Origin of the sequence: Amycolatopsis sp. 3B14 (assembly GCF_050958625.1) — a bacterium.
GTDB lineage: Bacteria > Actinomycetota > Actinomycetes > Mycobacteriales > Pseudonocardiaceae > Amycolatopsis_E > Amycolatopsis_E thermoflava.
The window spans coordinates 1-56157 of the sequence record NZ_JBHZEN010000025.1 but is presented as its reverse complement, the minus strand read 5'-3'; the positions used below and the strand labels follow the sequence as shown (position 1 = coordinate 56157).

The 56157-nt window shown below is 72.5% G+C and carries 52 protein-coding genes, 2 pseudogenes and 1 riboswitch (1 of these 55 only partly in view); of the genes and pseudogenes, 19 read left to right on the top strand and 35 right to left on the bottom strand.

Translation table 11 applies throughout. The features are described from left to right. The 3 genes from ACCP09_RS15890 to ACCP09_RS15880 all read left to right on the top strand — a co-directional run. Positions 1-510 carry the 3' portion of a hypothetical protein gene (locus ACCP09_RS15890; protein ID WP_378362824.1) on the top strand. It extends 396 nt beyond the left edge of the window, so only the last 510 of its 906 coding nucleotides appear in the window; the start codon falls outside the window, past its left edge; the stop codon is at positions 508-510. Positions 511-605: 95 nt separating this feature from the next. Beyond that, positions 606-1067: a DUF6325 family protein gene (locus ACCP09_RS15885; protein WP_208722402.1), complete on the top strand. Its 462-nt coding sequence runs from the start codon at positions 606-608 to the stop codon at positions 1065-1067. Positions 1068-1097: 30 nt separating this feature from the next. Then, the gene (locus ACCP09_RS15880; protein WP_027934533.1) at positions 1098-1352 is read left to right on the top strand and encodes an SHOCT domain-containing protein; all 255 of its coding nucleotides are present in this window, start codon (positions 1098-1100) and stop codon (positions 1350-1352) included. Here ACCP09_RS15880 and ACCP09_RS15875 read toward each other — a convergent pair whose 3' ends face one another. The 3 genes from ACCP09_RS15875 to ACCP09_RS15865 form a co-directional block, all read right to left on the bottom strand. After that, positions 1353-1724: a hypothetical protein gene (locus ACCP09_RS15875; RefSeq protein ID WP_231960755.1), complete on the bottom strand. Its 372-nt coding sequence runs from the start codon at positions 1722-1724 to the stop codon at positions 1353-1355. It abuts the gene before it with no gap. 169 nt (positions 1725-1893) lie between these two features. After that, positions 1894-3048 carry an MFS transporter gene (locus tag ACCP09_RS15870; RefSeq protein WP_027934531.1) on the bottom strand — a complete coding sequence of 385 codons (1155 nt, stop codon included), beginning with the start codon at positions 3046-3048 and terminating at the stop codon, positions 1894-1896. Positions 3049-3054: 6 nt separating this feature from the next. Beyond that, on the bottom strand, positions 3055-4683 hold the full coding sequence (locus ACCP09_RS15865; protein ID WP_027934530.1) for an acyl-CoA synthetase: 1629 nt from the start codon (positions 4681-4683) through the stop codon (positions 3055-3057). Positions 4684-5339: 656 nt separating this feature from the next. On the opposite strand from ACCP09_RS15865, the gene ACCP09_RS15860 reads away from it, so the two are divergent. Next, positions 5340-6998 (top strand): bifunctional 3'-5' exonuclease/DNA polymerase, encoded by a 1659-nt coding sequence (locus ACCP09_RS15860; RefSeq protein ID WP_433747373.1) that lies wholly within the window; start codon positions 5340-5342, stop codon positions 6996-6998. Here the strand turns inward: ACCP09_RS15860 and hrpA are convergent, their stop codons facing one another. Continuing rightward, positions 6999-10871, bottom strand: a complete 3873-nt coding sequence (hrpA, locus tag ACCP09_RS15855; RefSeq protein WP_378336979.1) for an ATP-dependent RNA helicase HrpA — start codon at positions 10869-10871, stop codon at positions 6999-7001. 44 nt (positions 10872-10915) lie between these two features. Here hrpA and ACCP09_RS15850 point away from each other — a divergent pair, with 44 nt between their 5' ends. Then, entirely contained in the window at positions 10916-11791 is an 876-nt protein-coding gene (locus ACCP09_RS15850; protein WP_433747370.1) for a phosphotransferase family protein, read from the top strand. Here the strand turns inward: ACCP09_RS15850 and ACCP09_RS15845 are convergent. Next, on the bottom strand, positions 11724-12887 hold the full coding sequence (locus tag ACCP09_RS15845; protein ID WP_123685197.1) for a lactate 2-monooxygenase: 1164 nt from the start codon (positions 12885-12887) through the stop codon (positions 11724-11726). The genes ACCP09_RS15850 and ACCP09_RS15845 overlap by 68 nt on opposite strands. A 70-nt stretch (positions 12888-12957) precedes the next feature. On the opposite strand from ACCP09_RS15845, the gene ACCP09_RS15840 reads away from it, so the two are divergent. Both ACCP09_RS15840 and ACCP09_RS15835 read left to right on the top strand, forming a co-directional pair. Continuing rightward, a complete protein-coding gene (locus ACCP09_RS15840; protein ID WP_123685196.1) occupies positions 12958-13596 on the top strand; it encodes an HNH endonuclease family protein in 639 nt (212 codons plus the stop codon). A 34-nt stretch (positions 13597-13630) separates the two neighbouring features. Next, positions 13631-14605: a MerR family transcriptional regulator gene (locus ACCP09_RS15835; RefSeq protein ID WP_027934524.1), complete on the top strand. Its 975-nt coding sequence runs from the start codon at positions 13631-13633 to the stop codon at positions 14603-14605. Here ACCP09_RS15835 and ACCP09_RS15830 read toward each other — a convergent pair. Beyond that, positions 14526-15707: a cation:proton antiporter gene (locus tag ACCP09_RS15830; protein ID WP_027934523.1), complete on the bottom strand. Its 1182-nt coding sequence runs from the start codon at positions 15705-15707 to the stop codon at positions 14526-14528. The genes ACCP09_RS15835 and ACCP09_RS15830 overlap by 80 nt on opposite strands. 72 nt (positions 15708-15779) lie before the next feature. Next, entirely contained in the window at positions 15780-16100 is a 321-nt protein-coding gene (locus ACCP09_RS15825; protein ID WP_433747365.1) for a hypothetical protein, read from the bottom strand. Positions 16101-16258: 158 nt separating this feature from the next. Between ACCP09_RS15825 and ACCP09_RS15820 the strand changes: the two genes are divergently transcribed. Continuing rightward, entirely contained in the window at positions 16259-17479 is a 1221-nt protein-coding gene (locus ACCP09_RS15820) for a Bcr/CflA family multidrug efflux MFS transporter (protein WP_433747362.1), read from the top strand. Between the two features lie 238 nt (positions 17480-17717). Beyond that, positions 17718-17879 carry a hypothetical protein gene (locus tag ACCP09_RS15815; RefSeq protein ID WP_433747359.1) on the top strand — a complete coding sequence of 54 codons (162 nt, stop codon included), beginning with the start codon at positions 17718-17720 and terminating at the stop codon, positions 17877-17879. Here the strand turns inward: ACCP09_RS15815 and ACCP09_RS15810 are convergent. From ACCP09_RS15810 to ACCP09_RS15795, 4 genes are all read right to left on the bottom strand, one after another. After that, a complete protein-coding gene (locus ACCP09_RS15810) occupies positions 17860-18171 on the bottom strand; it encodes a hypothetical protein (RefSeq protein ID WP_433747356.1) in 312 nt (103 codons plus the stop codon). The two genes, ACCP09_RS15815 and ACCP09_RS15810, sit on opposite strands and share 20 nt — an antisense overlap. 11 nt (positions 18172-18182) lie before the next feature. After that, positions 18183-18569 carry a hypothetical protein gene (locus ACCP09_RS15805; protein ID WP_027934518.1) on the bottom strand — a complete coding sequence of 129 codons (387 nt, stop codon included), beginning with the start codon at positions 18567-18569 and terminating at the stop codon, positions 18183-18185. A 148-nt stretch (positions 18570-18717) separates the two neighbouring features. Continuing rightward, the gene (locus ACCP09_RS15800; RefSeq protein ID WP_433747353.1) at positions 18718-19545 is read right to left on the bottom strand and encodes an NBR1-Ig-like domain-containing protein; all 828 of its coding nucleotides are present in this window, start codon (positions 19543-19545) and stop codon (positions 18718-18720) included. Between the two features lie 54 nt (positions 19546-19599). Further along, complete coding sequence (locus ACCP09_RS15795) at positions 19600-20943, bottom strand: FAD-dependent oxidoreductase (RefSeq protein ID WP_433747350.1); 1344 nt, start codon at positions 20941-20943, stop codon at positions 19600-19602. Positions 20944-21062: 119 nt separating this feature from the next. Here ACCP09_RS15795 and ACCP09_RS15790 point away from each other — a divergent pair, with 119 nt between their 5' ends. Continuing rightward, the gene (locus ACCP09_RS15790; RefSeq protein WP_148085727.1) at positions 21063-21374 is read left to right on the top strand and encodes a hypothetical protein; all 312 of its coding nucleotides are present in this window, start codon (positions 21063-21065) and stop codon (positions 21372-21374) included. Between the two features lie 308 nt (positions 21375-21682). On the opposite strand, the gene ACCP09_RS15785 is transcribed toward ACCP09_RS15790, so the two are convergent. Next, the gene (locus ACCP09_RS15785; RefSeq protein WP_378362812.1) at positions 21683-22903 is read right to left on the bottom strand and encodes an NAD(P)/FAD-dependent oxidoreductase; all 1221 of its coding nucleotides are present in this window, start codon (positions 22901-22903) and stop codon (positions 21683-21685) included. 133 nt (positions 22904-23036) lie between these two features. Here ACCP09_RS15785 and ACCP09_RS15780 point away from each other — a divergent pair, with 133 nt between their 5' ends. Beyond that, positions 23037-23237 carry a hypothetical protein gene (locus ACCP09_RS15780; protein ID WP_017984299.1) on the top strand — a complete coding sequence of 67 codons (201 nt, stop codon included), beginning with the start codon at positions 23037-23039 and terminating at the stop codon, positions 23235-23237. Here ACCP09_RS15780 and ACCP09_RS15775 read toward each other — a convergent pair whose 3' ends face one another. Then, positions 23238-24242 (bottom strand): glycoside hydrolase family 172 protein, encoded by a 1005-nt coding sequence (locus ACCP09_RS15775; protein WP_123685188.1) that lies wholly within the window; start codon positions 24240-24242, stop codon positions 23238-23240. Between the two features lie 59 nt (positions 24243-24301). Between ACCP09_RS15775 and ACCP09_RS15770 the strand changes: the two genes are divergently transcribed. The 3 genes from ACCP09_RS15770 to ACCP09_RS15760 are packed head-to-tail and all read left to right on the top strand — an operon-like array spanning position 24302 to position 26177. Further along, a complete protein-coding gene (locus ACCP09_RS15770) occupies positions 24302-25123 on the top strand; it encodes an ABC transporter ATP-binding protein (protein WP_027934512.1) in 822 nt (273 codons plus the stop codon). A gap of 11 nt (positions 25124-25134) precedes the next feature. After that, complete coding sequence (locus ACCP09_RS15765; protein WP_400988681.1) at positions 25135-25791, top strand: O-methyltransferase; 657 nt, start codon at positions 25135-25137, stop codon at positions 25789-25791. Next, positions 25788-26177, top strand: a complete 390-nt coding sequence (locus tag ACCP09_RS15760) for an NUDIX hydrolase (RefSeq protein ID WP_027934510.1) — start codon at positions 25788-25790, stop codon at positions 26175-26177. Before ACCP09_RS15765 ends, ACCP09_RS15760 begins: the two co-directional genes overlap by 4 nt. On the opposite strand, the gene ACCP09_RS15755 is transcribed toward ACCP09_RS15760, so the two are convergent. The 7 genes from ACCP09_RS15755 to ACCP09_RS15725 all read right to left on the bottom strand — a co-directional run bounded on the left by ACCP09_RS15755 (position 26167) and on the right by ACCP09_RS15725 (position 36082). Next, a complete protein-coding gene (locus ACCP09_RS15755; RefSeq protein WP_433747342.1) occupies positions 26167-27762 on the bottom strand; it encodes a transglycosylase domain-containing protein in 1596 nt (531 codons plus the stop codon). The two genes, ACCP09_RS15760 and ACCP09_RS15755, sit on opposite strands and share 11 nt — an antisense overlap. 44 nt (positions 27763-27806) lie before the next feature. After that, on the bottom strand, positions 27807-28892 hold the full coding sequence (gcvT, locus tag ACCP09_RS15750) for a glycine cleavage system aminomethyltransferase GcvT (protein WP_378336963.1): 1086 nt from the start codon (positions 28890-28892) through the stop codon (positions 27807-27809). A gap of 2 nt (positions 28893-28894) precedes the next feature. Continuing rightward, a complete protein-coding gene (gene gcvP, locus ACCP09_RS15745; protein ID WP_123685184.1) occupies positions 28895-31717 on the bottom strand; it encodes an aminomethyl-transferring glycine dehydrogenase in 2823 nt (940 codons plus the stop codon). Positions 31718-31841: 124 nt separating this feature from the next. Beyond that, positions 31842-31936, bottom strand: a riboswitch (glycine riboswitch). 33 nt (positions 31937-31969) lie between these two features. After that, positions 31970-32734 (bottom strand): 3-oxoacyl-ACP reductase, encoded by a 765-nt coding sequence (locus ACCP09_RS15740; RefSeq protein WP_123685183.1) that lies wholly within the window; start codon positions 32732-32734, stop codon positions 31970-31972. After that, positions 32735-34081, bottom strand: coding sequence for an aldehyde dehydrogenase family protein (locus ACCP09_RS15735; protein WP_433747337.1), 1347 nt, complete (start codon positions 34079-34081; stop codon positions 32735-32737). It lies immediately after the preceding gene. Beyond that, positions 34072-34770: a gamma-glutamyl-gamma-aminobutyrate hydrolase family protein gene (locus ACCP09_RS15730; RefSeq protein ID WP_433747334.1), complete on the bottom strand. Its 699-nt coding sequence runs from the start codon at positions 34768-34770 to the stop codon at positions 34072-34074. Before ACCP09_RS15730 ends, ACCP09_RS15735 begins: the two co-directional genes overlap by 10 nt. Next, positions 34751-36082 carry a glutamine synthetase family protein gene (locus tag ACCP09_RS15725; RefSeq protein ID WP_433747606.1) on the bottom strand — a complete coding sequence of 444 codons (1332 nt, stop codon included), beginning with the start codon at positions 36080-36082 and terminating at the stop codon, positions 34751-34753. The genes ACCP09_RS15730 and ACCP09_RS15725 overlap by 20 nt, the downstream gene beginning before the upstream one ends. An 82-nt stretch (positions 36083-36164) precedes the next feature. Here ACCP09_RS15725 and ACCP09_RS15720 point away from each other — a divergent pair, with 82 nt between their 5' ends. Further along, positions 36165-36977 (top strand): amidohydrolase family protein, encoded by an 813-nt coding sequence (locus ACCP09_RS15720; RefSeq protein ID WP_123685180.1) that lies wholly within the window; start codon positions 36165-36167, stop codon positions 36975-36977. A 561-nt stretch (positions 36978-37538) separates the two neighbouring features. On the opposite strand, the gene ACCP09_RS15715 is transcribed toward ACCP09_RS15720, so the two are convergent. From ACCP09_RS15715 to ACCP09_RS15680, 8 genes are all read right to left on the bottom strand, one after another. After that, on the bottom strand, positions 37539-38603 hold the full coding sequence (locus ACCP09_RS15715; protein ID WP_433747330.1) for an FAD-dependent oxidoreductase: 1065 nt from the start codon (positions 38601-38603) through the stop codon (positions 37539-37541). A gap of 696 nt (positions 38604-39299) precedes the next feature. Next, positions 39300-39977 carry an SRPBCC family protein gene (locus ACCP09_RS15710; protein ID WP_027934502.1) on the bottom strand — a complete coding sequence of 226 codons (678 nt, stop codon included), beginning with the start codon at positions 39975-39977 and terminating at the stop codon, positions 39300-39302. Between the two features lie 266 nt (positions 39978-40243). Then, positions 40244-41101: an FAD binding domain-containing protein gene (locus ACCP09_RS15705; RefSeq protein ID WP_433747326.1), complete on the bottom strand. Its 858-nt coding sequence runs from the start codon at positions 41099-41101 to the stop codon at positions 40244-40246. Continuing rightward, a complete protein-coding gene (locus ACCP09_RS15700) occupies positions 41098-43536 on the bottom strand; it encodes a xanthine dehydrogenase family protein molybdopterin-binding subunit (protein WP_027934500.1) in 2439 nt (812 codons plus the stop codon). Before ACCP09_RS15700 ends, ACCP09_RS15705 begins: the two co-directional genes overlap by 4 nt. Position 43537: 1 nt before the next feature. Continuing rightward, a complete protein-coding gene (locus ACCP09_RS15695) occupies positions 43538-44077 on the bottom strand; it encodes a (2Fe-2S)-binding protein (RefSeq protein WP_027934499.1) in 540 nt (179 codons plus the stop codon). Positions 44078-44290: 213 nt separating this feature from the next. Beyond that, the gene (locus ACCP09_RS15690; RefSeq protein WP_017984315.1) at positions 44291-45403 is read right to left on the bottom strand and encodes an XdhC family protein; all 1113 of its coding nucleotides are present in this window, start codon (positions 45401-45403) and stop codon (positions 44291-44293) included. Then, positions 45396-46505 carry a vWA domain-containing protein gene (locus tag ACCP09_RS15685; protein ID WP_400988698.1) on the bottom strand — a complete coding sequence of 370 codons (1110 nt, stop codon included), beginning with the start codon at positions 46503-46505 and terminating at the stop codon, positions 45396-45398. Before ACCP09_RS15685 ends, ACCP09_RS15690 begins: the two co-directional genes overlap by 8 nt. 10 nt (positions 46506-46515) lie before the next feature. Next, positions 46516-48009, bottom strand: a complete 1494-nt coding sequence (locus ACCP09_RS15680; RefSeq protein ID WP_433747320.1) for an FAD-dependent monooxygenase — start codon at positions 48007-48009, stop codon at positions 46516-46518. Between the two features lie 61 nt (positions 48010-48070). Here ACCP09_RS15680 and ACCP09_RS15675 point away from each other — a divergent pair, with 61 nt between their 5' ends. The 3 genes and pseudogenes from ACCP09_RS15675 to ACCP09_RS15665 form a co-directional block, all read left to right on the top strand. Beyond that, on the top strand, positions 48071-48724 hold the full coding sequence (locus ACCP09_RS15675; RefSeq protein ID WP_123685176.1) for a TetR/AcrR family transcriptional regulator: 654 nt from the start codon (positions 48071-48073) through the stop codon (positions 48722-48724). Positions 48725-48839: 115 nt separating this feature from the next. Continuing rightward, positions 48840-49463, top strand: a complete 624-nt coding sequence (locus ACCP09_RS15670; RefSeq protein WP_027934495.1) for a class I SAM-dependent DNA methyltransferase — start codon at positions 48840-48842, stop codon at positions 49461-49463. A gap of 315 nt (positions 49464-49778) precedes the next feature. After that, positions 49779-50116, top strand: a pseudogene (locus tag ACCP09_RS15665) (2-isopropylmalate synthase); the annotation flags it as partial. Between the two features lie 58 nt (positions 50117-50174). Here the strand turns inward: ACCP09_RS15665 and ACCP09_RS15660 are convergent. Then, positions 50175-51044 carry an AAA family ATPase gene (locus tag ACCP09_RS15660; RefSeq protein WP_027934493.1) on the bottom strand — a complete coding sequence of 290 codons (870 nt, stop codon included), beginning with the start codon at positions 51042-51044 and terminating at the stop codon, positions 50175-50177. Positions 51045-51129: 85 nt separating this feature from the next. Between ACCP09_RS15660 and ACCP09_RS15655 the strand changes: the two genes are divergently transcribed. After that, positions 51130-51513, top strand: coding sequence for a tautomerase family protein (locus ACCP09_RS15655; protein ID WP_433747315.1), 384 nt, complete (start codon positions 51130-51132; stop codon positions 51511-51513). A gap of 539 nt (positions 51514-52052) precedes the next feature. Here the strand turns inward: ACCP09_RS15655 and ACCP09_RS15650 are convergent. From ACCP09_RS15650 to ACCP09_RS15625, 6 genes and pseudogenes are all read right to left on the bottom strand, one after another. Beyond that, a complete protein-coding gene (locus ACCP09_RS15650; RefSeq protein WP_433747313.1) occupies positions 52053-52616 on the bottom strand; it encodes a nucleotidyltransferase family protein in 564 nt (187 codons plus the stop codon). Beyond that, entirely contained in the window at positions 52609-53406 is a 798-nt protein-coding gene (locus ACCP09_RS15645; protein ID WP_123685173.1) for an IclR family transcriptional regulator, read from the bottom strand. The genes ACCP09_RS15650 and ACCP09_RS15645 overlap by 8 nt, the downstream gene beginning before the upstream one ends. A 10-nt stretch (positions 53407-53416) precedes the next feature. Then, positions 53417-53818 (bottom strand): 4-carboxymuconolactone decarboxylase, encoded by a 402-nt coding sequence (gene pcaC, locus ACCP09_RS15640; protein WP_433747308.1) that lies wholly within the window; start codon positions 53816-53818, stop codon positions 53417-53419. Then, positions 53815-54576 (bottom strand): 3-oxoadipate enol-lactonase, encoded by a 762-nt coding sequence (gene pcaD, locus ACCP09_RS15635; RefSeq protein WP_433747305.1) that lies wholly within the window; start codon positions 54574-54576, stop codon positions 53815-53817. Before pcaD ends, pcaC begins: the two co-directional genes overlap by 4 nt. Further along, positions 54573-55898, bottom strand: a complete 1326-nt coding sequence (gene pcaB, locus ACCP09_RS15630) for a 3-carboxy-cis,cis-muconate cycloisomerase (protein WP_433747302.1) — start codon at positions 55896-55898, stop codon at positions 54573-54575. Before pcaB ends, pcaD begins: the two co-directional genes overlap by 4 nt. After that, a pseudogene (locus ACCP09_RS15625) lies at positions 55891-56157 on the bottom strand (protocatechuate 3,4-dioxygenase subunit alpha); the annotation flags it as partial. The gene pcaB and the pseudogene ACCP09_RS15625, both read right to left, overlap by 8 nt.

Here is a 56157-nt window from a genome sequence, read left to right as displayed (position 1 = left end):
CACGACCGGTGCGAGATCGCGGCCGGGGGCCGCCAGCGGTCGCTGACCACGCGCTCGGTGTTCCAGGCCACCGCCGACCGGCAGGACCGCTGGATCCTGGTGTACGACCACGGCGGCGCGCCCGCGCCGACGCTGCACCAGCTGCGCAACTGCCGCAGCGGACGGGTCGAGATCGACCCGGAGCACGGCCTGACCGTCGCGGAACTGCTGTTCGACCGCCCGATCCACCGGGGCGAGACCTGCCTGATCGAGTACACGCTCACCAACAGCGGGCCGCCGTACCCGGACTGCGAGAACACCTACTACCGCGAGTTCCGCCGCCCCATCCGCGAGTACCTCCTGGAGATCCGCTTCGACGAGGCCGAGGCGCTGCGCAAGTGCTGGCAGTACGCGCGCCGGGGCTCGGCGGAGACCGAGGAGCGGCGGGAGCTGCACCTGGACACGGCCGGCGGGGTGCACGCCGTGGCGCTCGACTACGGGCCAGGGGTGTTCGGCATCTCCTGGGAGTGACCGGGCCGGCCCCGCCTGGATCTCACCCGCCACGGACGAAGAGCCGCACGGGGTGGACGCGCGACGGTGGGACCCCACGAGCCGGGAGGTCTGCCATGAGCGCGCCGGAAGCCACCACCACCGCGACCGGACTCGACGAGATGGGTCCCGTCGACTACCTGGTGATCGAGATGCCCGCGGACCGGATGACCGGGCGCGGACTCGACCTGCTCCTCGACCTGGTCGACCGCGGGATCATCCGCGTGATCGACCTGGAGATCGTCAGCACGGGGCCGGACGGGAGCATCGCCCGGCTCGCGCTCGACGACCTCGACGGCGAGCCGTCCGTGGAGCTGTCGGTGTTCGCCGGCGCGCGGTCCGGCCTGCTGGACGACGAGGACGTCGAGGCCGCAGGCGGGGTCCTCGAACCGGGCACGGTGGGGGTGGTCCTGCTGTACGAAAACCTGTGGGCCGCGCCGCTCGCACGGGAGCTGCGGCGCAACGGCGCGCAGCTGGTCGCAGGCGGGCGCGTTCCGGTGCAGGCGCTACTCGCCGCCCTCGACGCCGCCGAAGCCTGATCCACCACCGAGGACTACAGGAGGTTCACCATGCCCGGTCTGCTGCGGGGGATCGCCCGCACCGCCATCGTCGCCGGCACTGCCAAGGGTGTCGCGAACCGCGTCACGCGCAGGCAGGAAGGCCGGTGGGCTCGGCAGGACGCGGAGCGCGCCGCGGAGACCGCACCACCCGCGCCCAGCCAAACCGACGTGCTGTCCCAGCTGCGTGAGCTGGGACAGCTGCGTGACCAGGGGGTGCTCACCGAGGCGGAGTTCCAGTCGCAGAAGGCTCGCCTGCTCGGCTGATCAGACGCTGCCGAGGCGCCTGCTGTGCCAGTGGTCGGCGATCTTGACCACGACCAGCGCCAGCATCGACAGCACCGTCAGCGGGATCGCCTTCAGCAACGCGAACACGATCATCGCCAGCGACGACGCCGCGGTGAGGCCGACCAGCGCGACCCGCCACACGCGCGCCCCGCCCCGCGCGGTCCGGCGGAGGAACCGCCTGCCCCCGGGGCGGGCGGGTGGCGGGCGGTCCTGGGGTTCGACCGCGGCCAGGAACGACCCGTCGAGCACGACCTTCCGCCGTTCCGGCGACGGCACCTGCCGCGGATCTTCGCGGCGCGGTTGTACGGTGGGCACGTTGATGCCTTCCTCTCCGGGAGGGACGGTCGACACCGCGCGGCTCCCTGTGGCAGCAGGGGGCCGCGCTCCATGTCGCGGCAGGGCGCGACCTCACTCATCGTGCAGAAACGAGTCGCCACCGTCACGAGATCGTCGGGTTTGAGCGCCCACCGGCCGGTCAGCGTCGCCGAACGGCCCGTCTCGGTAGCCCGACGGCACTCGTTCAGGTGAAGGCCGCGAGGACAGCGGCGCCCGCCGCGAGCACGGCGAGCAGGATCAGGGCCGTGCTGTACCCGCCGACCCGCTCGGCGAGCACGATCGCCCCGCCCGGCGCGATGGCCGTCGCCGCGGTGATCGGGGCGGTGAACATCCCGTTGAGCGCCCCGAAGCGGGCCGTCGTCCACCGGTCGGCGACGGCCGTGGCCTGCACGAGCGTGTAGGCGCCGCGGGCCATCCCGAGCACCACCGCGACCGCCAGCAACGCGCCCGCGGGCCCGGGCAGCAGAGCCAGCAGGACCAGCGCGGCGCAGCTCGCGGCGAGGACGCCGACCGTGCGGGACGCGGGCGCGCTGGTGCGCGGCACGGCGGCGAAGACGAGCCGCCCGAGGACCTGCCCGGCGCCGACGAGCCCCAGCGCGACCGACGCGACCGCGTGGCTCAGACCACGCTCGACGAACAGCGGCACGACCACGATGGCGGAGGCGTACAACCCGAGAGCGGCCAGGGTCATCGCGGTCTGCAGCAACCGGAACCGGGCGGAGCGGGTCACCTGCCGCACCGGGGTGGCGGCCGGTCGCGTGCGGTGGTCCGGCCAGGCCGGCGTGAGCAGCAGCCAGTGCACGGGCAGGTTGACGAGCAGGAAGACCGCGGCGTAGACGAGGTAGCTCGCGCGCCAGCCGACCTGGTCGACCAGCAGCGCGGTGAGCGGCGCGAACACGGTGCTCGCCAGGCCGCCGACGAGCGTCACGACGGTCAGCGGACGCGCGCGGCGCTCGCCGTACCAGCAGGTGATCGCCGCGAACACCGGCGGGTACAGCTGCATCGCCTGTGCGACGCCGACGACCACCCAGGCGAGGAAGAACAGCGGCCTGCTCGGTGCCGTGGCGACCAGCACGAGCGCCACCGCCGCGAGCGCCGACCCCGCGGTCATCACCGGCCGCGGGCCGTACCGGTCGAGCAGGCGGCCGACCGGGATACCCGCGACCGCCGCGACCAGCAGGCCGGCCGAGAAGGCGAGCGTGATCGTGCCCGGTGTCCACCCGGTGGTGCCCGCGATCTGCGCGGTGGCCACCGGGAGCGCGTAGTACAGCGCGCCCCAGCTGACCACCTGGGTCCCGCACATCCCGATCAGGGCGCGGCGGAGGCGGATCTCCTCCACGGCGCGTCAGCTCAGTTTGTTGCGGAGGACCTTCCCGGTGGCGTTGCGTGGCAGCTCCGGCACGAACTCGACGTCGCGCGGCACCTTGTAGCGGGCGAGGTTGCCCTTGACGTAGTCGCGGACGGCGTCGGCGTCGAGCTTGGAGTCCTTCTTCGTCACCACGATCGCCTTGAGGCGCTGGCCGAAGTCGGCGTCCGGCACGCCGATCACAGCGGCTTCGAGCACGTCCGGGTGCTCGACGAGCAGGTTCTCCACCTCGACCGGGAACACGTTCTCGCCGCCGGAGACGATCATCTCGTCGTCGCGGCCGTCGATGAACAGCAGGCCGTCCTCGTCGAAGTGGCCGACGTCGCCGGTGGAGAGCAGGCCGTCGATGATCTCCTTGTGGCGGCCGTCGGTGTAGCCCTCGAAGGACAGGCCGCTGCCGACGAAGACACGCCCGGTTACGTGCGGCTCGGTGATGCGGTTGCCCTGCTCGTCGTACAGCTGGACCTTGCAGGTCACCGGCGGGCGGCCGACGGTGCCGGGGGCCTTGCGCCAGTCCTCGGGGGTGGCGACGGTGGCGACCGCGACCTCGGTGGACCCGTACAGGTTGTAGATCACGTCGCCGAACGCCTCGGTGGCGCGGTTGCCGAGGTCGGGGGACAACGCGGAGCCCGCGACGAAGATGATCCGCAGCGACGACGTGTCGTACTTGCCGAGGACGTCCGGCCCGAGGTCGACGATGCGCTGCAGCATGGTCGGGACGAGGACCAGCGCGGTGCACCCGTGGTCGGCGACGCCCTTCAGGGTGGCTTCGGGGTCGAACCGGCGGCGCAGCACGACCTTGCAGCCGAGCGCGAACGACAGGATGAACTGCGAGATGCCGGTGCCGTGGAAGATGGGCGCACCGAGGAACGTGGCCTCGCCGGCGCGCAGCGGGATGCGGTCGAGGAACTGGACGGTGGCCAGCACGGAGGTCCGTTCGCGCGGCGCGCCCTTCGGGGTGCCGGTGGTGCCGCTGGTGAGCAGCACGAACCCGCCACGCTGGGGCGGCGCAGGCAGGGGGCGGTCGTCGGTGCTGGCGATCAGCTCGTCGAGGACGGGGATGCGGTCCGCCGGGTCGGGTTCGTCCACCCAGGCCAGGTAGCGGTCGACGGTGTCCGGGATGCCGGACAGGAGGTCGGTGAACTCCTGGTCGTAGACGAGCACCTGCACCTTCTCCCGCGCCGCGACGTCGGTGAGCTGCGGTTTCGCGAAGCCGGTGTTCATCAACAGCAGGCGCGCGCCGACCTTGCCCGCCGCGATCATGACCGTGACCAGGCCGCGGTGGTCCCGGCACAGCGCCGCGATGACGGTGCCCGGGCGGACGCCACGTTCTTCCCAGGCGCGGGCCAGCGCGTTGGAGCGCAGGTCGAGCTCGCGGAAGGTGAGCGGCCCCAGCTCGTCGACCAGCCCGATGGCGTTCGGATCGCGCCGGGCGGACGTCTGCGCCGCGGCGGCGAACGGACCCACCTTGCGGGTCGCGATCACGCTGCGCAGGCCCTCGTCCAGCCGGGGAAACGGGACGAGCCCGGCGCGCCACATGACCTCCAGGCCGCGGGCGGTCTCCGCCACCTTGCCGGGGAGCACGGACAAGCGGGGCGGAATACGCATGGACAGCACCTCCATTGGGCCGACCGTACTGGGAGTATGTGTGGTTACTGGACAGTAGCCGAAAGGCGAGGGGGCGCGCCAGCGGTTGGGGTGAGTGGGGTGAAGGGGACAAATCGGGCGAGGGTGGGGTGGGGGTGGTGGAGCGGCGCGCGGAGCTGAGCGGAGCGGGCGCGGCAGCGCGGGTGCCGCGGAGCTCGGTAGCGCGGAGCGAGTGAGCGCGGGGAGCGGCGCGAGTGAGCGCGGCGCGCGGGGCGGAGCGCGGGCGGCGACGCGCGGGCAGCGCGCGAGAGCACAGCGGGCGCGCTGGCGCGGGCGTCGGGCACGGGTAGCGGGCAGCGCGTAGAAGCCACCGAAAGGTGCGGCAACGCGAGGGTGCGGCAGGGCGAGGGTGCCGCAGCGCGCGGTAAACGTACGGGGTGCATCAGCGCCGGGCGGCGCGGCAGCCGAAGCGCGGGCTCCGGCGAGCGCGCGCGGCGAGCGCGCGGAGCGCGCAGCGCATGCCCTGAACCCCAGCCACCCACCCAAAGCGAGACGACAACGATCCCCGTCATCCCGGAGCCTGCCCGTCCGGCGAGGACATCCCATGATCTCTGAACCGCCGCCCGGACACGGCGACGCGCGCCGAAACTGTCGTACCCCCAGCGCACAATGAACAGGTGCAGGTCATCGTCACGCGGGAGGAGGACGGCGGCTTCCTCGTATCCACCCCGCACCAGCAACAGCGCCTGCCCGGGCACCACCTGGCGGAACACCTCGAAACACTGGAGCGCACCGAAGCCCCGCGCTGGGTCTTCCCCTCGGTCCCGCAGCTCTACCCCCTCCTGCTGCGCTCGAACCTCCGCCTGCGGCGCTGCCACGACCTCGCCCTCACCGAAGGTCTCCTGCTCGCGGCAGAAGGCAAAGCCGGCCAACCCAAGGCGCTGCCGGCCGCGTGGGCCCGGCTCCACGGTCAGGAACCACCAGCGGACGCGCCCAGCCACGCCGACTCCCAGCCCGCTCTCTTCGAGACCCGCGGCTCCGGCCTCCCGCCCGGAACCAGCGTCGCCGAGGCGGCTGCCGCCGTGCTCGAGAACCAGGAGCGCCGCATGAGGCACGTCGAGCACCCGGAGCGCTTCCGGTTGCTCGTCGCCGCCGAATCGGCCAGCGCGCTCGTCGCCGAAGAGATGCGAGCCGACGGGTTGCCGTGGCGCGCCGACGTGCACGACGCGCTCCTGACCGAGCTGCTCGGGCCCCGCGTGCCTGCCGGTCAGCGGCCCAAGAAACTGGTCGAGCTGGCGGCGCGCATCAGCGAAGCCTTCGGCGGCAAACCGGTGAACCCGGACAGCCCGCAGACCATCGTGCGCGCGTTCGGCCGCGAGGGCATCTCCATCCCGTCCGCCAGGGCGCACGTCCTGCGCGACGTCGACCACCCGGCCGTCCCCCTGCTCATCGAATACCGCGAACTCTCCCGCCTGCACTCCGCGAACGGCTGGGTGTGGCTGGACGAATGGGTCGCCGACGGGCGGTTCCGGCCCGAGTGGGTCGTCGGGGGCGTGGTGTCCGGCCGGTGGGCCAGCAGCGGCGGCGGCGCGCTCCAGATCCCCAAGACCCTGCGCGTGTGCGTGCAAGCCGACCCCGGGTGGAAACTCGTGGTGGCCGACGCCGCCCAGCTCGAACCGCGCGTGCTGGCCGCCCTGTCCGGCGACCGCCGCCTTGCCGAAGCCTCCGCCTCCACCGACCTGTATGCCCGCCTGTCCGAAGCGATGTTCGCCGGCACGATGACCCCCGAAGCTGGACGGCCCCGCGCGAAGATCGCCATGCTGTCCGCGATGTACGGCGGCACGGCCGGCGAAGCCGCGTCGCTGCTCGCCCTGCTGCGGCAACGCTTCCCGGACGCCGTGTCCTATGTGGAACGTGCCGCGCAGGCCGGGGAACGCGGTGAGCGCGTCCGCTCCCGGCTCGGGCGCGTCTCCCCCGCGCCGAGCGAAGCGTGGCGCGCCCTCACCGGCGGCGCGAACGAGGACGAGACCCGCGCCCGCCAGGCGGCCCGCAACTGGGGCCGCTTCACCCGCAACTTCGTCGTGCAGGCCAGCGCGGCCGACTTCACCGCGGTGCTGCTCGCCACCCTGCGCCGCAAGCTGCCCGAGCCCGCCCACCTGGTGTTCTTCCAGCACGACGAGGTCATCGTGCACGCGCCCGAGGAACTCGCACCCGCCGTCGAAGCCGCGATCGGCGAGTCCGTGCCCGAGGCCGCCGCGCTCACGTTCGGCGCCGCCTGCCCCGTGCACTTCCCCATGCAACCGGTCACCGTCGACACCTACGCCGACGCCAAATAGCTAAGCGGCGGCCTTGTCCAGCGCCCGGATCACCCGCTTCAACGACACCGGATGCGCCGTGCCGAGGGTCTGCGCGAAGAAACTCACCCGCAGCTCCTCGATCATCCACCGCACCTCGAGCAGCTCCGGCCCCGGCGACACACCCGGCGGGAGCGCGGCGACCGCCGCCTCGTACTCGCCCGTCACCCACTCGACGTCACGCAGCAGTTCGACGTCCTTCGCGCCAGTCGACGGCAGCTTCTCCACCCGCCGCCCGATCCCGCGCAGGTACCGGACCAGGTGCGGCAGCCGGTCGAACCCGGTCGCGGTGACAAACCCGGGGTACACCAGCCGCGACAGCTGCTGCCGCATGTCCGCCAGCGACTCCGCAGGCCCGCGCGCGCCCTCCAGGGCGACCTCGGCCTCGTTGGCGGCCTTCAGGATCTTCTCGACCTCGGTGAGCACGTCCAGCACCGTCGGATTCAGCGCACCGCGCACCTTCTCCAGCAGCACCGCGAACCCGGCCTCGTCCCACACCGGGCCGCCGTTGTCGGCCATCAGCTTGTCCACCGCGCAGTCGACGCAGTCCTCCAGCAGCGCCGCGACACTGCCGTGCGGGTTGCGGCTCAGCGTCAGCTTCGCCTGGTTGGTCAACGCCCTGTTGATGAACTTCATCGGCGAGGGCATGTTGAGCCGCAACAACTTCCGCGTGCCCTGCCACATCCGCTGCCGCTGCTGCACCGGCGTGTCCAGCATGCGCACGGCCACCGTGTCGCCCTCGTCGACCAGCGCCGGGTACGCCTTCACCTGGTGCCCGCGCCGCTTCCCGGCGAACACCCGCGGCAGCTCACCGAACGCGGGCGTGGTCAGGCCGGACCGCTCGATGCTGTCCGCCGCCGCCGAGATCGTCGCCCGCACCTCGCCGCTCAGCTCCTCCTTGAGGACGGCCAGGTCCTTGCCCTCGGCGAGCTTGCGGCGCTTGTCGTTGACCACCCGGAACGTCATCCGCAGGTGGTGCGGCACCGCGTCGAGCTGCCACGCGTCCGGCGGCACCGCGACCCCGCGCAGGGCCTCCAGTTCGCGGGCCAGCACGTCGAGCAGCGGGCCGTCCTCGGGACCGACCCGGGCGAGGACCGCGGCAGCGGTGTCCGGGGCGGGCACGAAGTTGCGCCGCAACTGCTTCGGCAGCGACTTGATCAGCGCCGTGACCAGCTCCTCGCGCAACCCGGGCACCTGCCAGTCGAACCCGTCGGGCGTGACCTGGTTGAGCACCGCGACCGGGATGTGCACGGTGACGCCGTCGGCGTCCGCGCCCGGCTCGAACTGGTAGGTCAGCGGGAACCGCAGCGAGCCCTGCGTCCAGGTGTCCGGGTAGTCCGATTCGGACACCTGCTGCGCGGCCTCGTTGAGCAGCATGGCCTTTTCGAAGTTCAGCAGGTCCGGCTGGGCGCCGCGGACCTTCTTCCACCAGCTGTCGAAGTGCCGCGCGGACACGACCTCCGCGGGGACCCGCCGGTCGTAGAACTCGAACAGGGTTTCGTCGTCCACCAGCAGGTCGCGGCGCCGGGCCCGGTTCTCCAGGTCCTCGACCTCGTCAAGCAGCGCCCGGTTCTCCTTGAAGAACTTGTGGCCGGTGTCCCAGTCGCCCTCCACGAGCGCGTGGCGGATGAACAGCTCACGCGAGGTTTCCGGGTCGATGCGCCCGTAGTCCACCTTTCGGCCGACGACCAGCGGCACCCCGTACAGTGTCACCCGCTCCGATGCCACCACCGCGCCGCGCTTGCGTTCCCAGTGCGGCTCCGAGTAGGTGCGCTTGACGACGTGCTGCGCCAGCGGCTCGATCCACTCCGGCTCGATGCGCGCGTTGACCCGGCCCCACAGCTTCGACGTCTCGACCAGCTCCGCCGACATCACCCAGCGCGGCTGCTTCTTGAACAGCGCCGAGCCGGGGAAGATCGCGAACCGGGTGCCGCGCGCGCCGAGGTAGTCGCCCTTCTCCGGGTCCTTGAGGCCGATGTGCGACAGCAGCCCGGCGATCAGCGCGGTGTGCACGCGCTGCGCGTCCGCGGGCTCGGAGTTCAGCGTGACGCCCAGCGGCTTGGCGAGCTGCCGCAGCTGGCTGTAGATGTCCTGCCACTCCCGCACGCGCAGGTAGTTCAGGTATTCCGCCTTGCAGCGCTTGCGGAACTGGCTGTTGGACAGCGTCTTCTGCAGCTCCCGCAGGTACTCCCACAGGTTCAGGTAGGCCACGAAGTCCGAGGACTTGTCGGCGAACCGGGCGTGCTGCTGGGCCGCGGCCTCCTGCTTGTCCGCGGGCCGCTCGCGTGGGTCCTGGATGGACAGCGCGGCGGCGATGATCATGACCTCGCGGACGCAGCCGGTGCGCGCGCCCTCCAGCACCATCCGGCCCAGCCGCGGGTCGACGGGCAGCTGCGCGAGCTGACGGCCGATCTCGGTGAGCCGGCGCTCCTTCGTGGACTCCTCCAGCGCGCCGAGTTCCTGCAGCAGCTGGACACCGGCGGTGATCTGGCGGCGGTCCGGCGGGTCGACGAACGGGAACGCGGCCAGGTCGCCGAGGCCGAGCGAGGTCATCTGCAGGATGACCGACGCGAGGTTGGTGCGCAGGATCTCCGGGTCGGTGAACTCCGGCCGGGACAGGAAATCCTCTTCGCTGTAGAGCCGGATGCAGATACCGTCGGAGGTGCGGCCGCAGCGGCCCTTGCGCTGGTTGGCCGAGGCCTGCGAGACCGGCTCGATCGGCAGCCGCTGCACCTTGGTGCGGTGGCTGTAGCGGGAGATGCGCGCGGTGCCCGGGTCGATGACGTACTTGATGCCGGGCACGGTCAGCGACGTCTCGGCGACGTTGGTGGCGAGCACGATCCGGCGGCCGGTGTGGCGGCTGAACACGCGGTGCTGGTCCGCCGCGGACAGGCGCGCATACAGCGGCAGCACCTCGGTGTTGCGCAGGTCCATCTTGTTCAGCGCGTCGGCGGTGTCGCGGATCTCCCGCTCGCCGGAGAGGAACACGAGGATGTCGCCGGGGCCTTCGGCGCACAGCTCCTCGACCGCGTCGGCGATGGCGGTGACCTGGTCGCGGTCCTCGGACGCCGGGTCGTCCGGGTCGACGATCGGGCGGTAGCGGACCTCGACCGGGTAGGTGCGGCCGGAGACCTCCACGATCGGCGCGTCGCCGAAGTGCTTGGAGAACCGCTCCGGGTCGATGGTCGCCGAGGTGATGATCACCTTGAGGTCGGGGCGCTTCGGCAGGAGCTGCTTGAGGTAGCCGAGGATGAAGTCGATGTTGAGGCTGCGTTCGTGGGCCTCGTCGATGATGAGCGTGTCGTAGCGGCGCAGCATCCGGTCGCTCTGGATCTCGGCGAGCAGGATGCCGTCGGTCATCAGCTTGACCATGGTGTCGTCGCCGCTGGAGTCGGTGAAGCGCACCTTGTAGCCGACCGTGCTGCCCAGCTCGGTCTTCAGCTCCTCGGCGATGCGCTCGGCGACCGTGCGCGCGGCCAGGCGGCGGGGCTGGGTGTGCCCGATCTGGCCGCGCACGCCAAGGCCGAGTTCGAGGCAGATCTTCGGCAGCTGCGTGGTCTTGCCCGACCCGGTCTCGCCCGCGACGATCACCACCTGGTGGTCGCGGATCGCGGCGGCGATGTCGTCCTTGCGCTGGGAGACCGGCAGCTCGTCCGGGTAGCGGATCTCCGGCGCGCGGCGGCGCTGCACGCGGGCCTCGGCGGCGTCGATGTCGGCGGCGATCTCCCGCGCGACGCGGTCCTTGTCGCGTGCCCGGCGGGCGCCGTCGAGCCGGCGGCGCAACCGGTGCTCGTCGCGCAGCATCAAGCCGGGCAGCCGGGCCCGGAGGTCTTCGAGGGGGGATCGCGTAGACATACGGCTTCCAGGATAGCTCCGCGCGATCCGGCTAGCCTGCGAATATGTCCGCACCGCACGTGGAGTGGCTGGACGAGCTGGGCCTGGGCGGGTTGCCGCGGCGGCAGCTGTCCGGCGGGTACCGGGGAGCCGTGTGGTCGCTGGACGACCGGTACGTGCTCAAAGTGGGCGGACGGCCCGCGGTCGAGGCCGCGGTGGCCCGGCTGGTGCCCGGGATCGCGCCCGAGGTGATCGCCGTCACGGAGGACGCGTCGGTGAGCGCGTTCGTGCCGGGCACCGGCGTCGAGGTCCTGCTGGCGGAGCTTCCCGGCACCGAAGCCCGCGAGGTGGGGCTCGCGGCCGGGCGGGCCCTCGCCCGGATCGGCGAGGTGCGGTTGGTGCGGCCGGGCTGGTTCCTCGACGGCTCGTTGCGGCTGGGCGAGATGCCGGGAGACCTGGCCGGGTTCGTGACCGCCTGCCTGGCACGGCGGCACCCTGGCTGGCCGCTCACCGAGGCGGACCTGCGCGGGCTCCTGGCGCGGGCGCGGGAATGGGCACCGCTGGTGCCGCACGGCGAAGCGCGCCTGGTGCACTCCGACTTCAACCCGAAGAACCTGATCGCCGCCCGCGACGGCAACGGCTGGCGGGTGACCGTGCTGGACTGGGAGTTCGCGCACAGCGGCAGCCCGCTCACCGATCTGGGCAATGTCCTGCGCTTCGGCGACACCCCGTTCACGGACGGCGTTCTGGAGGGCTTCGGGCCGTGCCCCGCGGGCTGGCGGGAGGCCGCCCGAGCGCTGGACCTGTTCGCGCTCGCGGACTTCCTCACCCGCCCGCCCCGGGAACCGCTGGCGTCGCGGCTGCTCGGTGTGCTCAGGACCGCTGCAGCGACTCCGGGCCCAGCTCCCCGACCGAACGGTGCCCGGTCAGCCCCAGGGTGAGGTCGAGGTCCGCGAGCAGGCTGCGCAGCACGTGCCGCACGCCGTCCTCGCCCGCGTGGCCCAGCCCGTACACCCAGGGCCGCCCGACGAGAACCGCCTTCGCGCCCAGCGCCAGCGCCTTCAGGATGTCCGCGCCGGTCCGCACACCGGAGTCGAACAGCACCTCGATGCGGTCCCCGACGGCGCTCGCGATCGGCGGCAGCGCCTCCAGCGAGCCGATCGCGCCGTCGACCTGCCGTCCGCCGTGGTTGGACACCACGATGCCGTCCATCCCGGCGTCGACCGCGCGCCGCGCGTCGTCGGGGTGCTGGATGCCCTTGAGCACGATCGGGCCGTCCCAGTGCTCGCGCAGGAACGGCAGCTGGTTCCAGCTGTGGTCGGTGCCGGTGAACAGCGACACCCACCGCAGGATCGCCGACGGCATGTCGTCCTCCGGCGCCTTCTCCAGCAGCGCGCGGAAGGCCGGGTCGGACAGCGGCGTGGCCAGGCCCTCGCCCTTGAGGAAGGGCAGGTAGGCGGAGTCGAGGTCCCGCGGGCGCCAGGCCAGGGTCCAGGTGTCGAGCGTGACGACGAGCGTGGTGTAGCCGGCCTTCTTCGCGCGGGTCAGGATGCTCGCGGTGACATCCGAGTCGGACGGCCAGTACAGCTGGAACCAGCGCGGGCCGTCGCCGGAGGCTTCGGCGACCTCCTCGATCGTGTGCGACGCCGCGGTGGACAGGATCATCGGCAGGCCCAGCGCCGCCGCGGCCCGCGCCGTCGCCGGCTCGGCGTCCGGGTGCACGATCGACTGCACCCCGACCGGTGCGAGCAGCACCGGCGCCGGCAGCTCGGACCCGAGCACCGTGGCCGACGTGGTGCGCGCGGTGGCGTCGGTCAGCATGCGCGGCACCAGCTTCCAGCGGTCGAACGCCGCGCGGTTGGCGTCCATCGTCGCGCCCGAGCCCGCGCCGCCCGCCACGTAGCCGTAGGCCTCCGGGGTCATCACCTCGCGGGCCGACTCGGCCAGCCGCACCGGATCCGTGGTGAACGGCGGCTTCGTCCCGCCGAGTCCGTGCAGGTAGATCTCGTTCTGGTAGCCACCGAACCGCTCGGCCACGCGAACCTCCTCGTCGACACGCCGGAGACCGCAGCGTACCGCCGGTACTTGATCACTTAACCTCACCGACGTGAAGGCGCGGGTGTGGGTGCCGCTGGTGGTGGCGGTCGTGGTGGCGGTTCTGGTGGTGGTGTGGCGGCCGGGTCCGGTGCCGCCGTCGAAGGCGAATCCGGCGACGGATCCAGGCGTGGCGCGGCAGCAGCTCGCCGAGCTGCAGGTCAAGCCGCGGGGCACGCTGAACGGCTATTCGCGGGAGAAGTACCCGCACTGGGACACCGTCGAGGGCGCCTGCAACACCCGCGAGGAGGTGCTCAAGCGCTCGGGCACGAACGTCGTCGTCGGCAAGGACTGCTCGCCCACCTCGGGCACCTGGGTCAGCCCCTACGACGGCGCGACCTGGACCAAGGCGTCCGATGTGGACATCGATCACATGGTGCCGCTCGCGCAGAGCTGGGTCAGCGGCGCGTCGGCGTGGACGCAGGACCGGCGCGAGGCCTTCGCGAACGACCTGGTGCGCCCGCAGTTGTGGGCGGTCACCGACAACGTCAACCAGTCGAAGAGCGACAAGGCGCCGGACGAGTGGCGGCCGCCGCTGGAGTCGTTCTGGTGCACCTACGCCACCGACTGGATCGAGGTCAAGCACTACTACCAGCTAAGCGTCACCACCGCGGAGCAGGCGGCGCTGACCGACATGCTGAACCGCTGTTGACCTTCGAGCCACTGGAAGCCACAGAATCGACGGCATGCTGACCATCAGCGCCTTCGCGCGGCTGGCCGGGCTCACCCCGAGCGCGTTGCGCTTCTACGACGACTGCGGCGTGCTCACGCCCGCGCGCGTGGACGAGGCCACCGGCTACCGCTACTACCGCGAGGACCAGGTCGAGCGGGCCGTGCGGCTGCGTGAACTGCGGGCGGCGGGCCTGCCGCTGGCGCAGGTCACGACCGTGCTCGACGGACCGTCGACCGAGGCGCGGGCGGTGCTGGAGGCGCACCGGCGGCGGCTGCGGGAGGACTTCCGGGCCGCGTCGGCGGCGGTCGGGCGTCTGCTGCCGGGCCCGGTACGGGTCGCCGGTCTGGACCTGGCGAGCGCGATCCGGCAGGTCGCCCCCGCCGCGGGCGCGCCGCTGGACTTCGTGCTGATCGAGGCCGACGGCGACGAGGTCCGCGTCGTCGCCACCGACCGCTACCGGCTCGCGCTGCGCGTACTGCAGCCCGTGCACGGCGGCACCGGCCGGTTCGTCGTGTCCGCCGGCGAGCTGGCCGCGCTCGGCCCGCGGCTGGCACGGCAGGACGAGGTCACCCTCGACGGCACGACGCTGCCGCTGCTGGACCAGGACTTCCCGGACTACCGCGCGGTGCTCGACGCGCTGCCCGTGCCGGCGCAGCGGGTCGTCGTGGACCGCGTCGCGCTCCGGGACGCGCTGCCCGCCGACGGCCCGGCCGAGCTGGTGCTCGGACCGGACCGGCTGGCCGTCGGCGGCACGGTGCTGCCCGCCGTCTGCGGTGACGAGCTGCGCATCGGCTTCGACCCCGCCGTGCTGGGCGCGGCGCTGGAGTCGGGCGTCGGGCCCGACGTGCTGCTGGAGTTCGCCGGGCCACTGCAGGTCGCCCGCGTCCGCTCGGCCGACCAGGGCTCGTTCACGACACTGGTGATGCCCGTCGCGCTCCGAACAGCCGCGCCAGGTTCGCCGACCGCAGCACCGCCAGCGGGCCGATGATCGCGAGCAGCAGCACGTAACCCGCCACGAACGGCGCGACGCGGGAGTCCAGCCCGGCCGCCGCCGCGAGCGTGGCCAGCACCAGCGAGAACTCGCCGCGGGTGAGCACGGTGAGCCCGATGTTCAGCCCGGCCTGGCCGTCGAACGAGTGCAGCTTCGCCGCGATCGCGCCCGCCGCGAGGTTCAACGCGAGCGTCAGCGCCACGGCGATCAGCACCGGCACCACGACCGTGCCGACCGCGCCCGGGTCGATGCTGAGCCCGAAGATGAAGAAGAACAACGCGCCGAACGCGTCCCGCAGCGGCAGGACCAGCTTGTGGATGCGGGGCGCGACCTTCGAGCCGCCGAGCATCATGCCGACCATGAACGCGCCGATCGCGTCGGAGACGCCCAGCTCCTCGGCGACCGCGGCGCCCAGCACGGCGACACCGACGAAGCACACGGTCAGCAGTTCGTCGTCGGCCGAGCCGAACAGCTTCGACACCAGCCGCCCGCCCCAGCGGGCCAGCGCGGCGAGCGCCAGCAGGAAGCCGAGCGCCTTGCCGAAGTCGGCGAGCGCGGGCCAGAACGAGTCGGCGCCGGAGAGCACCGGCTGCAGCAGCGCCAGGTACAGCGCGAGGAACAGGTCCTCGATCACGATGATGCCCATGATCAGGCGCGATTCCGGGTGCCGCGTGCGGCCGGTCTCGACGAGCAGTTTGGTCACGATCGCCGAGGACGAGATCCCGATCGCGCCCGCGATCACCAGCGCCTCGCTGGAGCCCCAGCCGAGCAGGAACCCGAACGCGAGCCCGCCGCCGATGTTGAGCGCGAGGTAGACCAGACCGGACACGGCCAGCTTGCGGCCGCCCTTGGCGAGGTCGTCGAGGGAGAACTCCAGGCCGAGGTAGAAGAGCAGGAACACCAGGCCGAGCCCGGCGAGCACGCTCAGCTCGCCCGGATCGTGCACCAGCGACAGTCCGGGGGTGTTGGGGCCGAAGATGAACCCGGCCAGCATGAACAGGGGGATCGTGGGCAGCCCGATGCGGGCGCCGGCTCTGGCCAGCACGCCTGCGGCGAGGAAGGCGCCGCCGACGGCGAGCAGGGCGTGTCCGGTTTGCATGTGGTGAAGTCCCTCCAGGGCATGGCGAAGCGCACCGCGGGTCGGCGCGGTGTGCGGATGGGGTCCGGGGCGTTACCTGGAGGGCGGCGCGCGGGCGCCGAGGGCGGTGCCCTGATCGCGGGCGGGTGCCGGAGCGTCGGGCGAGGGCCGGTCTTCCGCGTGGCCGACCGGTGGTTCGACGCCGACGACCGGCGGTAGGTCCGCGACCGGCAGCGGGGTGGCCGTGACGTGCGGCAACGGCTCCGCCGCGAGGGCGGCGATACCGTCCGGCGCGGGCGGGTGCGGGTGGCTCTCCGGCGTCGTCGGCGTGACGAGGCTGAGCAGCAGCAGGGCCAGGACGAGCAGGCCGCGGACGGACCGGTGCCGGGATTCCGTTCCCAGCTTCCGCCCCACGGCACTCCCCTCGACATCGGTCCGGTTTGTCCAGTATACCAGACAGTTGAGTCCACTGTGGACTGATCGGGTTCGGGTGTGCCGCACCACAGCGGGGAATGCGAACGCGATCTCCGGTGTTCGGTGTTGCCGGGTGGATCTGGTCGAGTGGAGGCGGAGTGAGCACGACAGCGGTCCCGGCACCGGCGACGACCAGACGGACACCCGGCACCCTGCGGTACGCGCTGATCCTCGGCGGGCTGTCGGCGTTCGCGCCGCTCTCGATCGACATGTACCTGCCCGCGCTCCCCCGGATGGCCGACGACCTGCACAGCTCGGCGCCGACGCTGCAGCTGACGCTGACCGCGTTCATCATCGGGCTGGCGCTGGGGCAGCTGATCGCCGGGCCGCTGTCGGACTCGCTGGGCCGCCGCCGTCCGCTGCTGGCCGGGCTCGTGCTGTACGCCGTCGCGTCGGTCCTGTGCGCGGTGAGCCCGACGGCGGAACTGCTGATCGCGGGCCGGTCGGTGCAGGCGCTCGGCGCGGCGGCCGGGATGGTGATCGCGCGGGCGTGCGTGCGCGACCTGTTCGCCGGCACCGCGATGACGAAGTTCTTCTCGATGTTGATGCTGGTCAGCGGGCTGGCCCCGATTCTGGCGCCGGTGATCGGCGGGCAGGTGCTGCGGCTGACGTCGTGGCGCGGGGTGTTCGTGGTGCTGGCCGTGTTCGGCGCGGTGCTGCTGGTGGCCGCGGCGCTGGCGATGCCCGAGACGTTGCCTGCCGACCGCCGCCGCCCGGCCCGGATCGGCTCGACGCTGCGCGGGTACGGCGTGCTGCTGCGGGACCGCTCGTTCGTCGGGTACGCGCTGTCGGCCGGGCTGATGTTCGCCGGGCTGTTCGCCTACATCTCGGCGTCGTCGTTCGTGCTGCAGGACGTTTACGGGCTGAGCCCGCAGGAGTACAGCCTGGTGTTCGGCGCGAACGGGCTGGGGATCGTGATCGCCGGGCAGGTCAACGGGCGGATCGTGGGCCGGGTGCGGGAGCGGACGTTGCTGACGGTCGGCCTGTCCGCCTCGGCGGTAGGCGGTGCCGGCGTGCTGGCGGCGGCGCTGGCCGGGCTGCCGCTGGGCGTGCTGCTGGCGCCGCTGCTGGTGATGGTGTCGAGCATCGGGCTGGTCATGCCGAACGCGTCGTCGCTGGCGCTGGCCGAGCACCCGCACAACGCCGGTGCGGCGTCGGCGCTGCTCGGGGTGATGCAGTTCGTGGTCGGCGGGCTGGCGACGCCGCTGGTGAGCATCGGCGGTGAGGCCAGCGCGGTGCCGATGGGCGTCGTGATGGCTGCGTTCGCCGTGATGGCTCTCCTGGTTTTCGCGACGCTGACCCGGCAGCGGACCCGCTAGGGTCCGGCGATGCCCCACGTCTCACCCCGCACCCCGGCCTGGGCGGCGCGCCCCGCGCTGTTCCTCGTCGGCGTGCTGTTCGTCCCCCTCGGCGGGAGCCTCGTGCTCGACGGGCACGGCTTCGGGTTCGTGTTCGCGGCGATGGGCCTGCTGTTCCTGGTGACGTGGTGGTTCCTGCAGCCGGAGCAGCCCACCGCGCGCGCGGCGCCGGCAGCGGTGGGCGTGCTCGCTGAGCCTGGTGACCGCGGCGCTGGTGGTCACCGCGGCCGTGCTGTTCCTCGGCACCGGCGCGCACCGGCCCACCTTCGCCGAACTGGCGCCCTCGATCGGCGTCGGCGTCCTCGCCGTCGCCGCGCTGGTCGCGCGCGTGGTGGTCGGCGTCAGCGGGCGACGGTCTTGACGATCCCGCCGTTGTCCGGGAAGTCGACCCCGCCACCGCACTCGAGCTTCGTGCCGTTCTTGAAATAGACGGTGATGGCGCCCTTGCACTCGAACGCCTTGAACGCGACCCAGGTGCGGGTGCCGGGCCGCAGGCACAGCGCGTCCTTGCCGAAGCGGCGGATGTAGCCGGAGTAGCCCTGGCCGCAGGTGGTGATGATGTCCGAGCCCGTCATGGGGGCCGGCGTGGCCGAGGCCGGCACGGGCAGGGCGGCCGCGGTCGCGGCGACGGCCGCGATCAGGAGGGTGCGCATGTCGTGGCCTTTCAGTAGCAGCGGGCGGAGGAGATCGCGTAGGTGTAGTTGTTCGACAGGTTCGACGTGACGTCGAAGGCGATCTCGTAGCCGATCGGCGGCTCGCCGAACACGTCGGTCCTGACGGTGTGCTCCTTGCCTGGCGCGATGACGCCCTTCCAGAGCTGCTTCTTACGCGTGACGTCGCGGATCACCAGCGCGAGGCCGCGGTAGTCGTGGTTGTGGACCTTGATGTGGATGACCTGGTCGGCGGCCACCCCGGCGGTGGTGGTGCGGCCGCCCATCAGCGAACCGCCCGCGCACACCTTCTCCGCCGCCGACGCCTGCGGCGCCACGAGCAGCGGGAGTGCCGCGGCGAGGGGCAGCGCGGCGGCGAGTGTCCTGATCGATTTCCGCATCCGGGATCTCCTTCGTCGGTGGACTGGCGCCGACGCTAGAGAGGTCTGGACCACCGGTGGAAGGCTCGTGACGGCCACACCGCGTCCGGTGGCCAAATCCGGACGTCCACGCAGGTCACGGCTTTGACCACCGGCGCGGGTAGCCGAATCAGCCCGCCACCCGGACGAAGAAGTACGCCGCGCGGGTGCCCGGCAGGAGCAGCCGGCCCGCGCTGTCGGTCATCTTGAAGTACACCTGGCAGTAGCCGGGCTTGTCCGGCGCGCGCACCTCGACCGAGACGCGCGCGGACCGGCCGGGCGGCGTGTCCGGAACGGGCACCACCGCGGGGGTCTGGCAGCCGTCGCCGGGGCCGAATCCGCCCTCGCGGCGCAGTGAGCGGTCCACCCACGGCACGGTCCCGGTGTTGCGGAACTCCCACGTCTTGACGAACCGCGCCCCGGTCGGCACCACGGTCCCGTCCGGGACGGTCACGTCGCCGGCGAACTCGGACTCGTCGCCGGGGACCAGCGGCGACAGGGCGGCCGGAGCGGGCGCCGCGGGCTCCGGGTCGCGCAGCAGTGCGGCCCCGGCGACCACGCCGATCGCCAGCACGGCGGTCGCCACGGCCGCGACGACCACCGGACGCCTCCAGCGGCGCGGGGCGGGCGCCGGGTTCGCGACGCCGTCGCGGACCCGTTCCCAGTCGGCGCGCCAGCGGGCCCGGACCTCCTCCTCGTGCTCGCCGAGCACCCCGACGGCCAGCACGCGCACGAACTCCCAGGTGGTGTCCCATGACGGCAACCGCTGCCCCCGCGCGGCCGCCGAGAGGGCGGACTTCGACGCGAGCGCGCCGAGTTCGGTGCGCATGCGGTCGTAGGAGGGATCGCCCGCCGACCGCTTGAGGGCCCACAACCGGTGCGCGAACGCGGCCACCGGACCGCCCGCGGGATCCGGACAGCTGGCGACGCGGCCCCGCCTGGCTGCTTCGTCGATCACGAGGACCGAGGGTATGTGGCGGGCACGCGCCCCGGCTGCACGCGAGGCGCAGGTTCAGCCGAGCAGGTGGCTTCCGCTCAGGTGCGCCAGCAGCTCGTCGCGGGGCGGGCCGGGCGGCTTCGGCGGTCCGAGCGCGGCCAGGATCGCCGCGATGCGGTCGTGCAGGGCGGCGTCCTCGTCGAACACCGCGACGCGGTCCAGCAACCCGATCCGCCGGACCGTCCGGCGCAGCACCCCATCGTCGTGCGGCGCGGCGGTCAGCGCGCCGGCGAACGAGAACAGCGGGTAGTGGCTGTCGGGACGGGCGGGGTCCACCGGTTCGCCCCGCCACCGCGCGGACCGGCCCGCGTCGATGCCGCACGCGAGCGCGTGCCGCTCACGGGACTCCGGGCCCGCCTTCGCGCGGAAGCACTCCGCGACGTCGCCGGGCGCCTCCGCGGCCGCGTCGGCCAGGGCGCGTGCGTGTGCGAGGGCGAACGACAACCCGTACGCGAAAGCGGGATCGGTGTGGCAGAAGGCGTCCCCGACCGCGAGGAGCGCTGCCGACCGGGTGTGGTCGACGTTGCGCAGGCCGCCCATCGGCATGACGCCGGTGATCGGCTCGGCGAAGTCCGGCGAGGTCATCACGTCGAGCGGCGTGATCCGGGTGCAGACCGCCTGCCAGACCTGCTCGAAGCGGAGCACGCGCAGGTCGCGGTCCTCGCTCGGGACCAGGATGATCACGGCGAACGTGCGGTTGTCGCCGCGGAAGGTGTTGAACCCCAGGTAGCCCAGGTCGCCGCGCGGGTTCAGCAGCGGCGCGTCCACGTATCCGGCGCCGGGCCGCAGCCGGAAGTACCGGCAGTAGTAGACGGCGCCGCAGTCGGTCGGCTCCCCCGCGGCCTCCGGCCAGCCCGGCGGCCGCCGGTAGCGGCCGAGCGCGTCCACGACCACGTCGCCGGGCACCGGCTGCCCGTCGGCCACCACCGAGCCGTCCTCGGACAGCCCGTCGACGTGCACGCCACCCCGCAGGTCGACGGCCGGTTCCGCGGCCACCGCGCGACGCAGCGCCCACTCGATGAGGGGGCGGCGCGCCCACAGGTAGACCAGGGCCTCGTCGCCCGGTTCACGGGGCCCGTGCAGCTTCTCCGTGAGGTCCTGTTCGCTCGCGCCGGCCTCCGCGAGCGAGGTGAGGACGTCCGGGGCGTGCTCGTCGAGCAGCTTCCGGCCGCGGGGCAGGAAGGCGTGGGGCTGGAAGTAGTGCGGGATGCCGCGGCGCTCCAGCGCGAAGGCGCTTTCCGGCGGCGCGGCGGGATCCGGCGCGTCGCGCTCCAGGACGACCGCGTCGTGCCCCGCCCTGGCCACCGCCAGCGCTGACGCGAGTCCGGCCACGCCGCCGCCCGCCACGACGAACCGCATCGTCCGACGTTAGTTCTCCGCGGTGCCGCGGACAACGCGTTCCTCACCCGGGCGGCAGGCGGAACCAAGATCGCGTCCACCACGTCCGACCCGCGCACAACCGACCTGGGAGGCAACGAATGCTGAAGAGAAGCGTGGCCGCACTGGCGGGCCTGGCGATCGCCGCGGGCTCGGTGCTGGTCACCGCACCCGCCGCGAACGCCACCCCGTCCTGCCGGGTGGGCGTGGTCAAGGAGACGGTGAAGATCCGCTCCGGCGCCGGCACGAACTACACCGCGCTGGGGCAGGTGAGCAAGGGGGCGGAGATCTGCACCTGGGGCACCACCTCGGGCGGGAGCTACAGCGCGTGCGGCAGCTCCTCGTCCACGTGGGTGATCGTCCACTACAGCGGGCGGAACGCCTACATCGCGCGCACCTGCGTCAGCCTCTGACCCGCGGAGGCCGCCCGCACCGGGCGGCCTCACCCGGGCGCGGCCAGATCCCCTGGGGCAGGTGGTCCACCAGCCGACAAGCCATCGCCCTCACGCAGCTGCTCCACCAGCCAACAAGACCTGCCGCACAAGCCGACCAACCGACCGCCACACGAGCCTCCACCCGAGCGCAGCCAGATCCGCCTCACGCAGCCGCTCCGCCGCCGCACGGACCTTCACCCGAACGCGACGAGATCCCCTCACGCAGCGGCTCCGCCAGCCCACGAGCTTCGCCGGACAAGCCGACCAACCGGCCGCCACACGAGCCTTCACCCGAGCGCAGCTAGGTCCCCTTCACGCAGCTGCTCCGCCGTCACCGTCGCGTCGCCGTCCACCAGTGCTTTCAGCGCGTCGCCGTCGTCCCACATGTTCACGTTCATCGCGGCCGTCACCCGGCCGTCGCGCAGCCAGAAGGCGGTGAACTCGCGTTTGCCCAGGTCGCCGCGGACCACCAGTTCGTCCCGCTCCGGGTCGGCGATGCCGCGGTACTCGCAGCCGAGGTCGTACTGGTCCGTGAAGAAGTACGGGGTGCGCGTGTACTGCTCCTGCCCACCGGCCAGGTTCGCCGCCACGTGGGTGCCCTGGTTCTTCGCGTTCGCCCAGTGCTCGACGCGGATCCGGCGCCCGTACCGCGGGTGCCACTGCGCCGCGATGTCCCCCGCCGCGTACACGTCCGGCGCCGCCGTGCGCAGGGACGCGTCGACGGCCACCCCGCCCTCGTCGGCCAGGTCCAGCCCGGCCGCGTGCGCCAGGTCCACCCGCGGCTTCGCGCCCACCGCGACCAGCACCACGTCCGCGGGCAGCTCGCTCCCGTCGGCCAGCCGCACCCCGGCCACGCCGCCCGGCCCGCCGGTCACCTCCGTGATGCCGCTGCCCAGCCGCCACCGCACGCCGTGCTCGGTGTGCAGGTCGGCGAACACCTTGCTGATCTCCGGCCCCAGCACCCACAGCGGCCCCGGCAGCACGTCGACCATCGTCACGTCCGCGCCGTGGTGCCGCGCCGCCGCCGCGGCCTCCGTCCCGATCCAGCCCGTGCCGATCACCACCACCCGCGGCGACCCGGTGAACGCCGACCGCAGGGCGAGCGCGTCGTCGAGGGTGCGCAGCGTGTACACGCCCGGCAGGTCCACCCCGCGCACCGGCAGCGTCCGCGGCTGCGACCCGGTCGCCAGCAGCAGCCGATCGTAGGGGTGCCGTCCGCCGCGGGCGTCCAGCACCACCCGCGCGCCCAGTTCCACCCGCGTCGCGCTGGTGCCGGAGCGCAGGTCGATGCCGTGCTGCGCGTAGAAGTCCGCGTCCCGCACCCAGTCGGGCTCGTCGCCCTGGCCGAGCAGGACCTTCTTCGACAGCGGCGGCAGCTCGTAGGGCGGGTGCGCCTCCGCGCCGAGGACCACCACCTCGCCGTCGTAGCCGTTCTCCCGCAGGGCCGCCGCGGCCGACGCGCCCGCGAGGCCGGCGCCGACGATCACGATCCGCCTGGGCTCGGACATGGGCCACTCCTCATCCGTGTGATCCGTGCCACCTGACGCTACTGCGGACATTTTTTCCGCGCCACCGCGTCACGCCCGCCCCGCTCGGCCGTCCCACTGTCACCTGCAAGACCACCGAAGGAAGGCGACGGACGTGGCGGCTCGAGACGAATGGTCGATCAGCTGCCGGGACCTGGCCGGCAGGCGACGCGACCTGACTGTGTTCGTGAGCAGCGGGCGTGTGGTCCTGGTGGCGCCGCCGGGCGAAGCCGCGGTGCTCGAACCGCTCGACGTCGGCAGGCTGCGCGCCGCGCTGCGCGACGCCGTCGTCGTGGTCGGCGAGCGGTCCCAGTAGTCACTCCAGATCCGCGACGGCCGCGGCGACGTCGACCGGCGGCACCGGCTGCGCGCGCTCGCACACCGTGAAGGCGGCGGCGCAGTAGTCGTCGACGCGTTCGACCAGACCACCCCGGTCGGCTCCGATCTGCTGCAGCGTCACCTGCAGGTCGGTGCTGAACATGATCGGGTCGAGCACGTGCCAGCGGTAGAACCCGACGTACTTCGGGATCGGCCCGCGGCCGGGCACCTCCAGCGGCGCGCCCGCGTACAGCCCGGCGTGCGGGCCCATCCCCCACGCCGAGCCGACGTAGTCCTCCAGCCCGGTCCCGCAGATCGTGGGGAACTCGCGGTCGCCGTCGCGGTAGACCTTCACCTCTCCCTCGCCGTACCACTGGCCGCCGTCGATCGGCCGCACCCCGCCGACCCAGCCGAGGAACCGGCCCGGTCCGCGCAGCCCCTCGGTCACCACGAAGTCCCGCTTCGACACCGTCGGGTTCTCCCGGCGGAAACCCACGTGCAGCCGCCCGGACGCGGATTCGCCGAGCGTGTAGTCGATCTGGAAGTACAGGACGATCGGGTCGGGGTTGCCGTTGACCAGGTCGACGTGGATGCGCTCGCCGAAGGCCATCGGCACGTAGCTGTTGAAACCGCGGGCCTCCGGCATGCTGGTCAGCGCGCTGGAGTAGGCGACGGGGCGGCCGTGCGGGGAGCCGAAGAAGTCCAGGCACGGCACCGACACGCTGGGGTAGGACAGGCCGCCGTAGCGGACTTCGAGGGTGACGGCGCGCATGCGGGCCGGCCGGTCGGGCGGGAACGTCATCCAGATGTGCCGGATGGTCCCCGGCCCGGCGAGGTCGGCGAGGGTGACGCGCTCGCCGCCTTCGATCACCCGGCTGGGAGCGCCCTTGCGGCCGCCTCCGGCGCGGCCGCCGGCGCCGCGCTCCCCGGTGGGGTTCTCGAACGTGACCGCCCGCGAGTCGAGCACGGGCGTGACGCGAGTCAGATCCGTGACGTCGAACACCCTGTCAACGTAGGCATGATCCGTACCGTTCGCCAGACTTGTAGGTTAGCCTAACCTCTATGGCCCAGACCGTGGATCTTGTCGCCGAGCCGACCACCAGCACCCGGCTGCACGGTGACGGCCTGACGTTGGGGTACGACGGCCGGGTCGTCGCCGAGGGCCTTTCGGTCACCATCCCGGACCAGTCGTTCACCGTCATCGTCGGGCCGAACGCGTGCGGCAAGTCCACGCTGCTGCGGGCGCTGAGCAGGCTGCTGAAGCCGCGGCAGGGCATGGTCTACCTGGACGGCGAGGTCATCACGTCGCTGCCGGCCAAGCAGGTCGCGCGCAAGCTGGGTCTGCTCCCGCAGAGCTCGATCGCGCCGGACGGCATCACGGTCGCCGACCTGGTGTCCCGCGGCCGGTACCCGCACCAGCGGCTGCTGCGCCAGTGGTCGCGCGAGGACGCCGAGGTGGTCGAGCGGTCGATGGCCGCGACCGGCGTGTCGGAACTGGCCGACCGCATGGTCGACGAGCTGTCCGGCGGGCAGCGGCAGCGCGTGTGGCTGGCGATGGCGCTCGCGCAGGAGACCGAGCTGCTCCTGCTGGACGAGCCGACCACGTTCCTGGACATCGCGCACCAGATGGACATCCTCGACCTGTGCGCGAAGCTGCACGCCGAGCAGGGCCGCACGCTGGTCGCGGTGCTGCACGACCTCAACCACGCGGCCCGCTACGCCACGCACCTGATCGCCATGCGCGGCGGCGAGGTACTCGCGACCGGCACGCCGGAGGAGGTCGTCACCGCCGAGCGCGTCGAGGAGATCTTCGACCTGCCGTGCTCGGTCATCCCCGACCCGGAGACCGGAACCCCGTTGGTCATCCCGAAGGCGCGCCGGTAGTTTCGGCTCTTGTGAGCCAGGACGTGTGGAGCGCGGTCGACGACTACGTCGACCGGACGCTCATCCCAGCCGACCCGGTGCTCGACGACGCGCGTGCGGCTGCGGCCGACGCCGGGCTGCCCCCGATCGCGGTGTCCCCGGCGCAGGGCAAGCTGCTGCACCTGCTGGCGCGGATGCACGGCGCCCGCTCGATCCTGGAGATCGGCACCCTCGGCGCGTACAGCACGATCTGGCTCGCGCGGGCGCTGCCGCCGGACGGCAGGCTGGTCACGCTGGAGGCGGACCGCAAGCACGCGCAGGTGGCGGAGAACAACCTGGACGCGGCCGGGTTCGGCGAGCTCGTCGAGGTCAAGGTCGGCAAGGCGCTGGACACGCTGCCCTCCGTCGAGGGCCCGTTCGACCTGATCTTCATCGACGCGGACAAGCCGAACAACCCGGAGTACTTCCGCTGGGCGCTGCGGTTGTCCCGGCCGGGCTCGGTGATCATCGTCGACAACGTGGTGCGGAACGGCGCGCTCGCCGACGCGGACAGCACGGACCCCGCGATCGTCGCGACCCGCGAGATGCACGAGCTGATCGCCGCCGAGCCGCGGGTCGAGGCCACCGTGGTGCAGACCGTCGGACAGAAGGGCTACGACGGGTTCACGCTCGCGCTGGTGACGGAGTGATCGACAAGGTCGCCTGGCTCCGGGTGGAGTCCGGCCGCGTGCTCGCGGCGCGCTCGCACGGCAAGTCGGCGTGGTACCTGCCCGGCGGCAAGCGCGAGCCCGGTGAGAGCGACGTGGCGACGCTGGTGCGCGAGGTCGCCGAGGAGCTGTCGGTGTCGATCGACCCGGCGACCGCGGTGCACACCGCGACGATCGAGGCGCCCGCCGACGGGCAGGCACAGCTGCTGCGGATGACCTGCTACACCGCGGACTACCAGGGCACGATCACGCCGTCCGCCGAGATCGCGGAGGTGGCCTGGCTCGGTTACGCCGACCGCCACCGCGGCTCCCGGGCGTTCCAGCAGGTGTTCGAGGAGCTGCGCCGCCGCGGGGACCTCACCGCGTAGACAGCTCCGGCGACATCACCTCGCGCCAGATGTCCGACGGCAGGGTGGCGCCGGTCAGGGGCACGCCCTTCCAGTCCGCGCGCGGGCGTTCCTCGTCGCCGCCGACCCACACCAGGGTGGCCATCGACGTGCTCGCGCCTGCCATCCACGCGTCGGACGTGCCGTACTCGCCCGGCACGCCGCCGGCCGGCAGGGCGGCCTCTCGCGGCAGCGCGGGCACCGGCGTGGTGTCCTGGCGCCACACCACCTCGTCGCCGCGCCGCAGCTCGGCCACGAAGTGCGGCGCCACCCGCATCCCGCCGCTCGCGAAGGTCGCGAACACGCCGGCCAGGTCCAGCGGTCGCAACCGGTACGTGCCCTCGGCGATGCTCGACGCGATCCGCACCCCGTCGGGCGCGGTCAGGGTCCGGGCGCCGTCGAGGAATTCCGGAACGCCGGCGTCGTAGGCAGCCTGCCGGATCTTCGGACCGGTCACCACGGGCGGGTCGTCGGCGCGGGCGCGGAACTCGGCCAGCTGCACGACCGGCCGGAACGCCGAACCCGGGCGCCGCGGGGTGACGGCGTAGTCCGTCACGCCCCAGTTCCCGCCCGCGTACGCGGCGACCCCGCCGTCGCGCGGGCGCACGGACACCACGGCCGCCCGCAGCTCCGCGGGTTCGCCCGCGAGCCGGTCCCGCACCGGGCGCTCGGCGCGGCCCTGCGCGTCGCGGTCGAGCGTGGTGCGCACCGTCAGTCCCTCGCGGCGCAGCCGTTCCAGCGGCCACCCCCGCGTCTCCAACTCGGTGAGCACCTGCTGGCGGATGTGGTAGTCGCTGTAGGAGGTCCGCCCGGCCCTCGTCTCGTCCGGGTCGAGGACCTGCGGGTACGCCATGCCGGACCGGTCGGCCGGCGAGACGTACCCGCGCTCGGCCAGCTTGTCCGCGGCGTACGTCCAGCGCCGCGCGGCCTGCTCGGGCCCGACCGTCGCCGGGTCGTGCCCGTAGGGCGCCTGCAGCATCCCGGCCAGGAACGCGGCCTCGCTCCACGAGATGTCCGCCAGCTGCTTGCCGAAGTACGCCTGCGCCGCGGCGGCCGGGCCGTGCGTGTTGCGGCCGAAGGAGATGATGTTGACGTAGCTTTCGAAGATCTGTTCCTTGCTCTGCCGGTCGGTGATCTTCGTGGCGAGCACCAGCTCCTTGAACTTGCGGAACAGCGTCGCGTCGTCCTCGCCGGTGGAGTTCTTGATGTACTGCTGCGTGATGCCCGAGCCGCCGCCGACGCCGGTCACCATCGCGCGCGCGATCCCCGTCGGCTCGAACCCGCCGTTGGTCCAGAACGTCGGGTCCTCGACGGCGACGATCGCGTCGACCAGCTTGCGCGGGATCCGGTCGTACGGGGTGAAGGTGCGGTCGCCGTCCGGCGGCACGACCCGCATCAGCTCGGTGCCGTCGGCGTACTCGACCACCACGGTCTTGTCGAGCTCGGCCAGCACCTCCTGCGGGCTGCGCACGTCCCACGCCAGGTAGCCGATCGCGAACGCGATCGCCGGCACCCCGATGACGAGCCCGGCCAGCACGTACGCGACCCGCCGGACCCGTCGCCACACCCGCCTGCGTTTGTTCTTCACACACCACAAACGCGGTCAGGAAGTTACTTCGTTGCGTCCCGCTGGTAGAACGGCAACGCGACGACCTCGACCGGCTCGATCCGGCCGCGGATGTCGACCGACAGCTGCGTGCCCGGCTCGCTCAGCGCGACCGGCACGTAGGCCATCGCCACCGGGTGGCCCAGCGTCGGCGACAAGGCGCCGCTGGTCACCTCGCCCACCGGCTCCTCGCCGGAGAGCACGCGGTACCCGTGCCGCGGCGCGCGCCGCCCGGTGCCACGCAGCCCGACCAGCACCTCGGACGGCTCCTGCCGCCCTGCCAGCGCCGCCTTGCCGACGAAGTCGGGCTTGTCCAGCTTGACCACACGGCCCAGGTTCGCCTCGAACGGCGACCGCTGCCGGGACAACTCGTTGCCGTACAACGGCATGCCCGCCTCCAGGCGCAGCGTGTCGCGGCAGGCGAGCCCGGCGGGCACCAGCCCGTGCGGCTGACCGGCCTCGGTGAGGATGTGCCACACCGACGCCGCTTCGTCCGCGGGGACGTACAGCTCGAAGCCGTCCTCGCCGGTGTAGCCGGTGCGCGCCAGCAGCACCTCGTGGCCCTTCACCGTGGCGGGCATGCTCGCGTAGTACTTCAGGCCGGCCAGGTCGGCGTCGGTGACCGCACCGACCACGTCCACCGCCTTCGGGCCCTGGACCGCGATCAACGCGAACTCCGCCGACCGGTCGGTGACCCGCGCGTCGAAGCGGGACGCGCGCTCGGTCAGCTCGGCGGCCACCGCCGGCGCGTTGCCCGCGTTGGCGACCACGAGGTACTTCTCGTCCTCGAGCCGGTACACCACGAGGTCGTCGATCACCCCGCCGTCGGCGTCGCAGATCATCGTGTAGCGGGCGCGGCCCGGCTTGACCGCGGACAGCTTGCCGACGAACGCGTGGTCGAGCGCGTCGGCGGCCTGCGGGCCGGTCACCTCGATCTCGCCCATGTGGGAGAGGTCGAACAGCCCGGCCGCCTCGCGCACCGCGCGGTGCTCGGCCAGCTCGCTGCCGTACCGCACCGGCATTTCCCAGCCCGCGAAGTCGGTGAACAGCGCGCCCAGTCCCTTGTGGACGGAATACAGTGCGGTGCGCATGGTCAGCTCCCGTAGGCTTCGATGGACGGGCACGAGCAGACGAGGTTGCGGTCGCCGTGGGCGCCGTCGATGCGCCGGACCGGGGACCAGTACTTGTTCTTCGGCGACATCCCGCCCGGGTAGACCGCGGTCTTGCGGTCGTACGGCAGGTCCCAGTCACCGGTGAGCATCTCCGCGGTGTGCGGCGCGTTGCGCAGCGGGCTCTGCTCGATGGCCCACCGGCCCTCGGCGACCTCCTCGATCTCCCGCCGGATGGCGATCATCGCGTCGCAGAACCGGTCCAGCTCGGCGACGTCCTCGCTCTCGGTCGGCTCCACCATCAGCGTCCCGGCGACCGGGAACGACATCGTCGGCGCGTGGAAGCCGTAGTCCACCAGGCGCTTGGCGACGTCGTCGACCGTCACGCCGGTGCGCTTGGTCAGCGCGCGCAGGTCGAGGATGCACTCGTGCGCCACCCGCCCGTTGCGCCCGGTGTAGAGCACCGGGTAGTGCGGGGACAGCCGCGCGGCGACGTAGTTCGCGGCGAGCACGGCGACCTTGGTGGCGCTGGTCAGCCCGGCCCCGCCCATCATCCGGATGTAGGCCCACGAGATGGGCAGGATCGACGCCGAACCGAACGGCGCCGCCGAGATCGGGCCGACGCCGGTGTCCGGGCCCGCGCCGTCGGACAGCGGGTGGTTGGGCAGGTACGGCGCGAGGTGCGCGCGCACCGCGACCGGGCCGACGCCGGGGCCGCCACCGCCGTGCGGGATGCAGAACGTCTTGTGCAGGTTCAGGTGCGACACGTCGCCACCGAACTCGCCCGGCTTGGCCAGGCCCAGCAGCGCGTTGAGGTTCGCGCCGTCGACGTAGACCTGCCCGCCGGCTTCGTGCACGATGCGGGCGATCTCGCCGATGCCCTCCTCGTACACGCCGTGCGTGGACGGGTAGGTGACCATGATCGCGGACAGCGCGTCGCGGTGCTGCTCCGCCTTGGCACGCAGGTCGTCCAGGTCGACGTCGCCGTTGTCGTTGCAGGCCACCACGACCACGCGCATCCCGGCGAGCACGGCGGAGGCCGCGTTGGTGCCGTGCGCCGACGACGGGATCAGGCACACGTCGCGCTCCGGCTGCCCGTTGGCGCGGTGGTAGGCGCGGATGGCGAGCAGCCCGGCCAGCTCACCCTGGCTGCCGGCGTTGGGCTGCAGGGACACCTCGTCGTAGCCGGTGACCTCGGCGAGCCAGCCGCAGAGCTGGTCTATCAGCTCGCGGTAGCCCGCCGCGTCCTCGGCGGGCGCGAACGGGTGCAGGCCCGCGAACTCCGGCCAGCTGATCGGCTCCATCTCGGCGGTCGCGTTGAGCTTCATCGTGCACGAGCCGAGCGGGATCATGCCGCGGTCCAGCGCGTAGTCCTGATCGGACAGACGGCGCAGGTACCGCAGCATCGCGGTCTCCGAACGGTGGGTGTGGAACACCTCGTGCGTCAGGAACTCGCTGGTGCGGGCCAGCCCGGCGGGCAGCGCGGTGGCGCCGTCGGCGATGCCCGGCTCCGCGCCGAACGCCCGCAGCACGCGGTCCACGATGTCCACAGTGGTCACTTCGTCACAGGCGACCCGCACGTGGTCGTCGTCCACGCGGCCGAGGTTCACGCCCGACTCGCGCGCCGCGGCGACCACGGCGGCGGCCCGGCCCGGCACCCGCGCGAGCACGGTGTCGAAGAAGCTCTCGTGCACGACCTCCACGCCCGCCGACCGCAACGCCCCGGCCAGCCCGGCGGCCAGGCCGTGAACGCGCTGCGCGATCTCCTTGAGGCCCTCCGGACCGTGGTAGACGGCGTACATCGCGGCCAGCACGGCGGGCAGCACCTGCGCGGTGCAGATGTTCGAGGTCGCCTTCTCGCGGCGGATGTGCTGCTCGCGGGTCTGCAGCGCGAGCCGGTACGCGGTGTTGCCGTCCGCGTCGACCGACACGCCGACCAGGCGGCCGGGCAGCGACCGCTCCAGGCCCTTGCGCACGGCGAGGTACCCGGCGTGCGGGCCCCCGTAGCCGAGCGGCACGCCGAAGCGCTGGGTGGTGCCCGCCGCGATGTCGGCGCCGAACTCGCCCGGCGCGGTGACCAGCGTCAGCGCCAGCAGGTCCGCGGCCACGGTGTAGAGCGCGCCGGCGTCCTTGGCGACCTTGCCGATCGCCTCGTAGAAGCCCTTGCCGCGCAGCACGCCGGACGCGCCCGGGTACTGCACGACGACGCCGAAGAAGTCCTCCGGCAGCCCGGTGCCCAGGTCCCGCACGTCGACCTCGATGCCGACCGCCTCGGCCCGCGTCCGCACCACCGCGATGGTCTGCGGCAGGCACTCGGCGTCCAGCACGACGCGCGACGACTTCGCCTTCGACGCGCGGCGCATGAGCAGGACGGCCTCGGCGACCGCGGTGGACTCGTCGAGGAGGGAGGCATTGGCGATGTCCAGGCCGGCCAGGTTCGACACCATCGTCTGGAAGTTGAGCAGCGCCTCCAGCCGCCCCTGCGAGATCTCCGGCTGGTACGGCGTGTACGCGGTGTACCAGGCCGGGTTCTCCAGCACGTTGCGGCGGATGACCGGCGGGGTGACGGTGTCGCTGAAGCCGAGGCCGATCATCTGGGTCATCGGGCGGTTCTTCGCCGCCAGCGCCCGCAGCTCGGCGGTCGCCTCCTGCTCGGAGGCCGGGGGCAGGTCGAGCGCGCCCGCGGTGCGGATCGACGCCGGGACGGCGGCCTCGACCAGCGCGTCCAGGCTCCCGAACCCGCACTCGGCGAGCATCTTGGCCTGTTCGTGCTCGGAAGGTCCGATGTGGCGATCGGCGAAGGACATCGGGAGCTCCTCATCTACGGGTGCGGGAACTCCCCCTCTGTCATCGGCACCTGAGAGTTTCACCGCGCTCGCGGCTTTCACCTTGGGTGAGGCGCGATGCGCGCGCCTGCTTTCCAGAGTGGCCTGGCGCGGAGCGGTAACTGGTACCTGAGAGATTGGCGGGGAAGTTGCTCCTTCGGCGCCCCAGGGCTGACCTGGGGACTCTCCCGCTCCGGCTCGTGACGGCCTGCTGTTCAGTTGTCCGGCTTCAGTCTACAGCGGGGTAACGTACGCGCCCGAGATACCGCCGTCCACCAGGAACTGCGACGCCGTGATGAACGACGCATCGTCGCTGGCCAGGAAGGCCACGGCGGCGGCGATCTCCTCCGGCTCGGCGAAGCGGCCCAGCGGCACGTGCACCAGGCGGCGCGCGGCCCGCTCCGGGTCCTTGGCGAACAGCTCGCGCAGCAGCGGCGTGTTCACCGGTCCGGGGCACAGCGCGTTGACCCGGATGCCCTCGCGGGCGAACTGGACGCCCAGCTCGCGGGTCATCGCCAGCACGCCGCCCTTGGACGCGGTGTAGGAGATCTGCGAGGTCGCGGCGCCCATCACCGCCACGAAGGACGCGGTGTTGACGATCGAGCCCTTGCCCTGCCGCTGCATGTGCGGGATGGCGTGCTTGCAGCACAGGTAGACCGAGGTCAGGTTGACCTGCTGGACCTTCTGCCAGGCGTCGATGCCGGTGGTGAGGATCGAGTCGTCCTCCGGCGGGGAGATGCCGGCGTTGTTGAACGCCACGTCGAGGGAGCCGAACCGGTCGACCGTAGTGGCGAAGAGGGCCTCGACCTGCTCCTCGCTGGTCACGTCGGTGGGGACGAACTCGCCACCGACCTCCGCGGCCGCTTTCTTGCCCGCGTCGGCGTCGATGTCGGCGACCACCACCTTCGCGCCCTCGCTCGCCAGGCGGCGGGCGGTCGCCAGGCCGATCCCGCTGCCGCCGCCGGTGATCACGACGACCCGGCCGTCGAACCGCTGCATCTATTCCTCCGTGCTGATGAAGACGTTCTTGACGTCGGTGAACGCGTGCAGGGCGTCGGGCCCCAGCTCGCGGCCCAGACCGGACTGCTTGAAGCCGCCGAAGGGCGTCCAGTACCGCACCGACGAGTGCGAGTTGACCGACAGGTTGCCCGCCTCGACCGCGCGGGACACGCGCAGGGCCCGGCCCACGTCGCGGGTCCAGATCGAGCCGGACAGCCCGAAGGTGGTGTCGTTGGCGATGCGCACCGCGTCCGCCTCGTCACGGAACGGCACCACCGCGACGACCGGGCCGAAGACCTCCTCGCTCAGCAGGCGTTCGCCCGGCTTCGTCACGACCGTGGGCGGGAACCAGAAGCCTGGACCGTCGGGGGCGCTGCCGCGGATGGCGACCTCGGCGTCGTCGAGGTAGGAGGCGACCTTTTCGCGGTGCTCGGCGGAGATCAGCGGGCCCATCTCGGACTTCTCGTCGCCGGGGTCGCCGACGACGAGGTTCCGCACGGCGGGCTCCAGCAGCTCCAGGAACCGGTCGTGGACGCTGCGTTCGACGAGGATGCGGGAGCGGGCGCAGCAGTCCTGGCCCGCGTTGTCGAACACGCCGTAGGGCGCGGTCGCTGCGGCCTTCTCCAGGTCGGCGTCGGCGAAGACGATGTTCGCGCTCTTGCCGCCCAGCTCCAGCGTCAGGCGCTTGACCTGCTCGGCGCAGCCGGCCATGACCTGCTTGCCGACCGCGGTGGACCCGGTGAAGACGACCTTGCGCACGTCCGGGTGCGTGACGAACCGCTGCCCGACGACGGGGCCGGCACCGGGCACGACCTGGAAGACGCCTTCCGGGATCCCGGCCTCGCGGGCCAGCTCGGCGAGGCGGAGCGCGGTGAGCGGGGTCAGCTCGGCCGGTTTGAGCACGACGGTGTTGCCGGCGGCGAGGGCGGGCGCGAGTCCCCAGCCCGCGATCGGCATCGGGAAGTTCCACGGCACGATCAGGCCGACCACGCCCAGCGGCTCGTGGAAGGTCACGTCCAGCCCGCCCGCGACGGGGATCTGCTGCCCGAGCAGGCGTTCCGGCGCGCCGGCGTAGTAGTGCAGCACGTCGCGGACGTTGCCGGCCTCCCAGCGGGCGTTGCCGATGGTGTGACCGGAGTTGCGCACCTCCAGGCGCGCGAGGTTCTCCAGGTCGCCGTCGACGGCCTCGGCGAACCGGCGCAGCAGGCGGGCGCGGTCGCCGGGGGCGGTGTCCCGCCACGCGGGGAACGCCCGGCGAGCCTGCGCGATCGCCGCGTCGGCTTCCTCTTCGGCGGCCAGCGGGACGTCGGTGATCACGTCCTCGGTGGCCGGGTCGATCACCTGCACGCCGCCTCCACCAACGCCGCGAACAACCGGGTCTCCTGCGTGTCCTCTTCCGGGTGCCACTGCACGCCGACCACGAACCCCGCGCCCGGCAGCTCGACGGCTTCGATCGTGCCGTCCGCGGCGTGGCCCACGGCCCGCAGGCGGTCACCGAGCTGGTCGACGGCCTGGTGGTGGTAGCACTGGCACTTCGCATCCGCGCCGAGGATGCCCGCGATTCGGCTGCCTTCGGCGAGGGTGACGTGCGTCGGGCCGTAGACGCCCGGCGACGGCTGGTGCCCGGAGTGGCCGACGCGGTCCGGCAGGTGCTGGATCAGGCTGCCGCCGAGGGCGACGTTGAGGACCTGCATGCCGCGGCACACGCCGAGCACCGGCAGGCCGCGGTCGAGGGCGGCCCGCGCGAGGGCGAACTCGGCGGCGTCGCGTTCGGGACGGGTGGCGGTCTTGTCCTCGGGCTCTTGGCCGTAGCGGTGGGGTTCGACGTCGGCTCCGCCCGTCAGGACGAGGGCGTCCACAGCGGACAGTGCTTGGGTGTCCCCTGTCGGGAGCAGGACCGGGATACCACCGGCGTTGCTTGTCGCGTCCACATAGGAACGTGGGAGGAGTGCGGCGTCGGTGTGCCAGACGCCCCAGCTCGCCTTTTCCGTGTAGGTGGTCAGACCGATGATGGGCTTAGAGGCGTTCGAACCCACGCTGGCGCTCCCAGTCGGTGACGGCGGCATCGAAGGCGGTGAGCTCGATCCTGGCCGCGTTGAGGTAGTGCTCGACGACGTCCTCGCCGAACGCCTCGCGCGCAACCTTGCTGTCGGCCAGCAGCTCCGCCGCCTCCCGCAGCGTAGTCGGCACGGTCGGCTTGGCCGAGTGGTAGGCGTTGCCGGTGAACTCGTCCTCCAGCGGCAGCTCGTTCTCGATGCCGTGCAGGCCGGCGGCGATGATCGCGGCGACGGCGAGGTAGGGGTTGACGTCGCCGCCCGGCACCCGGTTCTCCACCCGCAGCGACTCGCCGTGACCGACGACGCGCAGCGCGCAGGTGCGGTTGTCGGTGCCCCAGGCGACGGCGGTCGGCGCGAAACTGCCGGGGACGAAACGCTTGTAGGAGTTGATGTTCGGCGCGAGGAAGTAGGTCAGTTCACGCAGGCAGGCCAGCTGCCCGGCGATGAAGTGCCGCATCAGCGCGGGGTCCTGCGCGAACACCGGGGCGCCGTCCGTGCCGCGCAGGCTGAGGTGGATGTGGCAGGAGTTGCCCTCGCGCTCGTTGTACTTGGCCATGAAGGTGAGGCTGCGGTTCTCCTGCGCGGCGATCTCCTTCGCGCCGGTCTTGTAGATGCTGTGGTTGTCGCAGGTGCGCAGGGCCTCGTCGAAGCGGAACGCGATTTCGTGCTGGCCGGGGTTGCACTCGCCCTTGGCGGATTCGACGTACATGCCCGCGCCGGCCATGTCGTTGCGGATGCGGCGCAGCAACGGCTCCAGCCTGGCGGTGCCGAGCATCGAATAGTCCACATTGTACTGGTTGGCGGGTGTCAGGTCGCGGTAGCCGCCGCGCCACGCCTGCTCGTAGGTGTCGTCGAAGACGATGAACTCCAGCTCGGTGCCGACGAACGCGGCGAGGTTGCGCTGGGCGAGCCGGTCGAGCTGGCGGCGCAGGACCTGCCGGGGCGAGGCGGTGACCTCGCCACCTTCGACGCGCTCGACGTCGCACAGCACGAGAGCGGTCCCGTCGTGCCAGGGCACGCGGCGCAGCGTGGACAGGTCCGGGCGGAGGACGAAGTCGCCGTAACCGCTTTCCCAGCTCGAGATCGCGTAGCCGTCGACGGTGTTCATGTCCACGTCGACGGCGAGGAGGTAGTTGCAGGCTTCGGTGGCGTGGGTGACGACCTCGTTGAGGAAGTACGCGGCCGAGCAGCGTTTGCCCTGGAGGCGGCCCTGCATGTCGGTCATCGCGACGAGCACGGTGTCCACGGTGCCCTCCTCGGCCAGTTCGCGGAGCTGGTCGAGGGTGAGCATGCCCTTGTTCATGTGACAACCCTTGGGGTGGGCGTGGGATGCTGTCAAGCGGATCTTCGGCGGGCCGCTGGGAGGGTGAGCGATGGCTGACGTGGTCGACGTGTGGATGCAGCAGCCGAATCAGCGGTTCATGGACCAGCCGTGGCTGGAGACGCTGGTGCGGTGGACGAACATGTCCCGCAGGGCGCCCCAGCTGAGGGCGACGCTCGACGCGATGGACGAGGCCGGGGTGCGGGTCGGGCTGCTGTCGGCCTGGCACGGGCCGGGTGGCGCGCTGATCACGAACGACGAGGTGGCGGAGCTGGTGGCAGCGCACCCGGACCGGTTCGCGGGGGTCGCAACGGTGGACCTGACGGACCCGGTGCGGGCGGTGCGGGAGGTCAGGAGGTGCGTGCGGAACGGTTTCGTCGGCGTGCGGGTGGTGCCGTGGCTGTGGAACCTGCCACCGAACGACCGCCGCTACTACCCGGTTTACGTCGCCTGCGTGGAGGAGGACGTGCCATTCTGCACGCAGATCGGCCACACCGGCCCGCGGTGCCCGTCCGAGCCGGGGCGGCCGATCCCGTACCTCGACGAGGTGCTGCTGGACTTCCCGGAGCTGGTCGTGGTGGGCGGCCACGTGGGCTACCCGTGGATGGCGGAGGTCCTGTCCCTGGCGACGAAGTACCCGAACTTCCACGTGGACACGTCGGCCTACGCGGTGCACCGGCTGCCCGCCGAGCTGGTCGAGTTCATGCGCGACCGCGGCCGGACGCGCGTCATGTTCGGCAGCAACTACCCGATGCTCACCCCGGCACAGGCCCTGAAGCAGCTGCCCGCGTTGGAGCTGGGGGTTTCCGCACGGGAGGCGTTTCTGGGTGGCAACGCGCGGAGGGTCTTCGCACTGCCGAACTGACGGCGGCGCGCTTCTCGGCGGCGCGGCACTTCCGGCGCTGGGTCCTTCCGGCGGCCCGGCGCTTACGGCGGCAGGGTCCTTTCGGCGGCCCCGCGCTTCCGGCGGCTGGGCGCTTCCGGCGGCCCGGCGCTTCCGGCGGCTGGGCCGGCGCGCTGCGCGGCCTGGGCTTCCGGCGGCAGGGGCCTTCGGCGGCTGGGCGCTTACGGCGGCCCGGCGCCCTGCGCGGCCTGGGCTTCCGGTGCCGGACCAGCGGCGCCGCCACCACCCCCGATGCACCCCGCAGCTCCACTCCGCACCGCCACGGCTCCCCCACACCGCCCCCTCGGCCCCACAGCTCCCCAGAGCCCCCAACCAACTGCGCCGCCGCCCCCAGGCGCGCTCAGCCACCCCAACCCCGGCCCCACCCCGAAGCCACATTGCAGTCACCTCTGTGCACCCCATCGCTCCTCCGGTGCCCACCCGGAATTAGCCGTATCGCAGCCACCCCCGTGCGCCCACGCCGGTCCCACGGGCCCACGCCGTGCGGCCACTACTCCCCGGTAGTCACCCCAGGCGAGTCGCTCAGCTCGCTGCGGCCACCTCGGGTGCGGCCAGCAGCTGCCGGATCTCGCGGACTGCTGCGCGGCCCGCCCGGTTCGCGCCGATCGTGCTCGCGGACGGGCCGTAGCCGACCAGGTGCAGGCGGGGTTCGGCGGCCGCGCGGGTGCCTTCCATGCGGATGCCGCCGCCGGGTTCGCGCAGGTGCAGTGGCGCGAGGTGGTCCAGCGCGGCGCGGAAACCGGTCGCCCAGAGGATCGCGTCGACGTGCTGCTCGGTGCCGTCCGGCCACACCACGCCCGTCGGCGTCAGGTGGTCGAACATCGGCTTCCGGTCGAGGATCCCGCGGGCCTCGGCTTCGCGCACCTGCGGCGTGCGCATCAGGCCGGTCACGCTCACCACGCTCCCCGGGGGCAGCCCGGCACGCACGCGGCGCTCGACCTGCGCCACGGCTTCGCGGCCCAGCTCGGGGCTGAATTCGACGTCCTTGAACACCGGCGGGCGCCGGGTGACCCAGGTGGTGCCGCTCGCGAACTCGGCGATCTCGATGAGCAGCTGCACAGCCGACGTGCCGCCCCCGACGACCAGGACGTGCTGCCCGCGGAACTCCTCCGCGCTGCGGTAGTCGGCGGTGTGCAACTGGCGGCCGGTGAACGTCTCCTGGCCGGGGTAGTGCGGCCAGAACGGGCGCGTCCAAGTGCCGGTCGCGTTGATCACGGCGCGGGCGGCCCAGCTGTCGCCACCGGCGCTCTCGACGAGGAGCCGCTCACCGGTGTCCCGGACGGCGACCACCTCGACCGGGCGCCGCACCGGCAGCTCGAAGGCGCGCTCGTAGCGCGCGAAGTACTGCGCGACGACTTCCGACGCCTTCCGGTGCTCGTCCTGCTCGTCGAAGGCCATGCCAGGCAGGTCGTGGAACTTGTGGACCTTGTCCAGCCGCAACGAGGGCCACCGGTGCTGCCACGCCCCGCCCGGCGCGGAATCCCGATCGAGGACGACGAACTCCAGGCCGGACCGCCGGAGGAAGTAGGCGGCCGACAGGCCGGCCTGCCCCGCTCCGATCACCACGACGTCGGTTTCGGTACGCACAAGAGGTACAACATCGCCCGCGGCGACCCACTTCCCCGCCGTGGCGCGCGGCACGTCGGGGTGAGGCGGGTCGGTGCGGGCGCGGCGGGCGGAGGCGGCGGCGCGCCGCGCAGTCGGAGGTTCCGGCGCGAGCTGCGCGAGAGGTCGAGGCGAGGGAGCCGGCGCGCAGGACCGCACCATGCGGAGTGGGCAAGACTCCGCGGAGCGGCGCGATGGGCAGCACCCCAGCGCGGGGCGGCGCGATGGGCACCACCGGGCGCGGAGAGGCACGCTGGTCGCGATGCAGCGGGCGCGAGACCGGGCGATGCCACGCCTGGGCAGGCCTGTGCGCGAGCGGCCGCGTGGGCGCACCGTGGGGTGCGCGCGAGCGGGCCGCGTACCAGCGCGGTGGGGTGCGCGCAAGCAGGCCGCGTGTCTCCACGGTGGGCCCATGCGCGAGCAACCTCGCGCCAGCGCGGTGGGGATGTGCGCGAGCAGGCCGCGTGCCAGCGCGGTGCGAGTGCGCGCGAGCGGGCCGCGTGTTTCCGCAATGGGGACATTCGCGGGCGGGCCGCGTGCCTCCGCGGTGGGGATGCGCACGAGCAGGGCGCGTGCCAGCGCGGTGGGGGGTCGCGGCGAACCCGGGGGGGGCGCGGCGATGCCTGGTTGTCGTGTGGGGGTGCGCCGAGCAGGTGGGCGCCCGCTCGGCGCTGGGCCTCAGCGGCGGCGGATCAGGCGGACAATGGCCACGATGCCGAGTACCGCGGCGACTCCGGCGAGCACCGGGGCCAGGCGCTTGCCGATGGAGCTGCCCGCGTACTCGAAGAGGTCGATCGCCTCGGCTTCCTGGGGCTGGGGCTTCACCGTCTCCAGCTTGGGCTTCTCCGGGGCCGGTTCGGTGGTCACCCCGGACTCGGCCGGCTTCTCCTCGGCGGGGGCCGCTGGGGTCTCCGCCGCGCCGAGGCGGTCGGCCAGGTTCGTCGCGAACTGGTCCAGGATCTTGCCGCCGACCTCCGAGATCATGCCCCGGCCGAACTGGGCCGGGCGCCCGGTCACGTTCAGGTCCGTCGCCACGGAACCCTTCGTCCCGCCGTTCTCCTCGGACAGCGTCACCGTGACGGTCGCCGCCGCGGTGCCCGCTCCTCGCGAGTCCTTGCCGGAGGCCTTGATCACGATCTTGCGGGCCTGCTCGTCGGTCTCCAGGAACTCGCCGGAGCCCTTGTACAACAGGGAGATCGGCCCCAGCTTCACCTTGACCGTGCCGGTGAACGTCTCGCCCTCGACCTTCGTCAGGGTCGCACCCGGCATGCAGGGGGCAACGCGTTCCGGGTCGGTGACCGCCTTCCACACCTCGGCGGGCGGGGCCGGAACGGTGAATTCATGGTCGAGCCGCACGGGCCGACCTCCCTTCTCCAGAAAGCTTCAAGTCCCTCGCAGTCACCTTAGTGCCGGAACCGGCATGTGCGTGACTTCGCGGGACCCGGATCGGCGCGCCCCGCATGGGGAACGGTGGTCGGATGATCACGTTGCTGCGTTCGGAGCCCGGGGCCCACGGGCGGGAGCACCACGCCGGCACGGCCAGCGCTCACCGATGAGAGCACTGCGCTCGCCCGGCCGGTGCCCGCGGCCGCCCACGTGCTGGGCGGCCGCGGGGGCCGGGGCTACACCGCGGCCAGGGCTGCCGAGACCGCGCGGCCCGTCAGCACCTTGGCCAGCTCCTGCCGGTACTCCACGTCCGCGTTGCCGTCCGCCGTGGGGCTGGTGCCCTCGGCGGCGTGGGCGGCCGCGGCGCGGATCGTGTCATCGGACGCGGACTGGCCCACCAGGGCCTGCTCGACCGCGGTGGCCCGCACCGGCACCGACGCCATGTTCGTCAGCGCCACACGGGCCTCGGCGATCGTGTCGCCGTCGGTGCGGACCGTGGCCGCCACCGCGACCATCGACCACGCCTGGGCGACCCGGTTGAACTTCTCGTAGTGCGCCTTCCACCCGGTGTGCTTCGGCACGCGGATCTCGACCAGGATCTCGCCCGGCTCGAGCGCCGTGGTGAAGAAGTCCTGGAAGAACTCCGCCGCCGGCACCGTCCGCCTGCCGCTGCTGCTCGCGATCACCATCTCGGCGTCCAACGCCAGCGCGGGGGCCAGCAGGTCGCCTGCCGGGTCCGCGTGCGCGATCGAACCGCCGAACGTGCCGCGGTGCCGCACCTGCGGGTCGGCCACCGTGTCGGTCGCCCTGGCCAGCAGCGCGGCGTGCTCGGCGACCAGCTGGTCGCGCTGCACGTCGTAGTGCGTGGTCATGGCGCCGATGACGATCGCGTCGCCGTCGTCGCGGACACCCCGCAGCTCGGTGATCTTGCCGAGGTCGATGAGCGTCGTGGGCGCGGCCAGCCGCATCCGCAGCACCGGCAGCAGGCTCTGCCCGCCGGCCAGCACCTTGGCGTCCTCACCGGCCGCGGCCAGTGCCTGCACCGCCTCGTCCACAGTGGACGGCGCGACGTAGTCGAAGGCAGCGGGGATCACTGCGCACCTCCCGAAGCGTCGATGGAACCCAGTCCGCCGCCGGCCTCCGCACCGACGCCGCCGGCATCGGTGCGGCCGCGGTGGATCGCCGACCACACCCGCATGGGCGAGCACGGCATCTCGATGTCGTTGACCCCGAACTGCCGCACGGCGTCCACCACCGCGTTGACCACCGCGGGGGTGGAGGCGATCGTGCCCGCCTCGCCGACGCCCTTGACGCCCAGCGGGTTCGACGTCGCCGCCGTCTCGGTGCGGTCGGTGACGAACGACGGCAGGTCGGCCGCCGAGGGCAGCAGGTAGTCGGCGAACGTGCCGGTGGTCAGCGTGCCGCTCTCGTCGAACACCGCCTCCTCGTACAGGGCCTGCGCGATGCCCTGGGCGAGACCGCCGTGCACCTGCCCCTCCACGATCAGCGGGTTGACCACCTTGCCCACGTCGTCCACGCACACGTACGAGCGCAACCGCACCCGGCCGGTCTCGGTGTCCACCTCGGCGGCGCACAGGTGCGTGCCGTGCGGGAACGAGAAGTTCTCCGGGTCGAACACGGCCTCGGAGTCCAGCGTGGGCTCCATGCCCTCGGGCAGGTTGTGCGCGGCGAACGTCGCGAACGCGACGTCCTGGATCGTCGTCGACGTGTCAGTGCCGCGAACGGTGAACTTGCCGCCCTCGAACTCCAGGTCGTCCGGCGAGCACTCCAGCAGGTGCGCGGCGATCGTGCGGGCCTTGTCGACGACCTTCTCGGCGGCCTTGACCACCGCGATGCCGCCGACGGCCAGCGACCGCGACCCGTAGGTGTCCATGCCCTTGTGCGAGGACTGCGTGTCGCCGTGGATGACCTCGATGTCCTCGAACGCGACGCCGAGCCGGTCGGCCACGATCTGGCTCCACGCCGTCTCGTGCCCCTGCCCGTGGGCGGAGGCGCCCGTGACGACCTCGACCTTGCCGGTGGGCAGCACGCGGATCGCCGCGTGCTCCCAGCCGCCTGCCCCGTAGTCCAGCGACCCGAGCACCCGCGACGGCGCCAGCCCGCACATCTCGGTGAACGTCGAGATGCCGATGCCCAGCTGCACCGGATCCTTGCGCTCGCGGCGTTCCTGCTGCTCCCGGCGCAGGCCCTCGTAGTCGAACAGCTCCTTGGCGCGCTCGGTGGCGGCCTCGTAGTTGCCCGAGTCGTAGGTCAGCCCGCAGACCGTGGTGAACGGGAACTCCTCGTGCTTGATCCAGTTCTTCTCGCGCAGCTCCAGAGGGTCCATGCCCAGCTCGGCGGCCAGCTCGTCCATCATCCGCTCGATCGCGAAGGTGGCCTCCGGCCGCCCGGCGCCGCGGTAGGCGTCGGTGAGCGTGGTGTTGGTGAACACGTTCGTGCAGGCGAAGTGGTAGGCCGGGATCTTGTAGATCGCGTTGAACATGAACGCGCCCAGGATCGGCACGCCGGGCCCGACGAGCCCGTTGTAGGCGCCCATGTCGGCGAGCAGTTCGACCTTGAGGCCCGTGATCGTGCCGTCGCGGTTCGCGCTGATCGAGATGTCCTGGATCTGGTCGCGGCCGTGGTGCGCGGTCTGCATGCACTCCGAGCGGGTCTCGGTCCACTTGACCGGCTTGCCGAGCTTCTGCGCGATGAGGACCGCCATGGTCTCCTCGGGCAGCACGGCGATCTTGCCGCCGAACCCGCCGCCGACGTCCGGCGCGATGACACGCAGCTTGTGCTCGGGAATGCCGAGCGTCAGCGCCGTCATCGTCTTGAGGATGTGCGGCACCTGGGTGGCCGACCACATGGTGATCTGGGTTCCGGTCGGGTCGACCACGACCGAGCGCGGCTCCATGAACGCGGGCACCAGGCGCTGCTGGCGGAACCGCCGCTTGAGCACGACCTCGCCGCCGGCCAGCGCTTCCTCGACGTTGCCGCCGGTGCCCGCCTCGGCCGAGTCGAAGACCCACGTCGCCTGCTTGTTGGTGCCCAGCTCGTCGTGCACCAGCGGCGCGTCGTCGGCGATCGCGTTCTCCAGGCCGAGGACCACGGGCAGTTCCTCGTAGTCCACGTCGATGGCCTCGAGCGCGTCGGCGGCCTCGGCCTTGCTGCGGGCCACGACCACCGCGACGCCCTCACCGGCGAAGTTGACCTGGTCGGCGGCCAGCACGGGCCGCCGCGGCTGCTTCATGTCCGGCGTGATCGGCCACGCGCACGGCATGCCGATCGCGTTGTCCGGGTCGAGGTCGCGGGCCGTGTAGACGGCGACGACGCCCGGCATGTCCCGCGCCGCGGCCGTGTCGATGGAACTTATCCGGGCATGGGCGAACGGGCTGCGCAGGATCGCCACGTGCAGCATCCCGGGCAGCGTGATGTTGTCGGTCCAGCGGGTGCGGCCGGTGATGAGCCGCGCGTCCTCCTTGCGGGTGCGCGCCTTGCCGACCTCGGGTTCGATCGTCGACGTCATGTCACTCGCCCCCGCCCGCGAACGCGCTGGGCGCGCGGGAGACGTCACCGGAGACGCGCTCGGCCTCCGGCCCCGCGCCCGGGCTCATCCGCTGCGCCGCGTCCCGCACGGCGCGAACGATGTTCTGGTAACCGGTGCAGCGGCACAGGTTGCCCTCGAGCCCCTCGCGGACGGCGTGCTCGTCCGGGTTCGGGTTGTCGGCGAGCAGGTCGATCGACTGCATGATCATGCCCGGCGTGCAGAACCCGCACTGCAGGGCGTGGTTGTCGTGGAACGCTTCCTGCACGGGGTGGAGCTTGCCGTCGCGGGCCAGGCCCTCGATGGTCGTCACCTCGGCACCGTCGGCCTGCACGGCGAGTACCGAGCAGGACTTCACGCTCTGGCCGTTGAGGTGCACGGTGCAGGCACCGCAGTTGCTGGTGTCGCACCCGATGACGGTGCCGACTTTCCCGAGCGTCTCCCTCAGGTAGTGAACGAGCAACGTGCGGGGTTCGACCTCGTCGGTGTAACTGGTTCCGTCCACGTTGACGGTGATTCGCATGAGGCCTCCAGTGGTGGGAGCTGGGTGATCGGCTTCACAAGCGAGCGTGCTACTTCCGTGCCGTTCGGACAAGTCCTGGTTGGGTGACACTTCACCCCGGCTCCCGCAGCTGCACGGAAAAACCCAGCTCCACCACCGCAACCGCGGAACCGGCTCGTACGAAGTGACCAGTCGCAGGCCTGCGAAAGGGCCAGTCGTAGCCGCACGACAGGGTCAGCCGTGAATGCGCCCGGACAACTCGGTGAGCCGCTTCCCGCCACCGCCCCACCGCAGCGCGATGATCTCCGCGGCGATCGACACCGCGGTCTCCTCCGGTGTGCGGGCGCCGAGGTCGAGCCCGATCGGAGAGGCCAATCGCGACAGTTCCGCCTCTGTCAATCCCGCCTCCCGCAAGCGGGCGAGGCGGTCGTCGTGCGTGCGCCGCGACCCCATCGCCCCGATGTAGCCGACGTCCAGCCGCAACGCGACCTCCAGCAGCGGCACGTCGAACTTCGGGTCGTGGGTGAGCACCGCGATCACGGTCCGCCGGTCGATGCGGCCCGCCTCCGCCTCGGCCTTGAGGTAGCGGTGCGGCCAGTCCACGACGACGTCGTCGGCGTCCGGGAACCGCGACGCGGTGGCGAAAACCGGACGCGCATCGCACACCGTGACCTGGTAACCGAGGTAGGAGCCCATGCGCGCCATCGCGGCCGCGAAGTCGATCGCGCCGAACACCAGCATCCGCGGCTGCGGTTCGAAGGAGTTGACGAACACCGCCATGCCCTCGCCGCGCCGCTCGCCCTCAAGGCCGTAGTGCAGCGTTCCGGTGCGCCCGTTGGCGAGCAGGCCGCGCGCGTCGTCGGCGACCGCGTCGTCGATCCGGTCGGTGCCGAGCGTCCCCGCGGTCCGGTCCGGCCACACGACCATGTGCCGACCGCGCCGCTCCGGGTCCTCGTGCTCGATCACGGTGACCACGGCGACCGGCTCCCCGCGGTGCACCGAGTCGACGACGTCGCCCAGCTCGGGCAGGGTCTCCCTGTCGATCCGCTCGACGTAGATGTCGATGATCCCGCCGCAGGTCAGGCCCACCGCGAACGCGTCGTCGTCGCTGACGCCGTACCGCTGCAGCACCGGCTCGCGGTCGGCGACGACCTGTTGCGCCAGCTCGTACACCGCGCCCTCGACGCAGCCGCCGGACACGCTGCCGACCGCCGTCCCGTCCTCGGTGACCAGCATCGCGGCGCCCGGCGCACGGGGCGCCGAGGAGAAGGTCGCCACGACCGTGCCGACGCCGACGGCTTCGCCCTCGCGCCAGCGCTTGTACAACTCGTCGAGCACATCATGCATCGCGGATCTCCAGCAGCAGTCGTTCCAGGGTGGCCAGGCTGTGGCCGGCCAGCAAGCGGTCGACGTGCGGGAGCGCGGCCGCGATGCCGGACTGCACCGGAGCGTAGCCTTCGCGTCCCGCGTGCGGGTTCACCCAGAACACCGCGTGCGCCAGGCGGCGCATCCGGGCCATCTGCTCGCCGAGGAGACTGGGGTCGCCGCGCTCCCAGCCGTCGGAGAACACCGTGACGACGGCACGGCGCGCGAGCCCGCGCTGCCCCCACCGATCCAGGAAGATCCGCAGCGTCTCGCCGAGCCGGGTGCCGCCGGCGAAGTCGGGCACCGCGGTGCCTGCGGCGAGCATCGCGCGTTCCGGGTCGCGCTGCCGCAGCTGCCGGGACACCCTGGTCAGCCGGGTGCCGAGGGTGAACACCTCGACCGCGGCGGGCGCACGGCGCACCACGACGTGCGCGAACCGCAGCAGCGAGTCGGCGTACGGGCTCATCGACCCGGACACGTCGAGCAGCAGCACCACCCGGCGCGGGCGGGTCGACCGGTTCCGGTGCGCGAGCCGGACCGGTTCGCCGCCGCCGGCCAGCATCGCGCGCAGCGTCCGGCCCGGGTCGAGCGAGCCGCGGCGCGCCGGCCTGCTGCGCAGGGACTTCCGCATCGGCGGTTGCGGCCGCAGCACCGCCATCAGCTCCCGCAGGTGCTCGCGTTCGGCCTTGGTCAGCTCCGCGAGATCCCGTTCGCGTAGCACTTCGGCGTCGGTCGCCGCGACCCGCAGCTGCTCGTCGTCCGACCCGGCCTCGCCCTCGCCCGCCGGCTGCGACACCAGTGCGGCGATGCGGGACCGCTGCTCGCGGCGGACGGTGGCCGGCCGCGGTTCCGGTGGCGCGGCGGCGAACCACTGCGCGAACGCGTCGTCGTAGCGGATCAGGTCGTCCGGGTCCGAGCACAGAGTCAGCCTGCCCGCCCAGTACAGCTGGTCCGCCTCGCCGACGTCGAGCCGCTCGACGGCGTCGAGGTAGGCCTGCACCCGCTGCGGCCCGCAGGCGACGCCGGCTTCGCGCAGCGCGGTGGCGAAGCCGACGAATCCGGCCAGGGGGTCCTGGGTGCTCACCTGTTCATTGTTACGCGAAAATCCGATGTGAGGGGTTCCGCGTGCCGAACCAGGTCGCGAACGCCTTCTCCAGACCGGCCGTGCCGCCGTCCCCGGCCGCCCACGCGACGTGACCGTCGGGCCTGATCAGAGCCTTGAGACCAGGCCGCCCGACGACTTCGCCCGGCGCCACGCGGACCCGCTCGTCGTCGATCCGCGCGCCGATCAGCACGGCCCGGCCGTCGCGGCAGTGGTCGGCGAGACGGCTGCCGTCGGTGAACTCGAAGTCCGGTGCGCTCTTGCCCGCCAGCTCGTGGTCGCTGTCGGCCGGGTACCGGTGCAGCACCCCGGCCAGCTTCTTCGCCAGGTACGTCGCCCGGTCGCCGGTGGTGAGCAGGTCGGTGAGCACCGAGCGCAGGGCCTTGGCGTGCCGATCGGGCCGCATCGCCGCGATCTGCGCGCGCGTCCACTCCAGCACCCACTCGCCGATCGGGTGCCGTTCGACCGGGTAGGTGTCGAGCAGCCCGTCCGGCGCGTCGCCGCGGACGGTCGCGGCGAGTTTCCAGCCGAGGTTGACCGCGTCGCCGATTCCGAGGTTGAGGCCCTGCCCGCCGAACGGCGAGTGGACGTGCGCCGCGTCGCCGGGGAGCAGCACCCGGCCCTTGCGGTAGGTGGTGGCCTGGCGGGCGTTGTCGGTGAACCGCGTGGCGCTGCGGATCGACCTGACCGTGACGTCCACTCCGGACACGCGCCGGATGCTGTCCTGCAGCTCGGCGACCGTGACCGGCGAGGTGCGGTCCGCGGGCGGGCCGTCGAACTCGACGGTCAGGATCCGCCCCGGCAGCGGGCCGTGCACGTAGACGCCGGTGCCGGTGCGGCGCCAGCCCAGCCCGAGCGCCTCGGTGCCGTCCAGGTCGGCCAGCGCCTGACGCCCGGTGATCTCCGGATCGGTGCCGGGGAAATCGAACCCGGCCAGCTTGCGCACCAGGCTGCGGCCACCGTCGCAGCCGACGAGCCAGCCCGCGCGGACCCGCTCGCCGCCGAGGAAGACCGTCACACCGTCGTCGTCCGCCTCGAATCCGGTGACCTCGGCGCCCCGGCGCACGACCGCCCCCAGGCCGGTCGCGTGCTCCTCCAGCACCTTCTCCACGGTCTGCTGGCCCACCAGCTGCAGGTTGGCGGCCGGGCCCGCGTCCCGGAACGCGGGATCGGCGAAGTCGACCAGGTCGAGGCCGACCATGATCCCGGCGAAGTGCCCGGCGATCGGCGGCGGCGCCGACTTCGCCCGCGACAGCATCGCTTTCACCTGCGCCATGCCCTGCCGCGTCTCGTGTTCGAGCCGCTCCAGCAGGCCGCGCCGGTAGAGCGCCTCACCCGTCGCGAGGTTGATCGAGCCCGCCTTGAGGGTCGGATCGATCTCGGTCCGCCGCTCCACGACCAGCACGTCCACGCCGCCGAGCCGCAACTCGCCCGCCAGCATCAGGCCGGTCGGTCCGCCCCCGGAGATCACCACGTCGAAGTCCATGCACCCATCGTGCCACAAACTTTTACCCGGTCAATGTTTTGGTTCGGTATAGGATTTCGGCGTGGGACTGCGCGAAGAGAAGAAGCGGGCCACGCGACGGCACATCTCCGACGTCGCGACCGGCCTGTTCGCCGTCAAGGGCTTCGACAACGTGACCGTCGCCGAGGTCGCGGAAGCCGCCGGCGTCTCGAAGATGACCGTGTTCAACTACTTCCCACGCAAGGAGGACCTGTTCCTCGACCGGCACGCCGACCGGCTCCGCGAACTGGAGCGGGTCGTCCGGGAGCGGCCCGCCGGACAGGACGTGGTGACGGCCCTGCGGCGGTACCACCACGAACTGGTGCGGCAACGCCATCCGCTGTCCGGGACGCGGCCGGGGACGGCGGGCTTCCTGTCGATCCTGCGCGCCAGTCCGGCGCTGGTCACGCGCACCTACGAGCAGTCCCGCGAGATCGCCGCGATGCTGGCGGACGTGCTGACCGAGGAGACCGGCGACCCGGTGGAAGCGCGGCTGACGGCGAACCTGCTGACCGCCGCGATCGACTCGATCTACGAGCGGGCGACCAGCCGCCTGCTGGACGGCGACGACCCCGACGACGTGCACCGGGACCAGCCCGCGGTGATCGACCGGGCCTTCGACCTGCTGCAGCACGGCCTCGACGGGGCGAAGCCGCCGCGATCACGTCGCGGGAGCGCAGCGGGATCAGCCGGGTGATGAGCCCACCCTCGTCGCGGAAACCGTTGCGGGACAAGAATTTCTCCCGCACCGGCGAGTCGGGCCACACCGGCCACCCCGCCCTCGATACGGTCGCCGCGTGACCCATCTCGACATGACCCGCGCCGCCTACGACACCGTGGCGGTCGACTACGCGAAACTCCTCGAAGGCCTCCTGGAGCAGACTCCGGAGGACCTGGCGATGTTGCGACTCTTCGCCGACTACGTGCGCCGGGACGGCGGGCAGGTGGCGGACATCGGCTGCGGCACGGGACGGGTGACGACGTACCTGGATTCGCTGGGGGTTCCGGTGTTCGGCATCGACCTGTCGCCCGGCATGCTGGCGGAGGCGCGGCGGCGCTACCCGCACCTGCGGTTCGAGGTCGGCTCCATGTCCGACCTGGCGCTGGAGGACGCCAGCCTGGGCGGGATCCTCGCGTTCTACTCGATCATCCACACGCCGCCGGAGCTGCTGCCGGAGGTGTTCGCGGAGTTCGCGCGGGTCCTCGCGCCGGGCGGGCACCTGATGGTGGCGTTCCAGGTCGGCGACGAGCGCAAGCGCCTCGAACAGGCTTACGGGCACACGGTTTCCTACGACGCGTACCGCCTGCCGCCGGACCGCATCACGGAACTGCTGGCGGACGCCGGGCTCCCGGTGACCGCGCGGCTGATCCGCGAGCCCGCGTTCGAGTACGAAACGACTCCGCAGGCGTACCTGCTCGCTCACCGCCCGCGCTGAGGGCCTCCTTCATCGACACCAGGGTGGGCCCGGCTCACCACCAGCCCTGGCCGCGTCCCCGGCCGCGATGGCGTCCAGGAGGTTCTGCGTGCGCATCGTGGTCGGGGCCGCCGGGCCGAAGCCGCAGCATGTCGATCATCGCTTGGCGGACGCCCGGCTCACGCAGGCGCCGGTGTGGGGCCCGGTCGACCTGCGGGACGGCAACCAGGCCCTCGCCGAGCGACTACGACTTCGTCCGCCTCATCGCGGAAACCGGCCTCGCGCCGGAGGACGTCACGATCGTGGTGTTCGCCCCGGCGCGGCGCGACCTCATCGAGCGTGATCCTGTCGATGCACCCGCACGGCGACCGCGGCACCGGGATCGCCTGCGCGGAGCTGACCCTCCTCGCCGGGGCGCGGCGCGTCGAAGGCTGCATCTTCGGCAACGGCGAGCGCACCGGGAACGTCGACATCGCCACGCTCGCGCTGAACCTGCGAACTCCCAGTCCGGCAAGGGCGGTATCGCGCACCTGCTGAGCACCGGTTACGGCGTCGAACTCCCGCGGCGGCTGCAGATCGACTTCGCCCGGCACGTCCAACGGCACACCGACCGGACCGGTGGGGAGGTGACAGCGAAGGAACTGTGGGAGCTGCTGCAGGAGATGTACCTGGACGCGCCCGGCGGCGTCCGGCGAGGTGCCGGCGTTCGTGGAACGCCCTCGCCCGGGTCGGCTATGCCAGCACCGTGTCGAGTTTGGCCCGGACGCGGTCGAGGTCCTCGGAGTACTTGAGCACCGCGCCGAGGGTCCGGGCGGCGATCTCCGCGTCGAGTTCGGTGCGGTTGAGCGCCAGCAGCGCCTGCGCCCAGTCCAGCGACTCGGCGATGCCCGGCGGTTTCAGCAGCTCCAGCTCACGCAGCCGGCGGACGGCCGCGGCCACCTGCGTCGCGAGCCGTTCGCCGACTCCGGGCAGCCTGCGGCGCAGGATGGCGACCTCGCGGGCCAGGTCGGGGTGCTCCAGCCAGTGGTAGAGGCAGCGTCGCTTCAGCGCGTCGTGCACCTCGCGGGTCCGGTTGGAGGTCAGCAGCACCAGCGGCGGCTGCACGGCGCGGATCTCGCCGAACTCCGGGATCGTCACGGCGTTCTCGTCGAGCAGTTGCAGCAGGAACGCCTCGAACTCGTCGTCGGCGCGGTCGATTTCGTCGACCAGCAGCACACACGGCGACTCCTTCAGCGCCCGCAGCAATGGCCGGGCCAGCAGGAACCGCTCGGTGAACAGCGACTGCTCCGCGGCTTCGACGTCCAGGTGCTCGCGGCCGGCTTCCAGCGCGCGCAGGTGCAGCAGCTGGCGCGGGAAGTCCCATTCGTACAGCGCCTGCGCCGCGTCGATGCCCTCGTGGCACTGCAACCGCACCAGCGGCAGGCCGAGCGCTTCCGACAGCGACACGGCCAGCGAGGTCTTCCCCGTGCCGGGTTCGCCTTCGCAGAACAGCGGGCGCTGCATGCGCAACGCCAGGAACGCGGCGGTGGCGACGCCCTCGTCGGCGAGGTAGCCGACCCGGTCCAGCTCCGTCGCCAGCTCTTCGGGTGAGTTGACCTTCACCCCTCCACCCTAAGGGGTTCGCCCGTCGTTGACAGCCACTCCGCCCGCGATTACCTTTGCTTGCAAATCTACTTTGGGAGTTGAGATGCCTCATCTGACCGTGCACGTCCTGGAGAGCGACCTGGCCGGGCGTGAGACCGAGCTGATCGAAGGCCTGACCGAGGCGATCGTCGCCGTGTACGGCGAGTGGGCGCGGGAGATCGCGGTCGTGCGGCTGGTCGGGGTGCCGTCGAACCGGTGGGCCATCGGGGGCAAGCCGGCGTCCGCGCCCGCGCCGTCGGTGATCTTCGGCATCCGGGAAGCGGCGTTCGAGCGCCCGGACGCGGACGCCATCGTGGCCCGGCTGGTGGCCGGGGTGACCGACGCGATCGTGGCGGTGTTCGGGGAGCGCGTGCGGGCCGGGGTGACTGTGGAGCTGGTGGGGACACCGGCTGGGCGGACGGGTGTCGGCGGGGTGGTCGCCGCCTAGCGGGGCGGGTCCGGGGCCGGAATCCCGGCGAAGTGCACCTGCGGCATGGCGCCGCTCAGCGGGGCAGGTCCGCCGGGGGTCCTCATGCAACCAAGGGGGACCGTCGAACTCGGCGGCACACCCGCCGGGCCGGCCAGCCTCCACGGAGTCGACGCCGCCTAGCGGGCCGGGTCCGCTGGTATCCGCCTCCGGCCAAGGGCGGCCACCGAACTCCACGGGACACCCGACGGGCGGCCTGGTATCGGCGGGGGTCGCCGCCTAGTGGGCAGGTCCGGGGTCCAGCAGGAAGCATCTGCGGGCCGGAATCCCGGCGAAGGGCGCCTGCCGGTGAACCGGCGTGGCCCGGAGTTGTCGCCGCCTGGCGGGGCAGGTCCGCGGGGGTATCCACGTCCGGCCATGGGTGACCACCGAACTCCACGGGACACCCGCCGGGCGGACCGGTGTCAGCGGGTCGTCGCCGCTTAGCGGGGCGGGTTCGGGGCCGGAATCCCGGCGAAGTGCGCCTGCCGGCGGACCAGCCTCCGCGGCGCCGGCGCCGCCTAGCGTCGGAGGTCCGCGGGGGTGTCCACGTCCTGGCCGCCGCCCAGGTCGGCGCACTCCACCAGCCGCAGGTCGGTGCGGCCGCGGAGCCAGTCGCGGGCTCCGCGGTCGCCAGAAGCGCTCTCCGCGACCTCGTCCCACCAGCGGCGCCCGAACAGCACCGGATGCCCCGGCACGCCGTCGTACGCGGCGCGCGCGACCACCTCCGCCGAGGCCAGCGCCCGCAGCCGCGCCACGATGCGGGCGTCCACTCCGGGCAGGTCGACCAGGTGCACCAGCACGGCCGACGCTTCCGGCAACGCGCGCAGCCCGGCCCGCAGCGACGCGCCCATCCCGCTGGCCCAGTCGGGCGACTCAACGGCCCACGACGGATCCGGCAGCAACGCCCGCACCTCGTCGGCCTTCGCGCCCACCACCACCCGCACCGGCGCGCAGCCACCGTCGGTCAGCACGCGCAAAGCCCGGCGCAGCAACGGTTCCCCGTCCAGTTCGACCAGCGCCTTCGGACGTCCCATCCGCCGCCCGGCGCCGGCCGCCAGCAGCAACCCGGCGCACTCAGCCACGGCGCGCCTGCGCGGGTGCGACGGCCAGGTCGTCCTCGATGCGCTTCGCGGCGGCCAGCAGCGGCGGCACCATCTCCTCGATCACCGTCTCCCGCGGGGTGCGACTGGCGTGAGTGGACACGTTCACCGCCGCCACGACGCGGCCCTGCCGGTCCCGGATCGGCGCCGCGACCGACCGCAGCCCCTCCTCCAGCTCCTGGTCCACCAGCGCCCAGCCCTGCTGCCGGACCGCGGCCAGCTCGGCCCGCAGCGCGGCGGGCGAGGTGAGCGTGTGCGAGGTCAGGCGCTGCAGCTCGGCCTGCTCCAGGTACCGGGCGAACCCCTCGTCGTCGAGCCCGGCGAGCAGCACGTGCCCCATCGACGTGGCATAGGCCGGGAACCGGGTGCCCACGTTGATGCTCACCGTCATGATCCGGGACACCGCGACCCGCGCGACGTAGACGATGTCGGCGCCCTCCAGCACGGACACCGAACTCGACTCGCGCACCTCCGCCGACAGCCGCTCCAGGTGTGGCTGCGCGACCTCGGGCAGGGTCATGCTGGACAGGAACGCGTAGCCGAGTTCCAGCACGCGCGCGGTCAGCGAGAAGTACTTCCCGTCCGTGCGCACGTACCCGAGGTCCACGAGCGTGAGCAGGAACCGCCGGGCCGCGGCGCGGGTCAGGCCGGTCGAGCGCGCCACGTCGGACAGCGTCAGCTCGGGCGACCCGGCGCCGAACGCGCGGATCACGGCCAGGCCGCGTTCCAGCGACTGGACGTGGTGCGCGCCGCGCTCGGTCGGTTCCGCCATACCCGACAACTTAACTGGTGGGTGGCTGGGCGGTGGGCTCTCCCATCTCGGCCAGTGTCTTCTGCGCGATGGCGAACGCCTCGTTGGCCGCAGGCACCCCCGCGTACACGCCGGCGTGCAGCAGCACCTCGCCGATCTCGTCGGCGGTCAGCCCGTTGCCGACGGCGGCGCGGACGTGCATCGCGATCTCGCCGTGGCAGTGCAGCGCGGTGAGCACGGCCAGCGTGATGCAGCTGCGGGTCTTGCGGTCCAGGCCCTCGCGCGTCCAGATCGAGCCCCACGCGGCGCGGGTGATGTAGTCCTGGAACTTCTGCGTGAACTCGGTCGCGTTGGCGGTGGCGCGGTCGACGTGCGCGTCGCCCAGCACCTCGCGCCGGACCTTCATGCCCGCGTCGTACAGCTCGTCGCTCATCGCGCCCCCTTCAGGTGCTCCAGGAGCAGTTCGGTGAACTTGCCTGCCTGCTGGTAGCTGCCCAGGTGGGCCGCGTGGTCGATCACCTCGAACTTCGCACCGGGGATGCCGTCTGCGATGACCTGCCCGTGCGAGGGCGGCAGCGCGGCGTCGTCGGCTCCCGAGATCACCAGGGTCGGGGCGGTGATCGTGCCCAGCCCGGCGGTCAGGTCGAGCCCGGCGATGGCCTCGCAGCACGACGCGTAGCCCTCGGCCGGGGTGGTCGCGGTCATCTGCCGCAGCTCCTCGGCCAGTTCCGGGTTCGCCGAGATCCAGTCCGGTGTGAACCAGCGGCCGATGCTGCCCTCGGCGATCGTCGCCATGCCCTCGGCGCGCACCTGCTTCGCCCGCCCGGTCCACATGTCGACGTTGCCGGGCTTGACCGAGGTGAACGTCAGTGCCAGCGACCGGATTCGCGACGGCGCGTGCTGCCCGAGCCAGGCGCCGGTCATCCCGCCCAGCGACAGCCCGACGAAGTGCGCGGACTCGACGCCGAGCGTGTCCAGCAGCTCGACGACGTCACGGCCGAGGTCGGCGATCGAGTACGGCCCTGGCGGCACCGGCGACTGCCCGTGGCCCCGGGTGTCGTACCGGACGACGCGGAAACCGTTGTCCGTCAACGGCTTCACCTGCGGCTCCCACATGCGCAGGTTACTGCCGATGGAATTGCTCAGGACGACGACGTCACCATCGCCCGCGGTCTCGTAGTGGACCTTCACGAAGTCCCCTTTCGCTTCTCCAGCACCCGTTCGACGAAGACACGCGCGCTCCCCAGGTAACCGGCCGGGTCCAGCAGCTCGCCGATGCGCTCGCGGGACAGGTGCTTGCCCACCAAGGCGTCCTCGGCCAGCAGATCGGCCAGCTCACCCTCACCGGCCAGCGCGCGGCGAGTGCACGCGCTCACGGCGTCGTGTGCTTCGAGCCGCCCGGTCTCCGCCGCGAGCGCGGTCGTGACCCGCTCGGACAGCAGCGCGCCACGCGTGAGGTCGAGGTTCGCGCGCATCCGGTCCGCGTCCACTTGGAGCCGGTCGAGGCTCGTGCGCAGCCAGTGCACGGCGGATCCGGTGCTGCGCAGCAGTTCCGTCAGCGGCCGCCACTCGGCGTGCCACGAACCGGCGGCGCGCTGGTGCTCCTGCGCCATCGCGCCGAGCAGGGTCGCGACCAGCCCGGGCGCCTGCTGCGCGGCCGCCGCGGCCGCCACCGCGGCGACCGGGTTCCGCTTGTGCGGCATGGTGGACGAGCCGCCGCTGCCCTCGGCGACCTCGGCGATCTCACCGACCTCGGTCTGCGCCAGCAGCACCAGCGACCGCGACGCACCGGCGACCACACCCGACAATGAACCGAGCGCACCGGCGAGTTCTGCGATGCGCGTCCGCTCGGTGTGCCACGGGATTGCCGGCTCCGCAAGCCCGAGCCTGCGTGCGAAGGCCGCCAGCACGGCCGGTCCCTGCTCACCGAGCGACGCCAACGTGCCGGTCGCCCCGCCGAGCTGCACCGCGAACCGCTGCGCCCGCAACCGGTCCGCGGCCGCGTCCAGCCCGGACAACCAGCCGGCGAGCTGGAAGCCGAACGTCACCGGCAGCGCCTGCTGCAGCAACGTCCGTCCCGCTTGGACAGTGCCGGCGTGCTCCCGCGCCAGCTCGGCGAGCCGGTCCGCGCACGCCTCCACCTCGCCGAGCAGCACGTCCACCGCACGCGCGGACACCAGCATCGCCGCGGTGTCCACGATGTCCTGGCTGGTCGCGCCGAGGTGCACCACCCGGCCCGCCTCGCCGCCGACCCGCGCGGTCAGCTCCCGCACGAGCGGCGCGGCGGGATTGCCGACGCCGACCGACTTCGCACCGATCGCGGCGGCGTCGAACTGCCCGTCACGAGCCACGGCGGCGATCCGGTCGGCGTGCTCGCGCGGGATCACGCCCGCGTCCGCCTCCGCCTCCGCCAGCGCCGCTTCCGCGTCGAGCAGGCCCCGCAGCCAGGCGGCGTCGGAGACCTCGTCGCGGACCGGCCCGGCGGCGAGCATCGGGTCGAACAGGTCAGACATCGAAGAACACTGTCTCAGCCCCACCCTGGAGACGCACGTCGAAGCGGTACCCGTCGTCGGTCTTGGCGGCGATCAGCGTGCCGCGCCGGTCCTCCGGCACCGAGTTCAATACCGCGTCGGCGGCGTTGGCCTCGGTGTTCTCCGGGAAGTAGATGCGCGTGACGACCCGGTTCAGCAGCCCGCGCGCGAACACCGACACGTCGATGTGGGGGGCCTGCGTCGCGCCGTTCTCGCCCGGGATCGCGCCGGGCAGCAGGGT

What these genes read in the sequence shown, in the direction of transcription:
- ACCP09_RS15700 (WP_027934500.1), bottom strand. Translation starts at nt 43,536, where the DNA reads ATGACGTCGACGATCGAACCCGAGGTCGGCAAGGCGCGCACCCGCAAG.
- ACCP09_RS15645 (WP_123685173.1), bottom strand. Translation starts at nt 53,406, where the DNA reads ATGGCGGAACCGACCGAGCGCGGCGCGCACCACGTCCAGTCGCTGGAA.
- ACCP09_RS15885 (WP_208722402.1), top strand. Translation starts at nt 606, where the DNA reads ATGAGCGCGCCGGAAGCCACCACCACCGCGACCGGACTCGACGAGATG.
- pcaB (WP_433747302.1), bottom strand. Translation starts at nt 55,898, where the DNA reads ATGTCTGACCTGTTCGACCCGATGCTCGCCGCCGGGCCGGTCCGCGAC.
- ACCP09_RS15690 (WP_017984315.1), bottom strand. Translation starts at nt 45,403, where the DNA reads ATGCATGATGTGCTCGACGAGTTGTACAAGCGCTGGCGCGAGGGCGAA.
- ACCP09_RS15850 (WP_433747370.1), top strand. Translation starts at nt 10,916, where the DNA reads ATGTCCGCACCGCACGTGGAGTGGCTGGACGAGCTGGGCCTGGGCGGG.
- hrpA (WP_378336979.1), bottom strand. Translation starts at nt 10,871, where the DNA reads ATGTCTACGCGATCCCCCCTCGAAGACCTCCGGGCCCGGCTGCCCGGC.
- ACCP09_RS15785 (WP_378362812.1), bottom strand. Translation starts at nt 22,903, where the DNA reads ATGTCCGAGCCCAGGCGGATCGTGATCGTCGGCGCCGGCCTCGCGGGC.
- gcvT (WP_378336963.1), bottom strand. Translation starts at nt 28,892, where the DNA reads ATGCGCACCGCACTGTATTCCGTCCACAAGGGACTGGGCGCGCTGTTC.
- ACCP09_RS15835 (WP_027934524.1), top strand. Translation starts at nt 13,631, where the DNA reads ATGCTGACCATCAGCGCCTTCGCGCGGCTGGCCGGGCTCACCCCGAGC.
- ACCP09_RS15670 (WP_027934495.1), top strand. Translation starts at nt 48,840, where the DNA reads ATGACCCGCGCCGCCTACGACACCGTGGCGGTCGACTACGCGAAACTC.
- ACCP09_RS15680 (WP_433747320.1), bottom strand. Translation starts at nt 48,009, where the DNA reads ATGGACTTCGACGTGGTGATCTCCGGGGGCGGACCGACCGGCCTGATG.
- gcvP (WP_123685184.1), bottom strand. Translation starts at nt 31,717, where the DNA reads ATGTCCTTCGCCGATCGCCACATCGGACCTTCCGAGCACGAACAGGCC.
- ACCP09_RS15740 (WP_123685183.1), bottom strand. Translation starts at nt 32,734, where the DNA reads ATGCAGCGGTTCGACGGCCGGGTCGTCGTGATCACCGGCGGCGGCAGC.
- ACCP09_RS15865 (WP_027934530.1), bottom strand. Translation starts at nt 4,683, where the DNA reads ATGCGTATTCCGCCCCGCTTGTCCGTGCTCCCCGGCAAGGTGGCGGAG.
- ACCP09_RS15805 (WP_027934518.1), bottom strand. Translation starts at nt 18,569, where the DNA reads ATGCGGAAATCGATCAGGACACTCGCCGCCGCGCTGCCCCTCGCCGCG.
- pcaC (WP_433747308.1), bottom strand. Translation starts at nt 53,818, where the DNA reads ATGAGCGACGAGCTGTACGACGCGGGCATGAAGGTCCGGCGCGAGGTG.
- ACCP09_RS15790 (WP_148085727.1), top strand. Translation starts at nt 21,063, where the DNA reads ATGCTGAAGAGAAGCGTGGCCGCACTGGCGGGCCTGGCGATCGCCGCG.
- ACCP09_RS15810 (WP_433747356.1), bottom strand. Translation starts at nt 18,171, where the DNA reads ATGCGCACCCTCCTGATCGCGGCCGTCGCCGCGACCGCGGCCGCCCTG.
- ACCP09_RS15695 (WP_027934499.1), bottom strand. Translation starts at nt 44,077, where the DNA reads ATGCGAATCACCGTCAACGTGGACGGAACCAGTTACACCGACGAGGTC.
- ACCP09_RS15725 (WP_433747606.1), bottom strand. Translation starts at nt 36,082, where the DNA reads ATGCTCACCCTCGACCAGCTCCGCGAACTGGCCGAGGAGGGCACCGTG.
- ACCP09_RS15720 (WP_123685180.1), top strand. Translation starts at nt 36,165, where the DNA reads ATGGCTGACGTGGTCGACGTGTGGATGCAGCAGCCGAATCAGCGGTTC.
- ACCP09_RS15880 (WP_027934533.1), top strand. Translation starts at nt 1,098, where the DNA reads ATGCCCGGTCTGCTGCGGGGGATCGCCCGCACCGCCATCGTCGCCGGC.
- ACCP09_RS15770 (WP_027934512.1), top strand. Translation starts at nt 24,302, where the DNA reads ATGGCCCAGACCGTGGATCTTGTCGCCGAGCCGACCACCAGCACCCGG.
- ACCP09_RS15655 (WP_433747315.1), top strand. Translation starts at nt 51,130, where the DNA reads ATGCCTCATCTGACCGTGCACGTCCTGGAGAGCGACCTGGCCGGGCGT.
- ACCP09_RS15795 (WP_433747350.1), bottom strand. Translation starts at nt 20,943, where the DNA reads ATGCGGTTCGTCGTGGCGGGCGGCGGCGTGGCCGGACTCGCGTCAGCG.
- ACCP09_RS15830 (WP_027934523.1), bottom strand. Translation starts at nt 15,707, where the DNA reads ATGCAAACCGGACACGCCCTGCTCGCCGTCGGCGGCGCCTTCCTCGCC.